This is a genomic window from Streptomyces sp. So13.3 (assembly GCF_005860785.2).
Taxonomy (GTDB): Bacteria; Actinomycetota; Actinomycetes; order Streptomycetales; family Streptomycetaceae; genus Actinacidiphila; species Actinacidiphila fildesensis.
Genome location: NZ_CP048835.1, coordinates 1769644 through 1827314 on the forward strand (window position 1 = coordinate 1769644; position 57671 = coordinate 1827314).

40 protein-coding genes and 3 pseudogenes (2 of these 43 only partly in view) are annotated in these 57671 nt (G+C 73.5%); 18 read left to right on the forward strand and 25 right to left on the reverse strand.

Annotation, left to right across the window (positions count from 1 at the left end):
* On the reverse strand, window positions 1–89 hold the 5' end (the start) of the coding sequence (locus C8250_RS08175; RefSeq protein WP_138357803.1) for a hypothetical protein. The gene continues 772 nt to the left of window position 1, outside the view; only the first 89 of its 861 coding nucleotides appear in the window; it begins with the start codon at window positions 87–89; the stop codon falls past the left edge of the window.
* Between the two features lie 162 nt (window positions 90–251).
* On the reverse strand, window positions 252–1502 hold the full coding sequence (locus tag C8250_RS08180) for an MFS transporter (protein ID WP_138357802.1): 1251 nt from the start codon (window positions 1500–1502) through the stop codon (window positions 252–254).
* Between the two features lie 115 nt (window positions 1503–1617).
* Between C8250_RS08180 and C8250_RS08185 the strand changes: the two genes are divergently transcribed.
* The gene (locus tag C8250_RS08185; protein WP_138357801.1) at window positions 1618–2946 is read left to right on the forward strand and encodes an aminotransferase class I/II-fold pyridoxal phosphate-dependent enzyme; all 1329 of its coding nucleotides are present in this window, start codon (window positions 1618–1620) and stop codon (window positions 2944–2946) included.
* Window positions 2947–3044: 98 nt separating this feature from the next.
* Entirely contained in the window at window positions 3045–4607 is a 1563-nt protein-coding gene (locus tag C8250_RS08190; protein ID WP_138357800.1) for a cellulose binding domain-containing protein, read from the forward strand.
* A gap of 57 nt (window positions 4608–4664) precedes the next feature.
* Here C8250_RS08190 and C8250_RS08195 read toward each other — a convergent pair whose 3' ends face one another.
* On the reverse strand, window positions 4665–6674 hold the full coding sequence (locus C8250_RS08195; protein WP_138357799.1) for an acetoacetate--CoA ligase: 2010 nt from the start codon (window positions 6672–6674) through the stop codon (window positions 4665–4667).
* Between the two features lie 238 nt (window positions 6675–6912).
* On the opposite strand from C8250_RS08195, the gene C8250_RS08200 reads away from it, so the two are divergent.
* A complete protein-coding gene (locus C8250_RS08200; protein ID WP_138357798.1) occupies window positions 6913–9294 on the forward strand; it encodes a glycoside hydrolase family 31 protein in 2382 nt (793 codons plus the stop codon).
* Between the two features lie 52 nt (window positions 9295–9346).
* Here the strand turns inward: C8250_RS08200 and C8250_RS08205 are convergent, their stop codons facing one another.
* Entirely contained in the window at window positions 9347–9931 is a 585-nt protein-coding gene (locus C8250_RS08205) for an NUDIX domain-containing protein (RefSeq protein WP_138357807.1), read from the reverse strand.
* Between the two features lie 123 nt (window positions 9932–10054).
* On the opposite strand from C8250_RS08205, the gene C8250_RS08210 reads away from it, so the two are divergent.
* Window positions 10055–10825: a M15 family metallopeptidase gene (locus C8250_RS08210; RefSeq protein WP_138357797.1), complete on the forward strand. Its 771-nt coding sequence runs from the start codon at window positions 10055–10057 to the stop codon at window positions 10823–10825.
* Here C8250_RS08210 and C8250_RS08215 read toward each other — a convergent pair.
* The 4 genes from C8250_RS08215 to C8250_RS08230 all read right to left on the reverse strand — a co-directional run bounded on the left by C8250_RS08215 (window position 10735) and on the right by C8250_RS08230 (window position 15175).
* Window positions 10735–12042: an adenylosuccinate synthetase gene (locus C8250_RS08215; RefSeq protein ID WP_138357796.1), complete on the reverse strand. Its 1308-nt coding sequence runs from the start codon at window positions 12040–12042 to the stop codon at window positions 10735–10737. The two genes, C8250_RS08210 and C8250_RS08215, sit on opposite strands and share 91 nt — an antisense overlap.
* A 195-nt stretch (window positions 12043–12237) precedes the next feature.
* Window positions 12238–13236: a hypothetical protein gene (locus C8250_RS08220; protein ID WP_138357795.1), complete on the reverse strand. Its 999-nt coding sequence runs from the start codon at window positions 13234–13236 to the stop codon at window positions 12238–12240.
* Between the two features lie 47 nt (window positions 13237–13283).
* Window positions 13284–14315, reverse strand: a complete 1032-nt coding sequence (locus C8250_RS08225) for a molecular chaperone DnaJ (protein ID WP_138357794.1) — start codon at window positions 14313–14315, stop codon at window positions 13284–13286.
* Complete coding sequence (locus C8250_RS08230) at window positions 14312–15175, reverse strand: NUDIX domain-containing protein (protein ID WP_138357793.1); 864 nt, start codon at window positions 15173–15175, stop codon at window positions 14312–14314. Before C8250_RS08230 ends, C8250_RS08225 begins: the two co-directional genes overlap by 4 nt.
* Window positions 15176–15305: 130 nt before the next feature.
* On the opposite strand from C8250_RS08230, the gene C8250_RS08235 reads away from it, so the two are divergent.
* From C8250_RS08235 to glpK, 5 genes are all read left to right on the forward strand, one after another.
* Window positions 15306–15659: a DUF962 domain-containing protein gene (locus C8250_RS08235; protein ID WP_138357792.1), complete on the forward strand. Its 354-nt coding sequence runs from the start codon at window positions 15306–15308 to the stop codon at window positions 15657–15659.
* 232 nt (window positions 15660–15891) lie between these two features.
* On the forward strand, window positions 15892–16275 hold the full coding sequence (locus C8250_RS08240) for a zinc ribbon domain-containing protein (RefSeq protein WP_232485782.1): 384 nt from the start codon (window positions 15892–15894) through the stop codon (window positions 16273–16275).
* Complete coding sequence (locus tag C8250_RS08245; protein WP_138357790.1) at window positions 16272–17459, forward strand: lipid-transfer protein; 1188 nt, start codon at window positions 16272–16274, stop codon at window positions 17457–17459. Before C8250_RS08240 ends, C8250_RS08245 begins: the two co-directional genes overlap by 4 nt.
* Before the next feature lie 152 nt (window positions 17460–17611).
* Entirely contained in the window at window positions 17612–18343 is a 732-nt protein-coding gene (locus tag C8250_RS08250; RefSeq protein ID WP_138357789.1) for an MIP/aquaporin family protein, read from the forward strand.
* An 11-nt stretch (window positions 18344–18354) separates the two neighbouring features.
* On the forward strand, window positions 18355–19887 hold the full coding sequence (gene glpK, locus C8250_RS08255) for a glycerol kinase GlpK (protein ID WP_138357788.1): 1533 nt from the start codon (window positions 18355–18357) through the stop codon (window positions 19885–19887).
* A gap of 10 nt (window positions 19888–19897) precedes the next feature.
* On the opposite strand, the gene C8250_RS08260 is transcribed toward glpK, so the two are convergent.
* From C8250_RS08260 to C8250_RS08275, 4 genes are read right to left on the reverse strand one after another with little or no spacing between them, the layout of a single operon-like run.
* Complete coding sequence (locus C8250_RS08260) at window positions 19898–20506, reverse strand: ATP/GTP-binding protein (RefSeq protein ID WP_138357787.1); 609 nt, start codon at window positions 20504–20506, stop codon at window positions 19898–19900.
* Window positions 20487–20879: a DUF742 domain-containing protein gene (locus C8250_RS08265; protein WP_138357786.1), complete on the reverse strand. Its 393-nt coding sequence runs from the start codon at window positions 20877–20879 to the stop codon at window positions 20487–20489. Before C8250_RS08265 ends, C8250_RS08260 begins: the two co-directional genes overlap by 20 nt.
* A gap of 31 nt (window positions 20880–20910) precedes the next feature.
* Entirely contained in the window at window positions 20911–21333 is a 423-nt protein-coding gene (locus tag C8250_RS08270; RefSeq protein ID WP_138357785.1) for a roadblock/LC7 domain-containing protein, read from the reverse strand.
* On the reverse strand, window positions 21330–23819 hold the full coding sequence (locus tag C8250_RS08275; RefSeq protein ID WP_138357784.1) for a nitrate- and nitrite sensing domain-containing protein: 2490 nt from the start codon (window positions 23817–23819) through the stop codon (window positions 21330–21332). Before C8250_RS08275 ends, C8250_RS08270 begins: the two co-directional genes overlap by 4 nt.
* Before the next feature lie 270 nt (window positions 23820–24089).
* Here C8250_RS08275 and C8250_RS08280 point away from each other — a divergent pair, with 270 nt between their 5' ends.
* Window positions 24090–24482, forward strand: coding sequence for a hypothetical protein (locus tag C8250_RS08280; RefSeq protein ID WP_138357783.1), 393 nt, complete (start codon window positions 24090–24092; stop codon window positions 24480–24482).
* 106 nt (window positions 24483–24588) lie between these two features.
* On the opposite strand, the gene C8250_RS08285 is transcribed toward C8250_RS08280, so the two are convergent.
* From C8250_RS08285 to C8250_RS08295, 3 genes and pseudogenes are all read right to left on the reverse strand, one after another.
* Entirely contained in the window at window positions 24589–29328 is a 4740-nt protein-coding gene (locus tag C8250_RS08285) for a hypothetical protein (RefSeq protein WP_138357782.1), read from the reverse strand.
* 167 nt (window positions 29329–29495) lie between these two features.
* A pseudogene (locus C8250_RS08290) lies at window positions 29496–30395 on the reverse strand (hypothetical protein); the annotation flags it as partial.
* Window positions 30396–30549: 154 nt separating this feature from the next.
* Window positions 30550–32061, reverse strand: a complete 1512-nt coding sequence (locus tag C8250_RS08295; protein ID WP_244809024.1) for a hypothetical protein — start codon at window positions 32059–32061, stop codon at window positions 30550–30552.
* A 163-nt stretch (window positions 32062–32224) separates the two neighbouring features.
* Between C8250_RS08295 and C8250_RS08300 the strand changes: the two genes are divergently transcribed.
* The 3 genes from C8250_RS08300 to C8250_RS08310 are packed head-to-tail and all read left to right on the forward strand — an operon-like array spanning window position 32225 to window position 34523.
* The gene (locus C8250_RS08300; protein ID WP_138357781.1) at window positions 32225–32998 is read left to right on the forward strand and encodes a 5-oxoprolinase subunit PxpA; all 774 of its coding nucleotides are present in this window, start codon (window positions 32225–32227) and stop codon (window positions 32996–32998) included.
* The gene (locus C8250_RS08305; RefSeq protein WP_138357780.1) at window positions 32995–33612 is read left to right on the forward strand and encodes an allophanate hydrolase subunit 1; all 618 of its coding nucleotides are present in this window, start codon (window positions 32995–32997) and stop codon (window positions 33610–33612) included. Before C8250_RS08300 ends, C8250_RS08305 begins: the two co-directional genes overlap by 4 nt.
* Window positions 33609–34523: a biotin-dependent carboxyltransferase family protein gene (locus C8250_RS08310; RefSeq protein WP_187144783.1), complete on the forward strand. Its 915-nt coding sequence runs from the start codon at window positions 33609–33611 to the stop codon at window positions 34521–34523. Before C8250_RS08305 ends, C8250_RS08310 begins: the two co-directional genes overlap by 4 nt.
* Window positions 34524–34696: 173 nt before the next feature.
* Here C8250_RS08310 and C8250_RS44790 read toward each other — a convergent pair whose 3' ends face one another.
* The 5 genes and pseudogenes from C8250_RS44790 to C8250_RS08330 all read right to left on the reverse strand — a co-directional run bounded on the left by C8250_RS44790 (window position 34697) and on the right by C8250_RS08330 (window position 39559).
* The gene (locus tag C8250_RS44790; protein ID WP_346268724.1) at window positions 34697–34864 is read right to left on the reverse strand and encodes a hypothetical protein; all 168 of its coding nucleotides are present in this window, start codon (window positions 34862–34864) and stop codon (window positions 34697–34699) included.
* 154 nt (window positions 34865–35018) lie between these two features.
* A pseudogene (locus C8250_RS44795) lies at window positions 35019–35432 on the reverse strand (GDSL-type esterase/lipase family protein); the annotation flags it as partial.
* Between the two features lie 224 nt (window positions 35433–35656).
* Window positions 35657–36857 (reverse strand): annotated as a pseudogene (locus tag C8250_RS08320) (glycosyltransferase).
* Window positions 36854–37975: a glycosyltransferase family 1 protein gene (locus C8250_RS08325; protein WP_138353932.1), complete on the reverse strand. Its 1122-nt coding sequence runs from the start codon at window positions 37973–37975 to the stop codon at window positions 36854–36856. The pseudogene C8250_RS08320 and the gene C8250_RS08325 overlap by 4 nt, the downstream one beginning before the upstream one ends.
* 156 nt (window positions 37976–38131) lie before the next feature.
* Window positions 38132–39559 (reverse strand): HEAT repeat domain-containing protein, encoded by a 1428-nt coding sequence (locus tag C8250_RS08330; RefSeq protein ID WP_138353933.1) that lies wholly within the window; start codon window positions 39557–39559, stop codon window positions 38132–38134.
* Between the two features lie 337 nt (window positions 39560–39896).
* Here C8250_RS08330 and C8250_RS08335 point away from each other — a divergent pair, with 337 nt between their 5' ends.
* Complete coding sequence (locus C8250_RS08335; RefSeq protein ID WP_138353934.1) at window positions 39897–41375, forward strand: SpoIIE family protein phosphatase; 1479 nt, start codon at window positions 39897–39899, stop codon at window positions 41373–41375.
* A 67-nt stretch (window positions 41376–41442) separates the two neighbouring features.
* On the opposite strand, the gene C8250_RS08340 is transcribed toward C8250_RS08335, so the two are convergent.
* Window positions 41443–42915, reverse strand: a complete 1473-nt coding sequence (locus C8250_RS08340; protein ID WP_138353935.1) for a hypothetical protein — start codon at window positions 42913–42915, stop codon at window positions 41443–41445.
* Between the two features lie 472 nt (window positions 42916–43387).
* Here C8250_RS08340 and C8250_RS08345 point away from each other — a divergent pair, with 472 nt between their 5' ends.
* Entirely contained in the window at window positions 43388–44476 is a 1089-nt protein-coding gene (locus C8250_RS08345) for an aminoglycoside phosphotransferase family protein (RefSeq protein ID WP_138353936.1), read from the forward strand.
* A gap of 292 nt (window positions 44477–44768) precedes the next feature.
* Window positions 44769–46703 (forward strand): peptidoglycan recognition family protein, encoded by a 1935-nt coding sequence (locus C8250_RS08350; RefSeq protein WP_138353937.1) that lies wholly within the window; start codon window positions 44769–44771, stop codon window positions 46701–46703.
* A 94-nt stretch (window positions 46704–46797) separates the two neighbouring features.
* Here C8250_RS08350 and C8250_RS08355 read toward each other — a convergent pair whose 3' ends face one another.
* The 3 genes from C8250_RS08355 to C8250_RS08365 all read right to left on the reverse strand — a co-directional run bounded on the left by C8250_RS08355 (window position 46798) and on the right by C8250_RS08365 (window position 53363).
* Window positions 46798–47298: a hypothetical protein gene (locus C8250_RS08355; RefSeq protein WP_138353938.1), complete on the reverse strand. Its 501-nt coding sequence runs from the start codon at window positions 47296–47298 to the stop codon at window positions 46798–46800.
* Window positions 47299–47375: 77 nt separating this feature from the next.
* Window positions 47376–50297 carry an AAA family ATPase gene (locus tag C8250_RS08360; protein WP_138353939.1) on the reverse strand — a complete coding sequence of 974 codons (2922 nt, stop codon included), beginning with the start codon at window positions 50295–50297 and terminating at the stop codon, window positions 47376–47378.
* A gap of 144 nt (window positions 50298–50441) precedes the next feature.
* A complete protein-coding gene (locus tag C8250_RS08365) occupies window positions 50442–53363 on the reverse strand; it encodes an AAA family ATPase (protein ID WP_138353940.1) in 2922 nt (973 codons plus the stop codon).
* Window positions 53364–53544: 181 nt separating this feature from the next.
* On the opposite strand from C8250_RS08365, the gene C8250_RS08370 reads away from it, so the two are divergent.
* Window positions 53545–54645: an isoafricanol synthase gene (locus C8250_RS08370; protein ID WP_138353941.1), complete on the forward strand. Its 1101-nt coding sequence runs from the start codon at window positions 53545–53547 to the stop codon at window positions 54643–54645.
* Window positions 54646–54739: 94 nt separating this feature from the next.
* On the opposite strand, the gene C8250_RS08375 is transcribed toward C8250_RS08370, so the two are convergent.
* Entirely contained in the window at window positions 54740–56683 is a 1944-nt protein-coding gene (locus C8250_RS08375; RefSeq protein WP_138353942.1) for a phospholipase C, phosphocholine-specific, read from the reverse strand.
* 350 nt (window positions 56684–57033) lie between these two features.
* Between C8250_RS08375 and C8250_RS08380 the strand changes: the two genes are divergently transcribed.
* A protein-coding gene (locus C8250_RS08380; RefSeq protein ID WP_244809025.1) for a maleylpyruvate isomerase family mycothiol-dependent enzyme crosses the window boundary here: on the forward strand, window positions 57034–57671 show its 5' portion. The gene runs 61 nt beyond the window's last position; 638 of the gene's 699 nt are visible here — the first part of the coding sequence; its start codon is at window positions 57034–57036; its stop codon lies beyond the right edge, outside the window.

Sequence of the window (57671 nt, forward strand, 5' to 3'; positions counted from 1 at the left end):
TAGCGGCGCATCACGGCGAAATCCCGTTCACCGGCGAGCAGCGCGACGATGACGGGAGCTTCACGGCGCAGGGCGCGCCGCTGGCTCACCCGGCGCGGAACAACACCCCGTGAGCGGTCCTCTGCGCGGTCCCGTGAACGCTCCGGCCGGCGACCGCCCGAGCTGTCCCGTGAACGGCCGCTCGTCCGGCCGCTGTTCCTGTTCCGCTTCCCGTTCCTGGTGTGTGCCATGGCTCCCCCTCGGCGTGACGATCAATTGTCACTCACTGTAATCGGAGACACTGACAATCCGGACGGGTTCGTCACCGGCCGTGTGGAGTCGAGGCGCCGCAGCACCATGCGCTTCTGCAGGAACGCGGTGCCGGCGAGGGCCGTGCCGAGGCCGAGCCAGCCGAGCGGCCCCGCCGCGATGACCGCCGTCGTCATGATCAGCGGTCCCGCGGCGCGTTCGGCGGACTGGGCCAGTCCGTGCACCCCGACGTACGCGCCCTGCGCGTCGTCCGGGGCGAGGGCCACGGACAGTTCCCACGAGACCGTGGCCTGGTACATCTCCACGAAGGTGAAGGCGACCGCGGCGACGAGCATCGCGGCGATGGCCGCCCAGCGGTCGTCGACGACGGAGGCGGCCACGGCGGCTCCGCCGAGGAAGTAGCAGGCGGCGACGTGGCGCAGGGTCCTGGCGGCGAGGTGCGGGGTGTGGCCGTGGCGGGAGAGCCGGACCTGGAAGAGCACCACGACGACGGTGTTGATGACGAAGAGCAGGGCGGCGAGCCCGTGCGGCGCGGTGGTGGCGCTGATGATCCACAGCGGCATGCCGACGCGCAGTACGGAGCCGTCGAGGAAGAGCAGGGCGTCGGTGGCGGCGTAGCCGAGGTATCCGCGGTCGCGCCATGGGCTGGCGGGCGCTGCCGCGGGGCGGGCGGCTGCGGGCGGGCACTTGGTGGCGGACGAGGCCACCGTCCGGGTGGCGGACGGGGGTTCGGCGCAGCGGGCGACGAGTACGGCGACGACGCAGAAGGACAGGCCGTCGGCGAGCAGGAGGCCGCGGTAGACGGTGGCGCTGCCGAAGGCGAGGCCGACCGAGGCGCCGAGGCCGCCGAGGGTGTAGCCGACGTTGACGACGGTGCGCTGGACCGCCTGGTAGCGGGACCGGTCGGGGCCGGCGACGCGGGCGGCGTAGAGCTTGGTGAGCACGGAGGCGGAGCGTTCGCCGAAGCTGCCGAGTGCCACCAGGGGCAGCAGTTGCCAGAAGCCGTGGGCGGCGAGCATCAGCAGGCCGGAGGCGGCGCGCAGCAGTTGGACGGCGAGCAGCAGCCGGGTGAGGCGGAAGCGGTCGGCGAGCCGGCCGGCGACGGGTGAGCCGGCGATGCCGACGGCGCCGGCCAGTCCCATCAGCAGACCGATCCGGCTCGCGCTGAGGTCCGCGACGACCAGGAAGTACAGCGCCGTGACACTCAGCCAGAGACCGGACCCGGTCTTGTCCACGAAGTTGATCCAGAGCATCCGGCGGCCGTCGGGCCCTCCCGGAATCCGCGCCGCCATCCCTGTCCCCGTCCCCGGTCGCTTCCGCACCCGTTCCCCCTTGACTCCGTCTTTGTATCAATACATACTTGCGAATGTGGCAACACAATATGCGATCAGTGGTACAACCGCCAAGGGCATTGCCGCGTCCGTCGAACGTGCGGTGGCGGACGGCTCGCTGCCGCCCGGCAGCGCCATGCCGCCGGTGCGCAGGCTCGCCGAGGATCTCGGGGTGAGTCCGGGCACCGTGGCCACGGCCTACAAGGAGTTGCGCCAGCGCGGCATCGTGCTGACCCGCGGGCGCGGCGGAACGGTGGTCGCCGAGGCCCCCTCCGTCGGGACGAGTGGCTCGCGCCGCCCGCCCAAGACCCCGGAGGGCGTACGGAGTCTGGCCGGCGGCCACCCCGATCCGGCGTTCCTGCCCGATCTGGTGCCGCCGTCCCGGGTGACCCCGGGGCCCGGTTCGCACCGGACCTCGCCGCGGCTGCCGGAACTGGAAGCGGTGGCCCGCCGCTGGTTCGGGCGCGACGGCGTACCGGCAGCACACGTGACGTTCGCCCATGGCGCGCTGGACTGCATCGGCCGGCTGCTCTCGGCCGAACTGCGGCCGGGCGACGCCGTGGCGATGGAGGACCCGGGCTTCCACCGGCTGCTGGACCTCGCTCCGGCGCTGGGGCTGCGCATCGTTCCGGTGGCGGTGGACGAGGAGGGGATGCGGCCGGAGGCGCTGCGGGCCGCGCTGCGCGCGGGGGCCAGGGCGGTGGTCTGCATGCCGCGCTCGCAGAGCCCGCTGGGCGCGTGCTTCTCCGAGCGGCGCCGGGCGGACCTGCTGGCGGTGCTGACCGCGGCCCCCGAGGTGCTGGTCATCGAGGACGACTACACGGCGGACACCTCCGGGGTCCCGCTGCACTCCCTCACCACCGGCGGCCTCCCCCGCTGGGCGCAGGTCCGTACCGTGTCCAAGCATCTGGGCAGCGACCTGCGGTGGGCCGCGCTCGCCTGCGACGAGACGTCGCTGGCCCGGCACGACGGGCTGCTGCTGCTCACCTCGGGCTGGGTGAGCCATGTGCTGCAGGAGACGGTGCTGCGGCTGCTCACGGATCCGGCGACGGCAGCGCTGGTGGCGCGGGCCGAGGCCGCGTACACCGCCCGCCGGGAGGCGCTGATCGGTGAACTGGCGCACCGCGGGATCACCGCGCACGGCCGGAGCGGGCTGAACGTCTGGGTGCCGGTCAGGGACGAGTCGGCGGTGGTCAACGGACTGCGGTCGCACGGGTGGTGGGTCGCGGGCGGCGCCCGGTTCCGTACCGCGTCGGCGCCCGGGGTGCGGATCACCACGGCGGCCCTGCCGGTGGAGGAGGCGGCCCGGCTGGCGGGCGACTTCGCGGCAGTGCTGGGTGAGTCGGAAAGCACCTACGGAGGTTGACGGGTCATCAGTGACTCCTGTCGTGAACCTTGACGTGCACCTGGTGGTCAAGTATTCACGTACTGGGCGGCATTGGTACAGACCTATGGGAGTCCAGTATGCGAAGATCCCTCACGCTCGTCCTGGCACTGTTCGGGACGCTCGTCCTGTTCCTCACGCCGCCCGCCGCCGCGGCGGGCGGTGCCTCGGCGGCGTTCAGCAAGACCTCCGACTGGGGCTCGGGCTACCAGGCCCAGTACCGGATCACCAACGGCGGCACCTCCACCCTGACCAGCTGGAAGGTCGAGTTCGACCTGCCGTCGGGAAGCAGTGTCGGCAGCTACTGGGACGCGCTGCTCACCAAGAACGCCTCGCACTACACGTTCACCAACCGGGACTACAACGGCACCCTGGCACCCGGCGCGTCAGCGGTCTTCGGCTGGGTCGCCGCCGGAACCGGCACCCCGGCCAACTGCCTGCTGAACGGCGGCTCCTGCGAGGCGGGGCCGCCCGACACCACCGCCCCATCGGTACCCGGCGGCGTCACCGTCGGCTCGGCCACCGGCTCCTCGCTCACCGTGCGGTGGACGGCCTCCACCGACAACTCCGGTTCGGTCGCCGGCTACGAGGTCTCCCGGGACGGCGCCGCACCCGTGGCCGTGACCGGCACCTCGTACACCGCCACCGGACTGCAGGCCACCACCAGCTACAGCTTCCGGGTCCGGGCCAAGGACGCGGCGGGCAACACCTCCGCCTACAGCGCGGTTGCCGGCGGCACCACGACCACGGGCGGCGGCCCGGGCCCCGGCACCGTGCACACCGCCCCGTATGTCGACATGGGTGCCTGGCCGACGCCGAGCATGCCCGCCATGGCCTCCGCGAGCGGGCTGAAGAGCTTCACCATGGCCTTCATCACCGCCTCCAGCTGCAAGGCCATGTGGTTCAACGCCTATGACCCGCGGGCCGGTTGGGCCAAGGACCAGGTCGACGCCATCCGGGCGGGCGGCGGCGACGTGAAGATCTCCTTCGGCGGCGCCTCCGGATCGGAACTCGCCCAGGCCTGCACCACCGTCGACTCGCTGTACGCGGAGTACGACGCCGTCGTCACCGCGTACGGCCTGACCTACGCCGACTTCGACATCGAAGGGGCGGCCACCGCCGAACCCGCCTCCATCAGCCGTCGCTCCCAGGCGCTGGCCCGGCTCCAGCAGGCGCACCCCGGGCTGCGGATCTCGCTCACCCTGCCGGTGCTGCCCGAGGGTCTGACGGCGGACGGGATCACCATCGTGAAGTCCGCGCGCGACGCGGGCGTCACCCTCGACGCCGTCAACGTCATGGCCATGGACTACTACCGCGCCACGGACTACGGTGATGCGGCCGTCCAGGCGGCGCAGAGCACCCAGGCGCAGCTCAAGACCCTGTACCCCGCCAAGACCGACGCCCAGTTGTGGGCGATGACCGGCGTCACCCCGATGCTCGGCCAGAACGACGACGGGCACATCTTCGACCAGGCCGACTCCCGGCAGCTCGTGTCGTTCGCCCAGGGCAAGCACCTGGGCATGCTCGGCTTCTGGGAGGAGACCCGCGACCGCAACGCCTGCAACGGGGCGTTGTACATGTGCACCAACGTCCCGCAGTCGCCCTACGAGTTCTCGAAGATCTTCGCCCAGTACACCGGGTGAGGGCGGCGCCGTGCTGACGCGGTCGGCCGCGTCAGCACGGCACACGCCGTCAGGAATCTAGGCCCGGCGGTCCTGTGCCAGCCGCTCGTAGAAGCGCAGCACCTCGATGTCGTCGACGGAGCCGGGGTTGACCGTCCTGTCCAGCGCCGCGCCCTGCATCAGGCGTTTGACGGGGACCTCCAGGCGCTTGCCGGTGAGGGTGTGGGGCACCGCGGGAACGGCGATGACCTCGTCCGGGACATGGCGCGGGGAGAGCTCGGCGCGGATCGCGTCCTTGATGCGGCCGCGCAGCCCGTCGTCGAGCGCGGCGCCCTGCGCGAGGTGGACGAAGAGCGGCATCCAGTAGCCGCCGTCCGGCAGTTCGACGCCGATGACGAGCGACTCGCGGATCTCCGGGAGGCGTTCGACGGCCTCGTAGATGTCGGCGGAGCCCATCCGGACGCCCTGCCGGTTGAGGGTGGAGTCGGAGCGGCCGTGGATGATCACGGTGCCGCGCGAGGTGATGGTGATCCAGTCGCCGTGCCGCCACACGCCGGGGAACATCTCGAAGTAGCTCTCGCGGTAGCGGGCGTCCCCGGGGTCGTTCCAGAACCGCACCGGCATCGACGGCATGGGGTTGGTGACGACCAGCTCACCGACCTCGTCGATGACCGGCCGGCCGGACACGTCCCACGCCTGCAGGTCGGTGCCCAGCCCCGCGGCCTGCAGTTCCCCGATGTGGACGGGAAGGGTGGGAACGCCGCCTGCGAAGCAGCTGCACACATCGGTGCCGCCGCTGACGGACGCGATCCAGACGTCCTCCTTGACCTCCTCGTGGATCCAGCGGAACCCGTCGGGCGGCAGCGGTGAGCCGGTCGAGGCGACGCACTTGACCGCCGAGAGGTCGAAGTCGTGCCCTGGCCGGACCCCGGCCTTGCGGCAGGCCATGACGTAGGCGGCGGAGGTACCGAAGACGGTGGCACCGGTCCGCTCGGCGATCCGCCACTGCGCGCCGGTGTCGGGGTAGCCGGGGCTGCCGTCGTAGAGCACGACGGTGGCGCCGGCCAGCAGGCCCGACACCAGGAAGTTCCACATCATCCAGCCGGTGGAGGTGTACCAGAAGAAGCGGTCGCCGGGACCGAGGTCCATGTGCAGGCCGGTCTGCTTGAGGTGCTCCAGCAGGATGCCGCCCTGGGACTGGACGATGGCCTTGGGCAGGCCGGTGGTGCCCGAGGAGTACAGCACCCACAGCGGATGGTCGAAGGGCACCTGCTCGTACGCGGGAGCGGTGTCGTCCGAGACGACGCTGTCCCACTCCAGCGCACCGTCCGGCGCCGGTGTGCCGAGCACCGGGATGTGGATGACGGCGCGCAGCGACGGCAGCTCGGCCCGCAGCTCGGCGACGCTGTCCGTCCGGTCGTGCTCCTTGCCGCCGTAGCGGTAGCCGTCGACGGCGAACAGGACCACGGGCTCGACCTGCTGGAAGCGGTCCAGGACGCTGCGGGCGCCGAAGTCCGGGGCGCAGGAGGTCCACACGCCGCCCACGGCGGCGGTGGCGAGCAGGGCGACGACGGCCTGCGGGATGTTGGGCAGATAGCCGCTGACGCGGTCGCCGGGAGCGACGCCGAGGTCGCGCAGCCGGCCGGCGACGGAGGCGACCTGCCGGCTCAGCTCGGCCCAGCTGGTCTCGGCGATTTCCGGCCGTTCGTCCAGATGGACCAGGGCGGGCGTGTCGGCGCGCTCCGGGTCCAGGGCCGGACGCAGCGCGTGCTCGGCGTAGTTGAGGGCCGAGCCGGTGAACCACTGGGCGCCCGGCATGGACGCGTCGCCGAGCACGGCCTCGTAGGGGGTGGAGAACCGCACCTGGAACCACTCCGCGACGGCCCCCCAGAAGACCGCCGGCTCCCGTACCGACCAGGCGTGCAGCGCCCGGTAGCTCGCGAGCGGGTCCGCGGGATCGCCGGCCGGGGCGCCGTGGTGCTGCGCGGCCCAGGCCTGGAAGTGGGTGATCCGCGCGCCGGCGACCCGCTCGGGGCCGGGGGTCCACAAGGGCTCCGGGGCGTGGGCGGGCTCGGTCGTGGTGCTCATGGGGCGGCTCCCGGACGGTACGACGAGACGGGTACGGCGACACGTCGCTCTGTGTGCGGCTGGACCCTGCGCGGGCGGAATGTCCTACGGCAGGGCTGGGCAGGACGATGCCATGTGATCGTCTTCGGCGCCAGGGCGGGACCCCCACAACGGGGAATGCCGCGATGTGGTTCACCTACAGGTGAACGCTGGCTGAACGCGCGGTACGGCGGCCGGGAGCAGTGGAAGGGTGGGCGCCATGGATTCTCGGGACCTGGTGCGGTCGGTACGGATGGTCGGGTCCGCGAACGGCCTGCGGACACTGCGGTCCGCGTGGCGCAGACAGCGCACCGACGGGCGGGACCTGCCGCGGCGGGGAGCGGAACGGGCCCGGGTGCCCGGCCCCGCGCAGGGGGTGGAGCCGCTGCCGGGCGGCGGGGTGGTGCGGTTCACCCGCTCGTCGCTGCGGGTGCGGGTCGCGGTGGGCGGCGCGGTGTTCTGCGGCTGGGACGGGGCCGAGCCGGAGCCGTCGTACGCGCTGTGGGGGTCGCCCCGGACGGATTTCGGGGGAGAGTGCCCGCCGGTGGACACCCGCGTGGAGCTGGAGAGCGACCGCAACGGGGACGGCTGGCGGGTCGTGTCGGAGCGGGTGACGGTGCTGGTCTCGCGCCACGGTGCGGTGGAGTTCCGTACCCCGGGCGGCATACTGCTGCGGCGCGATCTGCCGCCCCGCTGGTGGGATCCGGCGGGCCGGGAGCCGGGTGACCGCACCCGCTGGGTGCAGCGTTCGGAGACCGCCGCGGACGCGTGTGTGTTCGGCCTGGGCGGCCGGGCGTCGGGACCGCGGCTGCGGGAGGGCTCGTACCGGCTGTGGAACACCGACCCGGGCGGTTCCTTCGGCCCCGGCGACGACCCGCTGTACATCACCATGCCGGTGCAGATGGTGGTCGCGGACGCCAGCTGTCATCTGGTCTTCCACGACAACACGTGGGACGGCCATGTGACGCTGCGCGACGGGGAGGAGGGCGCCGGCTCCGGGCACGACCGGCCGGGCGGCTGCGAGCTGCGGGTCGACGGCGGGCCGCTGCGCTACTGGGTGCTGACCGGCTCGCCGGCCCGGATCCTGGCGGGCTGGACGGCGCTGACCGGCCGGCCCGCGCTGCCGCCGCGCTGGGCGCTGGGCTACCAGCACTCGCGCTGGGGCTTCGGCAGCGAGCAGGAGGTCCGCAGGGTCGCGGCGGGCTTCCGCGAGCGCGGGCTGCCGCTGTCGGCGCTGCACCTGGACATCGACCACTACGACGGGCACCGGGTCTTCACCGTGGACCGGGAGCGGTTCCCCGATCTCCCCGGGCTCGCCGCGGAGCTGCGGCGCGACGGGGTGCGGCTGGTGTCGATCGTCGATCCGGCGGTGAAGGCGGAGCCGGGCAACCCGGTGTACGACAGCGGGACGGCCGCCGGGGCGTTCGTACGGGACGCCCGGGGCCAGGAGGTGCGCGGCGTGGTGTGGCCGGGCGAGGCGGTCTTCCCGGACTTCACCGACGCGCGGGTCCGCAAGTGGTGGGGAGCGCTGTACGCGGAGCGGCTGGCGCAGGGCTTCGCCGGGGTGTGGCACGACATGAACGAGCCGGTGTCGTTCGCCGCGTTCGGCGAGCCGACCCTGCCACGGTCGGCCCGGCACGCCCTGGAGGGGCGCGGTGGCGACCACCGCGAGGCCCACAACGTCTACGGGCTGGCGATGACCCGCGCCGGCTACGAGGCGCTGCGGGAACTGGAGCCCGACACCCGGCCGTTCTTGTTCTCCCGCTCCGGCTGGGCGGGCATGCAGCGGTACGGCGGGACGTGGTCGGGCGATGTGACCACCGGCTGGTCCGGGCTGCGGGCCTCGCTGTCGCTGGTGATCGGGCTGGGGCTGTGCGGGGTGCCGTACTCCGGGCCCGACGTCGGCGGGTTCACCGGAACACCGTCCCCCGAGCTCTATCTGCGCTGGTTCCAGCTCGGTGCCTTCCTGCCGTTCTTCCGCACCCATTCGGCGATCACGGCGGGGCGGCGGGAACCGTGGGAGTTCGGGCCGCAGGTCGAGGAGCACGCGGCGGCCGCGCTGCGGGAACGGAAGCGGCTGCTGCCGTACTTCGACACCCTCGCCCACGTGGCACGGCGTACCGGCGCACCGTACGTCCGGCCGCTGTGGTGGAACGACCCGGAGGACCGCAGGCTGCGCGGCTGCGGGGACGCCTTCCTGCTGGGCGACGCCCTGTTGGTGGCCCCGGTCCTGGAGCGCGGCTCGGTCACCCGCGCGATCCGGCTGCCGCGGGGCCGCTGGTACGACACCGCGACCGGCACCGCGTACGAGGGGCCGGGACAGATCCTGCTGGACGCGCCGCTCGGCCGGATCCCGGTGCTGGCGCGGGCCGGAGCGGTCCTGCCGGTGACGGGCGACGACGGCGCCGTGGAACTGGAGGTGTGGGCCCCGGTGGCGGGGCGCACCGGCGGCGGGATCCTCTTCACCGATGAAGGCGACGGCTGGGCCGCACCGCTGGTGGAGCGCTTCACGACCCGGCTGGCCGACGGGCAGGTGGTGGTGGAGCGCGACGGGGAGGACGAGGTGGGCCACCGGGTGCGGGTGCGCGGCCTGCCGGAGTGACGGGGGTGACGGAGTGACGGCCGCCGACGGGACGGCCGTCGGTACGACGCTCTCAGCGGGCTCCGGGCCGGACCGTCCTGTCGCCGTGTTCGCCGTAACCGCCGTCGAACCAGCGGCGGACCGCCAGGGTGTGCAGCGGGAACGCCAACTCGGCGGGCTCGTACAGCACTTCCCAGCCCTCGGTCTCGTCGGTGGGGACCGACGCCGGCAGGTCGGCGGCGTCCCGGAGCGGCAGCAGCCCGAAGACGAGCAGGAACCCGCCCTCCGCGTCGGTGAGGGTGTCGGCGAGCGCGGGGTCGGCCGCGGCCACGATCCCGGTCTCCTCGAGGAGCTCCCGCACCACGGCCTGCTCCCAGGTCTCACCGTGGTCGATGAATCCACCGGGGAGGGCGAGGAGTCCGCGGCCGGGCTCGATGGTGCGGCGGATGACGGCGAGCCCGGTGCCCGCGTCGTCGCGGACCGGGAGCAGCGTGATCGCGACCGGCAGCGGGTTGCGGTAGGCGGTGGCGCCGCAGGCGGCGCAGGTCCGCGGCCATCCGGCGGCGGGGCCGAACGCCGTTCCGCAGGAGGAGCAGTGGGAGTCCTTCTCACGATCGGGCACGCCGGGACTGTATCCGATCACCCGCACCGGGAGCATCAACTCCGGGATCACCCGCCCGCGTCACCGATCCGCGACACTGTTCCGCGTCAACGATCACGCCTGGCCCGAACGATCACGCCTGACTCCGTCCGACACATCCGTCCGACCGCTGGAGGACCCATGCCACGACTCACGACCGTGCTCCGCACCCTCGCCGTGTCCGTCGCCACGCTCATCGCCGTCGCTGCGGGCACCGCCGCCGCACCGGCGCAGGCACGGTCCGGGGACGGGCACGGGGGCGGCGGGCCGAAGGCCCCCAAGGCGTTCGTGGCGCTGCGGGACGTCGACCCGACGATCCTCCAGGAGATGCGCTACGCCACCGCGCACAACTTCGTCGGGGTGCCCATCGACGGCTACCGGCAGCCGATCTGCCTGCTGACCCGGCCGGCCGCCGAGGCCCTGCACGCGGCGCAGTTGAAGCTACTGCGCCGCGGGTACTCGCTCAAGGTGTACGACTGCTACCGGCCGCAGCGCGCCGTCGACCACTTCGTGGCGTGGGCCAAGGACCTCGACGACCAGCGGATGAAGAGCGAGTTCTATCCGAATGTCGACAAGTCGCGGCTGTTCGAGGACGGTTACATCGCGGCCAGGTCCGGGCACAGCCGGGGCAGCACCATGGATGTGACCATCGTGCGACTCTCGGGCGGGAGCGTCGACATGGGGACCCCGTTCGACTACTTCGACACGCTCTCGCACACCCTGGACCCGCGGATCCAGGGTGTGCAGCGGGAGAACCGCCTGCTGCTCAAGGGCACCCTCGAAGGACTGGGCTTCGTCAATCTCGCCGAGGAGTGGTGGCACTACACGTACACACCCGAGCGGTTCCCCGACACGTACTTCGACTTCCCGGTCTCCCGGCGGTCCCTGACGTCCGCGCACGTCGGCCCGTAGGACTCCAGCGCGACGGGTACGGACAGCGCCTCGCCGACGGCGGCCGACCAGGCGGCCGGGTCGGCACCGGGGGTCTCCCAGACGGCCGGTCTGGCCGCCTCCAGACGGGCCGTCAACCCGGCCTGGCGCCCCAGATCGCCGGGGGCGCCGGCCGGCAGGCGTTCGACCAGCCGCCCGTCCATGCCGTAGGCGCGGGCGATCCGCAGTCCGGGGCAGCGGGCGGGGGCGTCGAGATGGGTGACTGCCAGCGCGTCCACTCCCCCGCAGACCTCGACGGCGTAGGCGTGCGCCACCGCGTCGAAGTGCCCGGTGCGGAAAGCGCCCTGCCAGCGGCCGTGACCGTTGTGCGGTTCCGGCAGCTCCCGGGCGAGTTCCGGGTCCTCGGTGACGAGCGGTCCTGGACCGTGCCGGGTGGTGTACGTGCGCACGACACCGAGCTTCAGCGCCGTGCCCGCCCCGCCCGCCTCGGCCAGCAGCGTCTCGGCGTTGGCGAAGGTGGTGGTCGACCATGTCGTGTACGGGTGGAAGCCGTGCCACTCGTCGAGGAGGACGCCCTGCGCGCCCTCGAAGACGACCGGCCCCTCGGCCAGCAGCCGCGTGAGATGCCCCTCGCCGGCCAGGGTGACCGCGCGGGCGAACGCCGCGAAGGCGTCCGCGCAGTGCTCGACGGGCGGCGCCGGCAGCCGCCCCAGCTCGTCGGACAACCGGTCGCGCAGCAGCCCGAGTTTGCGCAGCAGACGGGGACGGGAGACGCAGTCGCCCACCCGGGGCGCGTCCTCGGGGTGGGCGAGCGCGTAGGCCGCGGTCTCGCCGATGCCCATCCCGCACGAGCCGTGCCGCTCCCCGCCGCGGGCCTGTTCGCGCAGCCGGTTGGCGGCCGCGTGGTACGGGGTGGTGAGCGCGGCGTCCCGGTCGACGGTGAGCAGCGACAGCGGGTCCCGGACGCCGAGCGCGGTGAGGTGGTCCGCCTCGGCGGCCAGTGCGAGCGGGTCGACGAGCATGAAGCGGGACAGGTACGTGGGTGTCCCGCGCAGGGTGCCGGAGCCGAACTGGGCGAAGGTGTGGTGGCGTCCGTCGGGTGTGACGACGTTGTGCGCGGCCTGGGCGCCGCCGTTGAAGCGGACCACCGCCCGGACCGGCTCCGCCGAGCAGAGCCGGTCCACGACGGCACCCTTGCCCGCGTCCCCGTAGCCGAGGTCGGCGACGATGGTGTGCATGGTCCCTCCGGGGTGGTTCGTTGGTCGCTTCGGCGAGGCGGTCGCCTCCGCGCGGTGCGGTGCGAAGGTCGGGGGCCCGCCGGGGTATCTCCTCGGGCGGCGAACGCGCGTGTCCGCTCGAAGGTGCCGGTCGGGTTCGTCCGCCGCCCTGCGGGGACACCCCGCCGTGCCCCCGCCGGCGCGTCCCTGTTCAGCTCACAGACGCGTCGTACCCGCGGCTCCGGTGGTGGTCGCGCCGTCGATCAGGGGGGCGCCTGCGGCCGGGCCGGTGGCGCGGTCGCGGCCGATCGCGGCGAGGGCCTTGCCGACCGAGGCGCCCGCGTCCGAGCCGACGTCGTCGAGGTCGGCGAGCCCCTCCGCGAGGTCGATGGCCTCCTCGCCGAGACCGATGGTGAGCGCGATCGTCTCGCAGACCGCGTCCAGGTCGTCGAGTTCGATGACGTTCTGGCCGAGCAGCTTGCGCCACAGGCCGAGGACTTCGGTGTTGCCGACGTACGAGGACCCGGCCGGGAGGATGTAGTACACGTCGAACTTCCGGCGCAGCTCGGCGATGATCGCGGTGATCGGGATGTCCTCCCGCAGGTCGTCGCCGATGACGTCGCGGACCTCGCGGGCCTTGACCTTGCCGTACGGCATCTCGTCGCCGATGAGGAACAGATAGCCGCGCCGGCCGCGCTTCTCGTGGCAGTCGATGGAGGTGTGCCGGGCCATCGCGTACATGGCGAGCTCGTACGATTCGGTCATCTGCCCGCCACCGCCGCCCTCCAGCAGGATGTTGCCGAGGTCGTTGTCCATCCGGTTGTCGGACTCGAACTGGCCGAGCTGCAGCGGCACCCGGTCGCAGGTGGCGTCGCCGACCGCGCCGAAGAGGATCTGCGGGTGCTCGACGTAGCCCTTGCGGAGCAGCAGCCCGAACAGCTCGGGCAGTTTGGTCTGCAGTGTCTGCGGGACGGACCGCATCGAGCCGGTCACGTCGAAGAGCACCGAGATGGCGACCGATGCGGGGTGCTCCGCCGAGTCCCGGCTCTCGCGGACGGTGAGGTCCTTGGGGTCGAGGGACGGGTGCGCCGTCCAGGAGCCGCGCGGGGCGGACGAGGTGACGTGGTCGCTGTACGCGAAGGCACCGGCGCCGGATGCGGCGCGGTAGCGTGCGGCGGCGTCGTAGACATTGGTCGACCAGCTTCCGCTGCCCATGGTGTTCCCCCTTGTTGATGTGATCGGGTGTAGTTGTCGGTTTGTCGCTATGCGGCCGGCATGGTGAACGGGCGGAAGGTGCGCGGCCCGTAGAGCCGGTCCAGGAGCTCGTCCAACTCGGCGAGCAGCCGCCACGCGTCGTGCGGCCGGCCCGCCTCACCGGGGAGCGTGCAGCCGCGGATGAAGGCGGCGAGCGGCTTCGGGGTGCGCTCCCCCATCAGGTGCTCCATGCAGCGCGCCGCGAGGTGGAGGTCGGTGGCTTCGGTGACCGGCCGCCGGCCGGGGATCTCGGGCGGATACCGGTCTCGGTGCCGCTCTATGAGGACCGGCGCGGTGGTGCCGGTGGCGGTCGCGTAGCACCAGTCGACGAGCACCAGCCCGTGCAGCCCGGGGTGGATGAGGACGTGTTCGGGGAAGACCGCGCAGTGCACCAGCCGGGCCCGGTGCGCCCAGCCGAGCGCGACCAGCAGCCTGCGCCACATCCAGACGGCGTCCAGCGGGTCGAGGCCCCCGGGGTACGCGGCGGCGACCTCGGCGAGGCTGTGGAAGCCGTCCAGCGGTTCGAGCGCGTTGACCCGGCGCTCGGTGCCGCCGGTGTCGCGGTGCCGGAACGTCTCGATCAGCCGCGGGGCGTAGGCGCGGTGGCGCGGTTCCGCCTCGGTGTCGAGGCGGGTCAGCACAGCGGCCTCGTGCTCGATCAGATCGTTGTCGTACGGCTGCAGCGGGATCTTCAGCAGCGCGTCGTGCCGGGTCCCGTCGGCGCGCCGGTAGGAGGCGCGGCGCAGTACGGCGAGGTCGCCGGTGGCCTGCGGGTCGCCGAGCAGGTACGTGTGCCGGCGGGTGGTGACGGTGCGGGGTGCGGGGTTCGCGGCGTCGAGGTACTCCCGCCACCGCTCGGCCAGGGCCAGGAAGGCGGCGGAGGCTTCCGGCCGGCGGCCGGGCGGCGCGGTGTCGGGGTGCAGCAGCCGGGCCAGCCGGCGGTGCAGCCGGGTGGCGGCCGCCAAGTCCTCGGGGAAGCCGTGGCGCAGGGCGTCCAGTGCCTGGTCGAAGGTGTGGACGGCGCCGCTGGTGAGGGTCATCGCACGGTCTCCTCGCGGTCCGGGCGCAGCAGGGCGGGGTGCAGGAGGCGGGCGTCGCCCGCGCGGTACAGCCGGGCGCGCGGGCCGCCACGGACGCTGCCGTGGGTGGCGGTGCCTCCGGTGGACTCGACGAAGCCGGGGACCGAGAGCACTTTGCGGTGGAAGTTGCCCGCGTGCAGGGTCGCGCCCCAGACGGCTTCGTAGACGGCGCGCAGTTCGGAGATGGTGAATTCCTCGCCGAGGAAGGCGGTGGCCAGCGGCGTGTACTCGATCTTCGAGCGCGCGCGGTCGAGGCCGTCGGCGAGGATTCCGGCGTGGTCGAACGCCAGCTCGGGGCCTTCGGGCCGGCGGCCGGGACCACCCCCGTGGGCCCCGGACCGCCGGCCCTGTTCGTTGGGACGCGGGTCCGCCGCGTCCGGTTGCCATCCGGGTTCAAGTTCTACGACGGAGATCCACGCGGCCGCCGCGGCGTCGCTGCCGGCCCTCGCGTCCGGGAGGTCGGGAGCGAAGGCGAGGTGGGCAACGGAGACCACGTGCATCCGCGGGTCGCGCTCGGGGCGGCCGTACGAACCGAGCTGTTCGAGGTGCACCCGGCCGAGCCCGTCGGCGGCGTCGAGACCGGTCTCCTCGGCGAGCTCCCGGGCCGCGGCCTCGCCGAGCGATTCGCGTCCGGCCCGGACGAATCCGCCGGGCAGCGCCCAGGCGCCCTCGAACGGCGGCGCGCCCCGGCGGACCAGCAGCACATGGAGGGCGCCTTCGCGCAGCGTCAGGGCGACCACGTCGACGGTCACGGCGATCGGGTCGAAGGCGCGCGGGTCGTAGGCGGCGAGGAAGCGGTCCTCCTCCTGCTGCGGTGCCATGGCTTCCCCTCGTCGAGTTCTTCTCACATTGAGTAATTCTCTGTTCGAGAAGAACTTAGCACCGCCCTCTGACGGCGTCCAGGTGTTCGGGGCCTGTCGGCCGGGCGGGCCCCGGGGTTAGCGTGCGGACATGACGCAGCGGACATTCGATTCGTTCGAGGATTTCTGGCCCTACTACGTGGCGATGCACTCCCGGTCCGCCACCCGCTGGGTGCACCTGACGGGGACGCTGACCGGGCTCGCGATCAGCGCGTACGGGCTGGCCCGGGGGCGCCGGCGGTATCTGGCGGCGCTGCCGCTGATCGGCTACGGGACGGCCTGGCCGGCGCACTTCCTGATCGAGAAGAACAACCCGGCCTCGTTCGGCCACCCCGCCTGGTCGCTGCGCGGCGACGCGAAGATGATCGCGACGATGCTGGCCGGCCGGGACGCGGAACTGGGCGACATCGCCGCGAAGTGGCTCGCGGAGCAGCCGCAGGACTGACCCGGCCGCGCACGCGCCTTCCGGACGACCGGGCCCGGCGCCCGGCCCCGGCCCCGCCATTCCCTCTCCCGCCCTGCCGTGGCAGACTTCTGACGAACCGTCAGATTCAAAGGGGAGGCGGCACGTGGCGCGAGCGCGCAAACCTGTGGTGGCCGGCTGGTTCACGGAGGCCGGACCGCACACGGACGACGGACCGGCCGCCCAAGGCACCGGCGCCGACCAGGACTTCCGGCTGATCGGCACCCGCTGCCAGGACTGCGGTTCGGTGTTCTTCCCCCGGGAGGACACCTTCTGCCGCAACCCGGCCTGCTCCGGCACCACGCTGGAGGAGACCCCGCTGTCCCGGCGCGGCCGCGTCTGGTCGTACACCGACGGGCGCTACCGGCCGCCCGCGCCCTATGTCTCCGACCCCGCCCGCGAGTGGGAGCCGTACGTCCTGGTCGCCGTCGAACTCGCGGCGGAGCGCATGGTGGTGCTCGGCCAGGCCGCCCCGGGCACCGCCCTGGCGGACCTCGCCGTCGGCATGGAGGTCGAACTCGTCCCCGGTGTGCTCAACGAGGACGACGAGACCACCTGGACCACCTGGCACTGGCAGCCCCTGGGAGGCGACCGATGACGGACGACGTGGCAGTGCTGGGCGCGGGCATGCACCCGTGGGGCAAGTGGGGCCGGTCCTTCACCGAGTACGGCGTCGCCGCCGCCCGCGCGGCCCTCGCCGACGCCGGGCTGGCCTGGACCGACATCCAGCTCGTGGTGGGCGCGGACACCGTACGCGGCGGCTATCCCGGCTATGTCGCCGGCGCCACCTTCGCCCAGGCGCTGGGCTGGCAGGGCGCCCGCGTCACCAGCGTGTACGCCGCCTGCGCGTCGGGCGCGCAGGCCGTCAACGCCGCGCGGGCCCAGATCCTGGCCGGGATGGCGGACGTCGCCCTGGTCATCGGCGCGGACGCCGCGCCCAAGGGCTTCTTCGCCCCCGCCGGCGGCAACCGCCCCGACGACCCGGACTGGCTGCGCTTCCGTGTGCTGGGCGCCACCAACCCCACGTACTTCGGCCTCTACGCGCGCCGCCGCATGGCCCTGCACGGCGACACCCTGGAGGACTTCGCGCAGGTCAAGGTGAAGAACTCGGCAGCAGGCGCCGCCAACCCCAACGCCCGCTACCGCAAGGCCGTCTCGGCGGACGAGGTGGCCGCCTCCGCGGTCGTCGCGGATCCGCTGCGGCTGCTCGACATCTGCGCGACCTCCGACGGGGCCGCCGCGGTCGTGCTCTCCAGCATGGAGTTCGCCCGCCGGCACACCACGGACCCGGTGCGGATCCGCGCGGTCTCCACCGTCACCCCGTCCTATCCCAAGACCGTGCTGGACCTGCCGGACTTCGCCACCGACTCGGCGGCCGCGGTGGAGCCGCCCGCGCTGGGACTGCGGGCATCCATCGCGGCGGCCGCGTACGAGGAGGCCGGGATCGGCCCGTCGGACCTGGACCTGGCCGAGGTCTACGACCTGTCCACCGCCCTGGAACTCCAGTGGTACGAGGACCTGGCGCTGTGCGCGCCCGGCGAGGGCGCCAAGCTGCTGCGGGACGGCGCGACCGCGCTCGGCGGCCGGATCCCGGTCAACACCAGTGGCGGACTGGCCTCGTTCGGCGAGGCGGTACCTGCCCAGGCCATCGCCCAGGTCTGCGAGCTGACCTGGCAGTTGCGCGGTCTTGCGGGTGACCGGCAGGTGCCGGGCGCCCGGGCCGGGATCACCGCCAACCAGGGATTGTTCGGCCACGGCTCCTCGGTGGTGGCCGTGCGGTGAACCGTTCGCGGCCTTGACGCTCCATCACACCAGGTGAACACTTCCGGTGGTGCGCAGGCCCGCGGGAGGTCCTTTTCCACCGCTGGTGATGTCGCGCGCGCTCTTCGGATGGCACAAGCCCGGTCAGTGCAGCCCGCACGAAGGAGCCCGCCATGCATTCCAACGGAGACGTCTTCCTGGGCGAGATCATCGGTACCGCGATCCTCATCCTGTTCGGCGCCGGGGTCTGCGCGGCGGTCACCCTCAAGCACTCCAAGGCGAGAGCCTCCGGCTGGATCGTGATCGCCTTCGGCTGGGGCTTCGGGGTCCTCGCCGGGGCGTACACCGCCGGGCCGCTGTCCGGTGGCCATCTCAACCCGGCCGTCACCCTCGGCATCGCCATCGACACCGGCCAGTGGGACCAGACCCCGTACTACCTGGCGGGACAGCTGATCGGCGCGATGGCCGGCGCGGCCCTGGCCTGGCTGGCCTACTACGGCCAGTTCGCCGCCAACACCGGCCAGGACGAGGAACCGCTGGGCACCCTGGGGATCTTCTCGACCGTCCCCGAGATCCGCGTCCCCTGGCAGAACCTCGTCACCGAGGTGATCGCCACCATGGGACTCGTGCTGCCGGTGCTCGCCATCCCCGGCAACAAGGGCCTGGGCGAGTCCGGCACCACCACGCTGATCGTCGCCCTGCTGGTCGTCGGGATCGGGCTGTCGCTCGGCGGCCCCACCGGATACGCCATCAACCCGGCCCGCGACCTGGGCCCGCGCATCGTCCACGCACTGCTGCCCATCCCCAACAAGGGCACGTCCGACTGGGGTTACGCCTGGGTGCCGGTCGCCGGTCCGCTGATCGGCGGCGCGCTCTCGGGGGCCCTCTACAACGCCGCGTTCTAAGGGAAGCCGTCATGAGCGACGAGTCCGTCACGTACGTAGCCGCCATCGACCAGGGCACGACCTCCAGCCGGTGCATCGTCTTCGACACCGACGGCTCCATCGTCGCCGTCGACCAGCGCGAGCACCGGCAGATCTTTCCCCGGCCCGGCTGGGTGGAGCACGACGCCACCGAGATCTGGTCCAAGGTGCAGGCGGTGGTGGCGGGCGCGCTCGCCAAGGCCGGACTGCGCGCGGACCAGCTCAGCGCGCTGGGCATCACCAACCAGCGGGAGACCACGGTGCTGTGGGACCGGGCCACCGGCCGGCCGGTGCACAACGCGATCGTCTGGCAGGACACCCGCACCGCCGCGCTCTGCGACGAACTCGGCGGCCAGGACGGCCAGGACCGCTTCCGCGAGCTGACCGGGCTACCGCTGGCCAGCTACTTCTCCGGGCCGAAGGCGGCCTGGCTGCTGGACAGCGTGCCGGGCCTGCGGCGGCGCGCCGAGAACGGCGAGATCGCCTTCGGCACCATCGACTCCTGGCTGATCTGGAATCTGACCGGCGGTGTCAACGGCGGGGTGCACGTCACCGACGTCACCAACGCCTCGCGCACCCTGCTGATGAACCTGGAAACGCTCCAGTGGGAGCCGTCGATCCTCAGCGCGATGAACATCCCCGAGGCGATCCTGCCGGAGATCCGGTCCTCCTCCGAGGTGTACGGCACCGCCGTCGGCCAGCTCGCGGGGGTGCCGGTGGCCGCCGCGCTCGGCGACCAGCAGTCGGCCGTCTTCGGGCAGACCTGCTACGAACCCGGCGAGGCCAAGAACACCTACGGCACCGGCAGTTTCCTGCTCCTCAACACCGGCACCCGGCCGGTGCCCTCCAAGAACGGCCTGATCACCACCGTGGGCTACCAGCTCGGCGGGGAGGCGCCGGTGTACTGCCTGGAGGGCTCGATCGCGATCACCGGCGCCCTGGTGCAGTGGTTCCGCGACCAGCTCGGCATCATCCGCTCCGCCGACGAGATCGAACCGCTGGCCGCCAGCGTCGCGGACAACGGCGGCGCGTACATCGTGCCCGCCTTCTCCGGTCTGTTCGCCCCGTACTGGCGCTCCGACGCGCGCGGGGTGATCACCGGTCTGACCCGTTACGTCACCAAGGCGCACCTCGCGCGGGCGGTGCTGGAAGCGACCAGCTGGCAGACCCGCGAGGTCGTCGACGCGATGTACCAGGACTCCGGGGTGCGGATCACCTCGCTGCGGGTGGACGGCGGCATGACCGTCAACAACCTGCTGATGCAGCACCAGGCGGACGTCCTGGGGGTGCCGGTGATCCGGCCGGTGGTCGCCGAGACGACGTGTCTGGGCGCGGCCTACGCGGCCGGCCTCGCCACCGGGGTCTGGCCGGACCTGGACACCCTCAAGGCGCACTGGAAGCGCGACACGGAGTGGACCCCGGGCATGGACGAGCAGACCCGGGAGCGCGAGTACCGGCGGTGGAAGAAGGCCGTCGAGCGCAGCTTCGGCTGGCAGGACGAGGACGGTCAGGACGACCGGCCCTAGACCTTCGGCATCAGGTGGCGGCGGGCTCCCGGCGGTCCGCCGCCACCTTCGCGGCATGCTCGACCACGGTGATCAGCACCTCCTTGGCGGAGGCCCGGTCCCGCGCGTCGCACATCACGACCGGTACGTGCGGGTCGAGGTCCAGCGCGTCGCGGACCGTCTCCGTCGCGTGCTGGGTGGCGCCGTCGAAGACGTTCACGGCCACCGTGAAGGGGATGCCGCGCCGTTCGAAGTAGTCGACGGCGGCGAAGCAGTCCTCCAGGCGGCGGGTGTCGGCCAGCACGACCGCGCCGAGCGCGCCCTGGGCCAGCTCGTCCCACAGGAACCAGAAGCGGTCCTGTCCCGGCGTGCCGAACAGGTAGAGCACCAGGTCCTCGCGGAGCGTGATCCGCCCGAAGTCCATGGCGACGGTGGTGGTGCTCTTCGCCTCGACACCGTGGATGTCGTCGACCGGCCGGCCGGCCTCGCTGAGCGGTTCCTCGGTGCGCAGCGGCCTGATCTCGCTGACCGCACCCACCAACGTCGTTTTGCCGACCCCGAAACCGCCCGCGACCAGCAGCTTGAGCGCTACCGGATCGGGGGCGGACCTGCGGCGTCGGTCAGAGCGCCCGAAGCCCATTGATCACCTCTCGGAGAATGCTCTCGTCCGGCAGTTCAGCCGGCGGAACAGGCATGCTGACGTGGACGAGTTCCGCGTCCAGCAGGTCGCCGACGAGCACGCGCACCACGCCCACCGGCAGATCGAGATCGGCCGCCAGCTCGGCGACCGAGGTCGCCATCAGCTGGCAGCGGTCGACGATGTCGAGGTGCTCGGGCGACAGCGTGTGATCGCCCTCGGCCGCGCCGTCCTCGCCCTCCGGCTCGGTCATCACCAGGGCGATGAGGTCGAGCCGGCCCTCGGCGGCGTGGCTGGTGCGGCCACGTGTCATCGCGTACGGACGCACCACCGGGCCGGCGGCGTCGTCGTACCATCGGTCCTTTTCTGAAGTCATGTCACCCCGTACCCGTCCTCAGGTCATGCCGTCAGCCGCTGAGGGCCGCGCCGCTGTCGGTGCGGGGCGCGGTGCCCAGGTGGGCGCCGACCCGCTTGACCAGCAGCGCCATTTCGTACGCCACCTGCCCGACGTCGGAATCGGCGTCGCTGAGTACCGCGAGACAGCTGCCGTCGCCGGCCGCGGTCACGAAGAGGAAGGCGTCGTCCAGCTCCACCATGGTCTGCCGGACCCCGCCCGCGTCGAAGTGCCGGCCGACGCCCTTGGCCAGGCTGTGGAAGCCGGAGGCGACGGCGGCGAGGTGTTCCGAGTCCTCGCGGGTCAGTCCGTCCGAAGCGCCGATCGCCAGGCCGTCGCCGGAGAGCACCAGGGCCTTGCGGATGCTGGCCACGCGGGTGACCAGGTCGTCAAGGAGCCAGCTCAGCTCGCGTGTCGGGCTCGATGGTGCGGTCATCGACCGTTCCCCTCAGGAGTCGTTCTCGGTGCTGTTGGTTCGTCGCCCGGGCCGTGCGGGCCGACGCTGTCTTCTGCGATGTCGTGTTCGCGCCCACGCTGCCAGCCGCGCTGCAGCGCGGCCATCCGGTCCCGCACCTCGTCGGCGGTGCGTTCGCGCGGTGCCCCGGCGCCGGGCCGCACCGCGGTCCCGGTGTCCTGCGACACGGATTCGACGCGCAGCTGCGGGGCGAGGTTGGCCTGCCGGACGCGCTTCGGCAGCAGGGCCGCCGTCGGTGCCGACGGGCCGGACGGCTCCGCGGAGCGGGCCGCGGGGACGGTCGGCGGGGCGACCGGGCGGCCCCGGTCCGAGACCAGGACCGGGGCGGTACGCCGGCGGCGCGGCAGCGGCAGCGGTTCGCCGTCACCGCCGTCAGGACCGGGGGCGACGGGTTCGGGGGCGATGTCCGGTACCTGGACGTGCTCCCTGCCGTTCTCGCTCCCGGCGGTCTCGAGTCCCCACTGCCGGAAGGAGAGTTCGGTTCCGGTCGGGTCCATGTCGATCTCCTCCGCCCCGAGGATCCCGCCGAGGCGGGTCGCTCCGGTGTCCTCACCGGCATCGGTGAGCAGCGTGGCCGGGATGAGGACGACCGCTGTGGTCCCCCCGTACGGCGACAGGCGCAGGGAGACACGTACGCCGTGCCGCTGCGCGAGCCGGCTGACGACGAAGAGGCCGAGGCGGTCGGTGTCGGACAGCTCGAACTCGGGGGTCTCGGCGAGCCGCAGGTTCGCTTCCAGCAGCGCGTCCGGGGTGAGGCCGAGGCCTCGGTCGTCGATCTCCAGGACGAAGCCATTGGCGACGTGCTCGCCGTGCACCCGGACCGCGGTGTGCGGCGGGGAGAACACGGCGGCGTTCTCGATGAGTTCGGCGACCAGGTGCGTCACGTCGGCGACGGCCGAGCCGGCCACCGCCAGCCTGGGCAGCCTGCGGACCTCGATGCGCTCGTAGTCCTCGACCTCGGCGACCGCCGCGCGCACCACGTCCATGAGCTGGATGGGCTTGCGCCACTGCCGGGAGGGCGCGGCACCGGAGAGGATCACCAGGCCCTCGGCGTGCCGCCGCATACGGGTGGTCATGTGGTCGAGCCGGAAGAGGTCGGCGAGTTCCTCGGTGTCCTCGGTGCGCCGCTCCATGGCGTCCAGCAGGGTGAGCTGGCGGTGCAGCAGGACCTGGCTGCGGCGGGCGAGGTTGACGAAGACGTCGGAGACGCCGCGCCGCATGTCGGACTGGCGGACGGCCGCCTCGACGGCGGCGCGCTGCAGGGTGTTGAGGGCCTTGCCCACCTGCCCGATCTCGTCGTCGGTGTACTCCAGCCGCGGCACCTCGGTCTCGACGTCGACCTTCTCGCCGGCGGCGAGACGCCGCATGACGCGCGGCAGCCGGGTGCCGGAGACCTCCTGGGCCTCCTTGCGCAGCCCGGACAGGTCGCGGATCAGGCTGCGGCCGATGCGTACCGAGACGAAGATCGAGGCGAAGACGGCGATCAGGCCGAGGCCGCCCGCGACGGCCGCCATGATCAACAGCTTGAGGGCGTAGGGCTCGGCGCGCTTCTTGTGCAGGTCGCCCGACTGGACGCCGATCCGGTCGAGGTCGCCCAGCGCGGTGGTCGCGGTGCCGAGCCAGGAGGCCCGGTCGGCGGCGCGCGGCGCGGCGGCAGCGCCCGCGGCGATCACGGAGTCCTCCGCGGTGCGCAGTGCCTTGCCGGTGGCGCCCCGCCAGAACTCGTCGTAGAGCGTCCGCTCGTCGTCGGGAAGGAGTTTGAGGTTGTCGTCGTAGTAGTCCCGCTCCTCGCCGACGGCGAAGGTGAAGGAACGCAACTCCTGCGGGCTCATCCGGCCGGCGCTGATGGCCGCGGCCATCAGCGCGTCCTCGCGGCTGATCGCCTCCCGGGCCCGGGTGATCACGATGAGGGCGCGGCCCTGCCTGTCGAGCGACACGTTGTTCAGCGGGCTGAGCGAGTCGAGGAAGTCGTAGCAGGGGTCGACCATCGTGTTGTAGGCGCCGAAGGCGTCGTTACGGGTGATGGTCTGGCCGTCGACCTTGGCGCGCAGCGCGGGCAGTCCCTCGAACCCCTGGGTCACGGCGTCCAGTCGGAGCTTGGCCTCCCCGCTGAGGTCGGACCTGACGCCCGAGTCGAACGCGTTGGTGCGCAACTTGGCGAAGACCTTGTCGGTGACGGCTTCCTGCTTGGCCAGCCCGGCCTTGAAGTCCGAACGGCGGGGGTCGGCCAGGTACAGGATGGCGGCGCGCCGCTCCTGCTGCAGGGCCTGGACCGCGTCCTCGGTCGGGTAGCCGACGTCGTTGACGATGCGCTCGATGTCCAGCAGACCCCAGACCTCGCGGCCGGTGAGCGTGGCGGCGAATGCCCAGATGGCTGTGAGCGACACCAGCGGAATCAGCAGCAGCGCCACGATCTTCCGGCGGATCGTCGTACCGCGAAAGCGCATGGCCTCCCCAACGTCAGCCCCGTTCGGGGGGTGTTCGATCGCATGGAATCTGCGCGAGCCTACTACTGCCTCACAGGTAACTCGAAAGCCAGTCCGGTGGCCGGAGTCCGTCGGCCAGATTTTCCGATGGCTTGTTTTCGGGTTTAATCCGGGCAACCCGGATGGCAAGGTGGTGCGGGACACCCCGGTTCGGGCGCGATGCACCGTTGCCGCGAGTGGCTGGAAAGGTACTGCGGAATGTCGAGGGCGATTTGCGGGCAGTCACCTTCCATGGACACAGAACCCCTCTCCCTGTGGGTCGAAGATCCCGTCGGTACCCCGCGGATGGCCGATCCTGTCCGGGCCGCTGCCGTCCGCGCCGTGATGATCGCGTCCGTGACCCTCATAGAAGCGGTGATCACCACGCTGCTGACCTTCGGCGGTTCCTGGTGGTCCGCTCCGGCCATGATCTTCACCGTGGTCAGCACGATCGTCGCCACCTGGGCGGTGCTGGACGTGTGGGTGACCCGGCAGGTGTGGAACCAGCGCAACGGCGTGGTCTCCAGCCCGAGCAGCGCCGCGCGGGCGCTGCGCCGGGAGCGGCGCAGGGCACGGCGCAAGGAACGGACCGCGGGGAAGCCGAAGCCGCGCGGGCACATACCCCGGTCGCTGTCGCGGGCCTGAACCGGGCGTGCGGCGGCCCCTGAACCGGCCGTGAAGGACCCCCGGGGCCGGATCCGGACCCTGGACCCGGCCGCCGGCCCCCGCTCCTGCCCCGGCCCGACCACGGCTACCGGGGCTGCGGCTGAGCTTCCTGTGACGGAGCCTCCTGCGACTGCGGTTGCGGTCGTGACTGCTCCGGCGGACGGCGGAACATCCGGGTGGCCGTGATCTCCCCGTGCACCGTCTCGCTGCCGGTGTCCTGGACGGGCAGACCGGGCCGCAGATGCTCCTCGACGGTGATGTACTTCAGCCCGGCGCGCAGGTCCGCGTCGTTGCGCAGCCGGACGACCAGCGGGAACTCGGCGAGCGCCGTGGTGTCGAACAGGCCGGTGGTGTAGATCAGCTGGACGCCCAGCGCGTCGGCGACCGCCCGCTGCAGCTCCAGCAGATACGTCGCGTTGGCCCGGCCGATGGGGTTGTCCAGGAAGAGCGTGCCGGCGTGCCGGTGCCGGTCGCGGCCCCGGTCGTTGCTGCGCAGCGCCGCCATCGTGCAGTAGAGCGCGATGGCCGCGGTGAGCAGCTGGCCGCCGGAGAACACATCGCCCATCTGACCCACCGGGACGCGCTCCGCGCGCAGCACGGCGTCCGGCTTGAGGATCTCCACGGAGATCCCCTTCGGCTGGAGCGCCGCCGCGACGCCGCGCAGCAGCAGGGACATCCCGTCCCGGCGCAGGTCGGAGTTCTTGCGGACGGCGGCGCTCGTCGCCTCGTCGATGACCTCGCCGAGGCGCTCGGTGAGCGCCGCGTGGTCCGGGTCCTCGAACCGGATCCGCAGGAACTCCTGCCCGGACCAGTCGCCCAGCCCCTCGGGGAGTCGGGAGAGCCGCTGGGCGGAGCGCAGGGTGGCGAGCGAGGACTCGACGAGGCCGCGCAGCCGGTCCACGATGCTGTCGCGGTTGCGCTCCAACTGCTGCATCTCGTCGGTCAGCACCCGCAGCCGCGGCGCGAACGCCACCGCCCAGGCCGCCGCGTGCTCGGGCAGTCCGGCCGCCGGCAGTTCACGGATCTGCTGCCGGGCCGGGGTCCTGACCTGCTCGAACCGGGCGGCGTTGGCATGGCGCACGAGGATGTCGGACGCCTCGCGCAGCTGCGATTCGGCCGCCGAGAGGTCGGTGGCGCAGCCGCGCAGGCTCCGGCGGACCTCGGCGGAGACCGTACGGGCCTCCTCCAGGGTGCCCGCGTAGGGCTCGGGCTCCGCTTCGGCCTCCTCGTGGGTCGCCGGGCCGTCCCTGAGCAGATCGCGCAGCAGCGCGGCCAGTTCGTCGAAGCCGCCGGCCGCGTCCTCCGCGGCCCGGTGCGAGCGCACCAGGTCCGCGTGCGCGCCCCGGGCCTCGTCCAGTGCCTCGGTGCGTGCGGCGAGTTCGCCGTTGGCGCCGCGCAGCAGCTCCTGGGCGTGCCCGGCGTCGCGCGGCAGCAGTCCGGCGGGCAGCTCGGTGTGCGACTCCCCGGTGGCGGGGGCGAGCCGCTCGGATTCACCGCGCAGCCGGCCCAGCTGCTCGCTGGCCGCGGAGGCGCGGGCCTCGATGGTCTGGACGAGCTGCTCGGCGCGGGCCGCGGCGGCCTGCCGGGACGGGCCGTCGGCGCCGTCGGAACCCTCCAGGAGCTGGGCGGCGCGGCTGCGGACCTTGTTGGTCAGCCGGTCCAGTTCGGTGAGGGCCGAGCTCTCGGTGCTCTCCGCGCGGGCCTGTTCGGCGCGCAGGTCCGCGCCGACGCCGACCTGCTCGTACAGCTGTGAGGCCGCACGGTAGGCCTCGCGCAGCGCGGGGAGCGATTCGCCGGAGGGCGGCGCCGTGTCCCGCGCGGGCTCGTCGGGCGCGCCCGCGATCTCGGAGCGTTCGGCGCGCAGCACCCGGGCGGTGCGGCGGGCGTCGTCCGCGCCGCGCTGGGCGGCCCTGCGGTCCTCGTCGGCCGCCTGGGCCAGTGCGAGACAGGTCTCGGCGCGGGCCTCGGCCTCGGACGCGTCCTCGGTCAGTTCCCGGGTACGGCGCTGCCAGTTGGCCCGTTCGCGCAGCCGGTGGGCCAGCCCGGCCAGCAGGTCCGCGCGGCGCCGGGCCTGCTGCGCCGCGTCCTGGCGCGCGTCGCGCTCCCGGGCCGCCTCGGCCGACACCTCGTCCGCCTCGGCGCGCCGGGCGCGCGCCTCCGTCAGTTCCGCGCGGGCCGCCGCCACGGCCTCCACGGCCGCTTCCACGGCCACCGCGAGTTGGCCGAGCTGCCCCTGCGGGCAGCCGGACCGCCAGGACGCGAGCCGCGCGGCCAGCGTCCGGTCATGGCCGAGCCGGGCGGCCAGCGCGCGGATCTCGGCCTCCCGGGCGCTCGCCCGGGTCCGCAGCTCCTGGCGTTCGCCGTCGGCCGCCAGTTCGTCGTGCATCGCGGGGTTCGGCGGGACGAGGAACACGTCGGACCCGTCGCCGCCCGAGGGGGTCGGTGCGAGCAGGGCGGCCGCGGTGCCCACCGCCACGGTCGAGCGGGGCAGCAGGGCCGCCTGCGCGAGGACCTCGCGGGCCCTGCGGTACGTCTCCGGGTCGGTGACGACGACGCCGTCCACCAGCTCCGGGCGCGCCGACATCACGGCGGTGTGGTCCGCGGGGTCCACGGCCTGCGCGAGGTAGCGCCAACCGGGCAGTGCGGGGATGCCGTGCTCGCCCAGGTACTCCACGGTGGCCAGCACGTCGGGGCCGGGCGGCAGCAGGCCGCCGTCACCGAGCGCCGCCAGGATCCGCGCGTCGTCGGCGGCCGTGGTGCGCAGGTCGAACAGCTGCCGCTCGGCGGCCGCGACGGTGCCGTCCAGCAGCTCCCGCAGCGGTTCGGCGAACGCGTCCAGCTCCATGGCGCCCAGCGGGCGGGCGTCGGGGCGGTGCGGTGCGGCGGGCGCGGCGTCGGGGCGGTGCCGGTCGCCGGCGGAGGCCGCCGAGCCGCGGGGGCCGGGGATGGCGTCCCGGGTGACGGACTCGTTCGCCGTCGGGCCCGGCAGGCTGAGGAGTTCGGACAGCCGTGGTTCTGCCGCGAGGGCCTCGGCGACGCGGAAGTCGGCGGAGTGGGCGGCCTCGGCGGCCGCCAGGGCGTCCGCGGCGCGGGCGGCGGCCAGTTCCACCCGGGATTCGGCCGCGGCGGCCTCACGGGCGTGCTCCGCGGCCTGGCGCGCGGTCTCCCGGGCGGCCTCGGCGCCGGCGGCGGCGACGCGCTCGGCGTCGGAGGCCTCCAGTGCGGCACGGGCCGGGTCGGCGTCCGGGGCGGAGTCGTCGAGCCAGCCGGCGCCGACGGCCTCGGCCGTCTCCTGCGCGACCTCGGCGAGCCGCTGCCCGAGGTGGCCGGCCTCGCTGCGGGACCGCTGGGCCTCGGTGGCCGCGGCGGTGGCGTCCCGGTGGGCGGCCATGGACTGCTCCTGGAGCGCGGCGGAGCGCTCCTCCTCGCGGTCCGCCTGCTGGTCGGCGCCGTCCGCCGCCGCGTGCAGCGCGCGCACCAGGTCACCGGCGGCCAGCGTGCGGGCGGCCAGTGCGGGAGCCGCGTCGCGTTCGGCCTCCTGGATGGCCGCGCTGACCCGGGCCAGCCGGTCTCCGGCGGCGCGGTGCCGCAGCACCGTCTCGGCCGCCTGCCAGGCGGAGTGCAGGGTGCGCGCCTCGTTCAGCTCGCGGCGCAGTCCCGCGGCGGCCTTGTCGGACGCGGCGAGGGCCAGCGAGGCGTGCCGGTAGGCGAGTTCGGCGGCCACCAGGGCGCTGCGGCCGCGGGCCCGGTCGGCGTCGGTGACGGCCTGGGCGGCCCGGTCGGTGTTCTGCGCGAGTTCCGCGCCGCGGCCGCGCTCCTCCCGGGCGCGCGCGGACAGCCGGCGGGCCAGGGCGCGGGTGCGCCGCTCGGACTGGGTGTGGATGCCGCGCGCCAGTTCACGGGCACTGGCGTGCTCGACGATCCGCTCCAGCAGCTCCAGCGAGCCGGCGGTGAAGTCGCGCTCCGCGGTCAGTTCGGCACGGCGGCCGAGCTTGCCGGCGAAGCTGTGGACGAGGTCCGCGAGTCCGTCGGTGTCCCGGGTGTCGGTGACGGCGCGCAACAGCAGGTCGGCGAAGTCGGAGTCGTGCCGGACGGCGAAGAGCCCGGCCGCCTCGCCCTCGTCGGCGTTCATCTCCCGCTGGTAGCGGAAGAGCTCCGGGTCCAGGCCGATCTCACCGAGGTGTTCGTTCCACCGGTCGTGGATCTCCTCCCACACCACTTCCAGGTGCGGGTAGAACTTGCCGGCCTCGGTGAGGGCGTCGCGGAAGCCCTTCATGGTGCGGCGGCGGCCCGTCGCGCCCGAGGCGCCCTCGGCGGGCGGCCGGACGGCGGTGGACTCGGCGACCGGGAGCGAGTCCAGGCTGAGCCCGGGGCCGGGGCGGAACGAGTACCAGGCCTCGGCGAACTTGCGCGGGTCGGAGGAGACCTGGCGGCCGCGCCACTCGCTGACCTTGCCGACGACCACCAGCTCGCCGGTGACGGTGTGCTGCCACTCCAGCGCCACATGCCCGCAGTCGTCGGCCAGCAGGAACTTGCGGAGCACGCCGGAGCTGGCCCCGCCGAGGGTGTTGCGGTGGCCGGGCAGCATCACCGAGAAGATCAGCTTGAGCAGGACGGACTTGCCGCCGCCGTTCTCCAGGAACAGCACGCCCGCGGGGGCGGGGCGGCGCAGCGGGCCGGTCGGCTCGTCCTGGAAGAACTCGGCCTGGGCGGGCGCGGGCTGCGGTACGGGCGCGCCGACACCCCGCAGGTCCAGGACGGTGTCTGCGTACCGCGCACCGGCGGGGCCGATGGAGTACAGGCGGAGCCGGGACAGCTCGTACATGGCGGCGGACTCTCGTTATCTGCGCGGGTGGGCGCGCGGGTGGTTACGGCTCAGGAGTGGCTGTGCTGGTCTTCTTGGCTGTGCCGGCTCTCGCGGCCGTGGCTCTCGCGGCCGTGGCTCCGGTGGCCGTCGCCCCGGTGGCCGTCGCCCCGGTGGCTGTCGCTCTCGTGGAACGGCAGGCCGGCCTCGGCGACGAGGTCCAGCTCCCCGGTGTCGTCGGGCGGCAGCAGGGTCGCGGAACCGTCGCTCACCGGGACGACGCCCAGCTCCAGGAGTTCGGCCATGGCCGCGCTGCCCGCCATGTCCCTGACCTGCAGCTGGTACCGGGCCGTGGTGCGGAACGTGCCGCCCGCGTCGTCCCCGGTGCGCTGCAGGAAGCCGGAGTCGACGAGGAAGGCGACCGCCTTGCCGACGATGCCGGTGGTGGAACCGGCCAGCCGCCGGGCGTCCTTGGTCGCGCCGGTGGCGCTGCGGCGCGTCCAGACCCGCCAGGCCGCTTCCAGGCCGGGCGCGTCGCTGGCCGGGTCGGTGTTCTCGCCCTGCTCCTCGGCGCGCTCCTCCAGCCGGCGGCAGGCCTGGCGGACGAACCCGTCGATGCCGTTGACGGTGATCCGGCCGATGTACCCGTCGTCCGCGAGGTCCTCGGGGCGGGGGAACGCCATGGTGGCGGTGGCCAGGTGCGCCAGGCCGTGCAGGAAGCGGTCGGCGGCGTCGGAGGCGGCCCGCCGCGAGTACTCGCCCATCCGGACCGCGAACACCGAGTCCTCGGCGGCGGCCACGGCCATCCCGGCGCGCGGCGACACCTCCAGGACGATCAGGCCGAGCCCGGCGGCGACGGCGTCCGCGAGCCGGGCGAAGGCGGGCTCCTCGCGGTGTCTGCGGATCAGTTCCGCGTACTCCGCGTCCCGGGCCGGCAGCAGCTTGGGCTGCAGCCCGTAGGAGACCAGCCGGGCGGCGTCCGCCGCGTCGGCCGCGGTGACGGGTGACGGGGCGCCGGATCGCGCGGCCGGCGCGGCATCGCCGTACGCGGCCGGCGGCGCGGTCTCGGCGTCGCGGTACTCGGTCACGGGTGGATCTCCTCGGGGCGGACGGCGGATGGCTGCTCGGCGGGACTTCGACGACAACGCCCAGGGAGCGTGCGTACCAGACCCCGCCGACCTGGGGGCACCTCCCAGCGGTAGCTGGGGGAGGGGCCGGGGGCCCGGGTGGGTGCGGCGGCTGTCATGCGATCTCCGAACGGGCCGCGGCCATCCCGGCCGTGTCGAGCCGGGCGGTGCCCACGATCAGGTCGGCGCCGCCGAACTCCGGATCCGTCAGCTCCTCGCCGTCGTCGACGGAGAACAGCAGCCGCGGCTCGCCCTGCCGGTAGGCGGTGCCGACCGGCGGGCTGGCGGCGTGCACCGCCAGCAGGGCGACGAGGTAGGGCAGTTCGGGGTCGCGGCGGCGGGCGTCGGCGAGCAGCCCGGACAGCCGGCGCGGCGCGTCGTCCGGCAGGTCCAGCAGTTCCAGCGCGCTCTCCAGCTGCTCCTCGGTGAAGCGGCTGTCGGCGGGGGTGGCCACCAGGTCCGGTTCCGGCATCGCCGCGCCCAGGTGCTCGCGCTCGGTGGGCGGGGTGAGCAGCACGTCCACCAGGTCGCAGATCCGCACCGCGGGCGGGGTGCGGAAGCCCGCGCCGCGGGCGAAGAAGGCGTCGGTGACCCGGGACGCCTGCTCGACGGGGAGCGGCAGGACGGGCGAGACCAGCTGCCCGTACAGGTCGAGCCCGGCCCGGGCGGGCGCCGACGCGAACGCCTGGCGGTCCTGCTCCGCGCGGAACAGCGGCCCGGCCTCCAGCAGCCGGGACTGCAGCTGGGTGTGGCGGCGGATGCAGTCCTTGACGATGTCGACGAGCTCGGCGGCCCGCCGCTTGTGCTCGGGGTCCTCCGCCTCGTCGCGCGCCTTGCGGATGTTGGTGAGGATCGCGTTCTCGTGCCGGTACCGGTCGGCGACGTGGTCCAGCGCCTCGGCGATCATGTCCGGGACGGCGCGCAGCCAGTCCACCGCCCGGACATTGCGCCGGGTCGCCTCCAGGGCGCGGCGCAGCGTCTCCGCGTACTGCACGGTCCGGTAGCGGGCCTGCTCGGCGGCGAGCTGGGCGTCCGCCAGCCGTCCCCGGCTGATCAGCACCTCCAGCTTGACCTCGGCGGCGATCTGGGCGCTGGTGACGTCCGTGTCGAGCGCGCCGACCAGGACGTTGACCGCCTCGTCGGTGGTGCGCAGATACACGCCGCCGCCGGGGCCCGGCACCTCCTCGATCAGCTTGAAGTCGTAGTCACGGCGGACGTACGCTCCGTCGGCGCCGAAGGTGCCGTAGACCGCGCGGAAGCCGCGGTCCACGCTGCCGACGTTGATCAGGTTCTCCAGCACCCAGCGGGCGACCCGCTCGTGCTCCTCGACGGGCCGGCGCGGTGACTGGGCGGCGACCCGGGGCAGCAGCCTGGTCACTATCTGCTCCGGGTCGGCCCCGGTGTCGAAGTCCATGTTGAGCGTGACCATGTCGATGGCGGACAGCGCCACCTCCGCCATCGCGTACACCGAGTACTCACCGGCCAGGTTCGCCTTGCGCACGTCCAGGTCGTGCAGCGGCGCGGTGCACGCGAGCGCCTTGAGGCGGCGGGCCAGGCCCTCGTCGGCGGCCGGGCCCGGAGCGGGGCGGGGCGCGCCCGTCGTCGGGTACGGGGTGGTTACGGTCACGACGCACACATTAGGCGGTGCCACCGACATCGAACGAAACGGCACGGATCACCCGCCCGGCCACAAGTCACCCCCAGGGCCTGTCGTCAAACTGCCGCCTGCCCGGCGGGCGGACGCCGCCACTTCGAAGACAGGCCCTGTCAGAGCCGTACCCGATGGCACCATGGCGGACATGGTCATCGATCTCAACGCGGATCTCGGCGAGGGCTTCGGCCGGTGGACCCTCACCGACGACGACGCGCTGCTCTCCGTCGTCACCAGCGCCAACGTCGCGTGCGGCTTCCACGCGGGCGATCCGGTCACGATGCGGCGGGTCTGCGCGCTCGCCGCCGAGCGCGGCGTACGGATCGGCGCGCAGGTCTCCTACCGGGACCTGGCCGGCTTCGGGCGGCGCGCCATGGACGTGCCATCGGACGAGCTGGCCGCCGAAGTCGCCTATCAGATCGGCGCCCTGGACGTCTTCGCTCGGGCGGCGGGCTCACGGGTCTCGTACGTCAAGCCGCACGGCGCGCTCTACAACCGGACGGTCGGAGACGCGGCGCAGGCCGCCGCCGTGGTGGCGGGCGTCCTGCTGGCCGGCGGGCCGGACGGCGGGCTGCCGGTGCTGGGGCTGCCCGGCTCCGAGCTGCTGGCCGCGGCGGAGAAGGCCGGGCTGACAGCGGTGGCCGAGGCGTTCGCCGACCGCGCCTACACCGAGCGGGGAACCCTCGTGCCGCGGAGTGAGGCGGGCGCGGTGCTCCAGGACGCCGACGCCGTCGTCGCGCAGGCCCTGGCGGTCGCCCGTGACGGGCAGGTCGTCGCGGCCGGCGGCCGGCGGATCGCCGCCGGCGCGCGGTCGCTGTGCCTGCACGGCGACACGCCCGGCGCGGCGGACCTCGCGCGGCGGGTGCGGCGCGAACTCCAGGACGCGGGCGTCTCGTTGCGGCCCTTCGCATGAGGACGCTCCCGGTGGGGGAACGCGCGCTGCTGGTGGAGCTGGACGCGGACGGCGAGGTCGGGGCGTTCCACGCCGAGCTGCTGCGGCGGCGGGCGGCCGGGACGCTGCCGGAGGTGCGCGAGATCGTGCCGGCGGCCCGCACGATCCTGCTCGACGGCCTGGCCGACCCCCGCGCGCTCGCCGTGGAGCTCGCCGCCTGGACCGTCCCGCCGCTCACGGCGGAAGCCGGGGCGGAGACGGAGATCCGGGTGCGGTACGACGGGCCCGATCTGGCGGACGTCGCCGGGCTGTGGGGCGTTCGACCCGAGGAGGTCCCGGACATCGTCGGCGGCCTCGTCTTCCGGGTGGCGTTCTGCGGCTTCGCTCCTGGTTTCGGGTATTTGACCGGACTCCCCGAGCACCGGCACGTACCGCGCCGGGCCACCCCCCGGACCTCGGTTCCCGCCGGTTCGCTGGCGCTGGCCGGACCGTACGCGGGCGTTTACCCGCGCTCCTCCCCCGGCGGCTGGCAGCTGATCGGCACCACCGACGCCGTCCTGTGGGACCCGCGGCGCGAGCCGGCGGCACTCCTGACCCCCGGCACCCAGGTGCGCTTCACGCGGGACGCGGCATGACACAGCACGCGGAACGTGACACGGCGCGGGGGTCGGTGCGGGTGGTGCGGGCCGGCGCGCTGACGACCGTGCAGGACCTCGGGCGGCCGGGCCACGCCCACCTCGGTGTGCCGCGCTCCGGGGCACTGGACCCGCCCGCGCACCGCCGGGCCAACCGGCTGGTCGGCAACCCGGACGGGGCGGCGACCCTGGAGACGACCGTCAACGGCTGCGCGGTGCGGACGGACCGCCCCGTCGTCGCGGCCGTCACCGGCGCGCCCTGCGCCGTCCGGATCGACGGCCGCCCCGCCCCCTGGGGCGCCGCGGTCCTGGTGCCGGCCGGCGCCGTCCTGGAACTCGGCGCCGCCGAGGGCGGACTGCGCTGCTATCTGGCGCTCGCGGGCGGCATCGACGTCGAGCCGGTGCTCGGCAGCCGCTCCGCCGACCTGCTCTCGGGGCTCGGCCCGCCACCGCTGTCGGAGCACGACACGCTCCCGCTGGGCGCACCCAGCGGGAGGTCCCGCGACGCCGACACGATGCCGTGGCCCGCGCCGCCGGCCGAACTCGTCCTGCCGCTCGTGCTCGGCCCGCGTGACGACTGGTTCGCCGAGGACGCGCCACGGCTGCTGGCGGCCGGCGCGTACACCGTCTCCGCCGCCTCCAACCGCATCGGGCTGCGCACCGAAGGCCCCGCGCTGCGGCGGGCGTTCGACGGCGAGCTGCCCAGCGAGGGGATGGTGCTGGGCGCCGTCCAGGTGCCGCCCGACGGCCGCCCGGTCGTCTTCCTGGCCGACCACCCCACCACCGGCGGCTATCCCGTGATCGGCGTCGTGCCGGAGCCGCGGCTCGCCGCGGCGGCGCAGGCCGTCCCCGGCACGCCCGTACGGTTCCTCCCGGTGCACGGGCGCGGGTTCCGGCGCGGCCGCGGCTAGGGCGTGTTGCGAAAGGAGCGCCGTTCGCCCGGAGGGCGTGGCCCACGGCGTCCGGTGCGTGCGCTCGCAAGGCGGAGGGCCGTCCTCGTACCGGACGTACGTGGACGAGCCCGACAACGCCGCGAGGGCGCGTGCCAGGCGTCGTGGGCCAGGCGGGACCTTCGCAACACGCCCTAGTCGAGCGCGGCCAGCGCCCCGGTGGTCAGGTCGTGGACCCGGGTGTCCAGGACGTGGGTGGTGCCGGCGGCCCGGTGGCGGCATTCCGCGGCGGCGAGGCGGAGGAGTCCGGGGAGCAGATCCGTGCAGCGGTCCGCGATCCAGTGGGTGCCGCGGGTCGCCATCCACCAGGCGCCCGCCGCCCGTGAGGGGCCGGGTCCTGCGGGTCGGGTGCGGGGCTCGCATGGCGAGGCCGTGCACGGTGAGCAGGGCGTGGAACTCGCTTACCAGCAGCCGGTGCCCGAGTTCGCTGGGGTGCAGGCGGTCCGCGCTCCACGCGGCACGGTCCGCCGTCCACGGCCGGTCCGCCGCGTGCAGATGGAGTGCGCCGTGCCGTTGCGACAGGACGTGCACCACGTGGTTGACCGCCCGCATCCGGCGGGCGAGCGGACGGGCCAGCGGCCAGGGCAGCCCGATGGCGCGTCCCGGGTCGGGGAGGCAGGCCGTCAGCACGCCGGAGCCGTCGGCCCGCAGCGCGCCCAGTACGGCGTCGAGGCGCCGTGCGACGACGGTGATGTCGAACGAGCCGCGCAGTGTGTCGTTGGCCCCGACCAGGACGGACGCCAGATGCGGCCGGAAGCGCAGCGCGTCGTCGAGCTGCCGCCCCGCCACGTCGGAGGTGAGCGCGCCGCTGTGGGCGCAGTTGAGCAGTTCCACGTCGTGGGGCCCCGCTCCCAGGCCGGGCGCGAGCAGCGCCGCCCAGCCGCGCCACCGCCCGTCGGGACCGGGGTCGCCGAGTCCCTCGGTGAGGGGGAGTCGCCCAGCGCGGCGAAGCGGATCGTAAGCGGGTGCCCGTCCGCCAGGCGTCCGGCGGCGGGTGGTCGTCTTAAACCGCCCGGCCGGGGGTCGGGTGCCAGGACGGGGGGGCGGTCACGGGGTCTCCCCAGCGGCCCGGGTGGACAGCGGGCGGCGGCGGGTCATGGCGTGGCTCCCGGTGTGCGGGCGGGCAGGGCGCCGACGGAGGAAGCGGTGATCAGGGGCGCGGCTTCGTGGGCGGCGAGGAACGCGGGAGACGGCCGCGGGCCAGCCGTACCGCTCGGCCTGGCTGCGGGCGGCGGCGCGGCGGGCGGACTCGGGCCGGGCCAGCAGGCGTTGGACGACGTCGGCGAAGCCACGGCCGTCGGTGGCTCCGGCGCCGGCCGGGCCGATGAGGGCGGGGAGTGCGGACAGGGCGCTGGCGACGACGGGGGTGCCGCAGGCGAGCGCCTCCAGGGCGGCCAGTCCGAAGGTCTCGGCGGGGCCGGGGGCGAGGACGATGTCGGCGCAGGCCTGGAGAGCGGCCAGCCGGTCGCGGTCGGCGACGTGGCCGAGGAAGGTGACCGGGAGCCCCGCGGCGCGCGCCCGGGCCTCCAGGCGGCCGCGCAGCGGGCCCTCCCCGGCCACGACGAGCGCCACGTCGACGCCGCGCCGCCGGAGTTCCGCGAGGGCCTCCAGGGCCCGGCCCGGCCGCTTCTCGGCCGACAGCCGCGAGCACATCACCAGCAGCACCGCGGCGCCGCCCGCGTACCGCGCCCGGAGCGCGCCGTCGCGGAGCGCCGGGCGGAACCGGTCGAGATCCACGCCGAGCGGGGCCCGTACGACGTTGCGCGCCCCGAGGCGTTCGAACTCGGCGGCCGCCCACGCGGTCGTGCACACGATCCGCGAGTAGGCGTGCGCGGTACGGCGGTTGAGCCGGTCGGCGGCGGCCCGGGCGGCGCCCGGCGGCATCCCCCAGGTACGGAGTACGGCGTCGGCGCTCTCGTGGGAGACCATGACGGCCGGGACCCGGTTCCTGCGGGCCCACTCCCCCGTCCAGCGCAGCGTCGTACGGTCCGAGACCTCCAGCCGGTCCGGGGCGAGCGCGTCGAGCAGCGCCTCGACCGGTTGCCTGCGGGCGAGGACGTGGTAGCCGCCGGTGCCGGGGACCGGAGTGCCGGGAAGGGTGATGACCTTCCCCTGGGTGGTGGATTCCGCGCGGATCGCCGGGCGTCCCGGGGCCGCGGACCCCGGCATGACGAGGACCGGCTCGTGGCCGGCCGCGAGGTAGCCCTCGCCCAGGTGCTGGAGGGCGGTGCGCAGCCCTCCGGAGACGGGGGTGATGAAGTTCGCCAGGCGGACGATCCGCAGCGGCCGGCTCATGCCGCGACCGCCGTACGGGCGCTGAGCACCTGCGCGTAATGGTCCAGCAGTTGGTCGCCGACCGCCTCCCAGGTGCGTGCGGCGACATCGGCGCGGCCGGCCGCCCCGTACCGCGCGCGCAGCGCCGGGGCACGCTGCAGGAGCTGCACCGCGTCGCAGAGCGCGTCGGCGTCCCCGGGCGGCACCAGCAGGCCGGTGCGTCCGTGGGCGACGAGGTCGAGCGGGCCGCCGGCGGCGGGGGCGATCACCGGCACCCCGCTGGCCATCGCCTCCTGGACGGTCTGGCAGAACGTCTCGAAGGGGCCGGTGTGCGCGAAGACGTCGAACGAGGCGAAGATCCGGGCCAGCTCGTCGCCGGTCCTGGAGCCGAGGAAGACCGCGCCCGGCAGCGCCGCGCGCAGCCCGGGGGCGCTGGGACCGTCGCCGACGACGACCACCCGGACGCCGGGCAGCCCGCAGACCCCGGCGAGCAGGCCGACCTGCTTCTCCGGGGCGAGCCGGCCCACGTAGCCGACGATCAGCTCGCTGCGCGGGGCGAGGCTGCGGCGCAGCGCGGGATCGCGAAGTCCGGGCCGGAAGCGCACCGGGTCGACGCCACGCGGCCACAGGTGCACCCGGGGAACGCCCTGCCGTTCCAGCTCCCGCACCGAGGCGGTGGACGGCGCGAGGGTGCGGGCGGCGGCCGCGTGCACGGCGCGGATCCGCCGCCAGGCGGCGGCCTCGCCGACAGGGAGGTAGGAGCGGGCGTAGCCGGCCAGGTCGGTCTGGTAGACGGCGACCGCCGGGACCCGCAGCCGCTCGGCGGCCGCCATGCCCCGCACTCCGAGGACGAAGGGGCTGGCGAGATGGACGATGTCGGCGCGGTGCGCGGCGATGGCCGCGGCCGTCCGGCGGCCCGGAAGGGCCACCCGCACCTGGGGGTAGCGGGGCAGCGGCAGGGAGGGGACGCGGATGACGGGGCAGGGGTCGTCGCCGGCCGGTATGTCGTTCGGCCCGGCCGGTGCGATGACCAGCGGCTCGTGCCCGCGCCTGGCGAGGTGTTCTGCGGTGCGGAGCGCGCAGTGCGCCACTCCGTTGAGGTCGGGTGGGAAGGACTCGGTGACGATCGCAACTCGCATACCCACGTTGTCGCCATGCCGAGCGTTGACAGGGCCACGTCGATCTATACCGCCGTGGAACGCGTGATGACCCTTCGGGCGGCCGGGCCGCCGTTTCCGGTTCCGTGAACCGCCGACGGCCCCCGCCGGGAGGCGGGGGGCCGTGGGAGAAGCGTCCTAGCGGGCCGGTTCGCCCGAGCTGAGGCGGCCCCGCACAGCGGTCTGCACCTCGGCCTCCTCGGCCGGATCGGCGGCCATCCGGCGCAGCTGGGCCAGCACCCGGACGTCTCCGGTGGCGGCCTGGTGCGCGGCGAGTTCGCGCGTCGTCTCCTCGCAGTCCCACAGGCACTCCACCGCGAAGCCGGCGGCGAAGCCGGGATCGGTGGCAGCCAGCGCCTGGGCGGCGCAGCCGCGCAGCTGGGACGAGGAGGTCTCGCGGTAGACGTGGCGCAGCACGGGTGCCGCGCGGCCGATGGCGAGCCGGCCGGCGCCTTCGATGAGGACGGCGAGGCCCTCGGCGTCGGCGCCGTCGCTCTGGACGAGTCTGCGCAGTCCGGCCAGCACCCGGCCGGTGTCCTCGTCGCCGCCGCGGCAGGCGAGCATGCGGGCGGCGGAGATGCCGAGCGCGTCCTCGCGCTCCGACCAGGAGCGGGCCCGGTCCATGGCGTCGCTGCTGCGCATCCGCTCGAACGATTCGAGGGCGGCTCTGACGACGAGGTCCACGGGACTGGCGGCGGCGGCCTCGATGAGGTCCAGGGCCTGCGGGTCCTGCCGGTCCGCGAGGTGGCGCAGCGCGGCGGCGCGGGCGGCGGCGGGGCCGTCCTGGGCGGCGGCGACGAGCTCGGGACGGTCCTCGGGTCCGGCGACGGCGGCCAGGCAGCGGGCCGCGGGTTGATCGCGGTAGGCGGCCGGGTACTGGGTAAGGCCCTCGTCAGCCCATTCGAGTACGGCGCGGACGCTCCAGCCGGGGGTCGGTCCCGTCGGGCGCAGCTGGCGTTGCCAGCGGTCGAACGACACCTCTTCCAGTGCCTTGCGGACCCGGGCGGCGGTCGCGGGGTGCCGGGAGTCCTCGGCCCACAACTGCCACGGCCGGGGCTCGTACGCCTCGCGCACGGCCGCGGCCAGCTCGGTATCGCCCTCGGCGGTCTCCGGGAAACGGGCGAGCAGGGCGGGCCCGAGGCCGCGCAGTCCCTGTTCGTCGTCACGGACGGCCAGCTCGTCCAGGGCCCACTCCCAGGTGCCGCCGGTGGCCGCGTAGCGCCGCAGCAGGCGCAGGGCGTCACCGCGCCCGTAGCCGGCGAGGTGGCCGAGGACGGACAGCGCGAGACCGCAGCGGTGCTCGTCGGGGTCCAGGAGGTCGTCCGGATGGAAGAGGTGCTGTTCGATCCCGTCGAGCCCGGCTTCCAGTTCGGAGTACAGCCGCGCGTAATAGAGGGAGCGCGATTCCACCCGCCAGTCGAGGCGGGGGTCCCGCAGGACGCACTGCTCCAGAGCGGCGAGGGCATCTGCCCGCTGCGCCGCCAGGGCATGCAGGGTCCCGTCTCCGCGTCCTCGCTGGAGGAGGCCGAGAAGGGTTCCACTGGGCGCTATGTCTGGGTCGAACATGAGGTCAGCATCCGGTGCGGGGGGTTCCAAGGCAACGGGATTTCCGCTGCGGGTGCCCGGCATCCTTACCGGCCACCTGGCGTTTCAAGCCTGGCGGAGGGTGGGAATGTGTGGGGCCGGGGCGGGCCGCAGCCTACCGAGGTTTCCCCGCCCGTGTCGCTCCGGGCCGCCGGAGGCTCCGGAAGGCTTATGGCATATGCCATAAGCACCACCGGATCGGGTATTGCCGAAACCCTTACGGGCCATCACGCCGTGTGCCACAGTCGTTACCGGCCCATCGTCTGCCTTGGCCGCTCAGCACCGGTATCCGGTATCGGAGTCACCTTCGGAGAGCGTCATGCCGTCCCATCTGCACGCGGATCACTCCGCCGCACCGTCGACCGACCCCGATGCGGTGGACGCGCTGATCTCCCAGGCCCGCCGGCTGCGCAGCGAGGTCGACGCGGTACGCCGCGACACCGCCGCACCGGACGGTGCGGACCCCCGGGTCCGCTGGGAGCGCGCGCTGTGTGATCTCGCGGTGCACCAGCTCGACGATCTGGGCGAGCATCTGGGGCAGCTCCGCGAGGGTTTAGCGGACGACGGCAGTGCCGCGGCCCCGTTCGTCCCCAGTGACTTCGCCGATGCCCATCTCCCGTCCCCCGCCATCCCGGACCGTGTGCCGGATCACGCTCCCGGCCGGGCCGGCAGCGCCGAGTGGGACCTGCTGACGGACGAGGCGGAATGGTCCGACGAGCTGTACCGGATCTTCGGCCGCGACCCGGACGACGGTCCGCTGACACTGGACGAGCTCCCCTCCTGGCTCTTCGAGGAGGACCAGCAGGCGCTCACCTCGATGGTGACCGGCTGCCTGGTCGACGGCAGGCCCATCGACGGTGAGTTCCGCATCGTCCGCTCCGACGGATCCACCCGGACGCTGCACATGGTGGGCGAGCCGGTGCTCGACGCTGACGGCGGCACCGCTTCGATGTGGGCCGTACTGCGGGACGTCAGTGAGCTGCGCCGCAGCCAGCTGACGCTGAGAGAGACCCGTGACTCTCTCCAGCGACAGCGGCAGCTCGCGCGGTCGGAGCACCGGCTGGCGGTTGAACTGCAGGAAGCCGTGCTCCCGCCGTGGCGCGGCTCCCTGCGGTTCCCGCAGGGCGGCGGGCCCACCACCATGGACCTGGCCGCCCACTACCTCCCTTCCGGTACCAGCGCCCTGATCGGCGGCGACTGGTACGACGCACTGCAGCTTCCCGACGGTGCGACACTGCTGACCGTCGGCGATCTCACCGGACACGGCGTGAGCGCCACCTCCGGCATGGCGATGATGCTCGGAGCGCTGCGCGGCATGGCGATGGCCGGGCTGGAGCCCGGACCGTTGCTGGGCAGGCTGAACCATCTGCTGGACACCTCGGCCCAGCCCACCCTCGGCAGCGCGCTGTGCTGCCGCTACGACCCCGCCGACCGCACCCTGTCCTGGGCCCAGGCCGGCCATCCCGCCCCACTGCTCTTCCGGGACGGGACGGGGCGCGCGCTGGATCCGCCCGAGGGCGTGCTCCTCGGAGCCACCTCCGACGCGCGGTACACCCAGGCCGCCGAGCCCCTCAACCCGGGCGACCTGCTGGTACTGCACACCGATGGACTCGTACCCCGCCGGACGTCGTTCCCGGCCGCGACGGAGCCGACGGACGGCGCACGACGGCTGCTCGCGATGGCGCCCCTGTTCACCCGGGCCCGCACCGCACAGGACTGCGTACGGCTGGTCGTCGAGGAGTTCGGTGCCCCCGAGCGCGAGGACGACGCCTGCGTGCTCGTCGCGAGAATCGGTTAGACCAGATCGCCGTTGACCTGGTTGAATCTGCGGAGACGTTGGATCCGCCCTGGATCTGCCCGGCCGGTCAGACCTGCCGGGTGCTCCTGTTCTTCGGCAGCGGCGGCATCGCGGCCTCGATCTCCGACCGCAGATCCTGGATCGTCGTGTAGTCCGCGTACCGCCCGGTGAGCCGGTACATCTCCCGCAGCCGGTCCCATGTCCGGTGCGAGGACGTGCTGCCGATCGTCAGCAGTGCCATCCGCGCGTAACGGTCGGCCTGCTCCGGGTCGTTGGCGATGAAGCACGCCGAGGCCAGCGAGATGTAGTCGAAGATCTTCGACCGGTCCCGGCCGGACACCCGCAGTTCCAGCGCGTGCTTGGCGTGCATCTGCGCCTGGGCGGCGGCGGACGGGTCGTGCTCGGCCAGCGTGCGGTACGCCAGTGCCTGCATCCCGTGCAGGTCCGCCTCGTCGAACATCTGCATCCAACTCGGCGGCGGAACATCGCCCTTGTCCGAGACGAACAGGTCCTCGGCCTCCCCCAGCGTCCGCCGCATCGCCTGGCCGCGCCCCATGGACGCCTGGGCCCATGCCTCGATGGTGTGCAGCATGGCGCGGGTGCGGGGCAGGGCCTGCTCGCCCGATCCCGACTTCGCCAGCTTCATCAGATCGAGCGCGTCGTCCGGACGGCCGATGTGGACCATCTGCCGGGCCGCGCGGGACAGCGCCTCGCCGGCCCGCGGCCGGTCGCCTCCCTCCCGCGCCGCGTGCGCGGCGATCACGAAGTACTTCTGCGCCGTGGGCTCCAGGCCCACGTCATGGGACATCCACCCGGCGAGCACGGCCAGATTGGCGGCCACACCCCACAGTCTGCGCTGCAGATGGTCCTGGTGGTGGTAGGCGAGCATGCCGCCCACCTCGTTGAGCTGGCCGACCACAGCCTTGCGTTGCAGCCCGCCGCCGCGGGCCGCGTCCCAGGCACGGAACACCTCGACCGAGCGCTCGAGAGCCTCGATCTCCTGGGAACCCACCGGAGCCGCCTCGTACCGGTCGTACGCGGCGGGTTCGGCGTGGAGTGGATTGTCGATGACCGGTGCATCGGCCACCAGGGCCGGGTCGGTGTGCAACCAGTCGTACATTGCGCTGCTGAGTGCTGAGCCAGCGGTGAGCGCGGCGCCCGCGCCCACCAGACCGCGTCGGTTGAGCATGAGGTCCATTCCCGTGAATTCGGTGAGGACCGCGGCTGTTCGTTCCGGTGGCCACGGCAGACCTTCTCCGGTCTGCTTCTTCCCCGCGTGCCGGTGCCGGTCGAACCCGAGATCCTCGATGGTCACGACACGGCCGAGCCGCTCGGTGAACAGAGCTGCCAGCACCTTCGGAACGGGTTCGCGCGGCGACTCACCGGTTTCGATCCAGCGGCGCACCCGCGAGGTGTCGGTCGCCAGCTGCGGGTGGCCCATGGCCGCCGCCTGCCGGTTGACCAACCGTGCGAGTTCGCCCTTGGACCAGCCGGTAAGGCCGAACAGGTCCGCAAGTCGGGTGTTGGCTTCTTTGCTCACGTCAAGCCCCCAGGTTCCTCGGCACGGTTGACACTAATCGCCTGACAAAGGCCCCGCGAGTATTCGCCACGCTTCGCCAGGGTGCGCCAGATGGTCTGCCACCCGCGCCAGGGTGTGATGTAGGAACGCGCCACCCCGGCCCGGCACTAGCCGGCTCCCGGAAGGTCGTTCGAGTCACCCGTGAGCAGCCCTGAACTGCTCTCTTGTGGAGGGGACGACCGGCCCCGGGAGGGGCGTGCGGCGCGTGGACGGACCGGGCCGACCGGCCTGAACCCGCATTCCCCAGGGTGCGGGTCCGGACGCCGACACCGGTTCCGAACCGTCCACGCGCCGGCCGGACCACCGACGCCACCGACCGGCCACCACGTCGCGGCACCGCGACGCGGACACCGTCGGAGGCGGTACCGCACCGACGCAGCACCGCATCACTGTCATGAGCTCGCAGGCACACGAAGGGATCTGTTTCCCCCTCATGTATTCAGCATCGTCCTCCGTGTCCGCTCCGCCCCGGTTGTCGCACCCCGCTGGTACGGACTCCTCCATGCGCACCCGTCCGCCGCTCACCGCCGCTCGGCGGGGCCTCCCGACGGGCACCTCCCATCCGCTCAGCGGGAGACTCGACTTGACCGGCCCCCAGGGCGCTCAGCTGCGGACGGCCATCGCCGCGGTTCAGCGGATATGCCCCGAGTTCAACCCTGCTCAGATGCTGCGCCGCAGCGGGCGCACCGCACTGCTCGTCGGTACGTCGGGACGCAGTCCCGCGGTCGCCAAGTGTCTGCTGGACCAGTCCCCAGCGTGGGTCGAGCGGTTCCAGCACGAGATAGCGGCTTACCGGGCGTTCGTCCGCCACCGGCCGCCAGCCCGGGTCCCACGGCTGATCGCCGCGGATCCGGAGAGCTGTGTGCTGGTCCTGGAGCGAATGCCCGGACGGGTCGTGTCGGTACAGCGCCATCCGACCGAGACCCCGCCCCGGTCCGATGTCCGTGCGGCCATCGGCGCGTTCGGCCGGATCAACCTGTGGCGGCCGCCGGCCGGTGTGTTCGACGCGCCGATCGACTACCCGGCACGTATCTCGCGCTACCACGAGCTGGGGCTGCTCACCGACCGGGACATGGGTGACCTGCAGAAGCTGTTGCACGGACTCGCCCATGTGCAGGGGCAGTTCTGTCACGGCGACGCCCTGCTCTCCAATGTGCTGCTGTCCCCGGCCGGCCCGGTGCTGGTCGACTGGGAGCACGCCGGCTGGTACCTGCCGGGGTACGACCTGGCGGTGCTGTGGTCGGCGCTCGGCAACGACCCGGTGGCGCGCCGCCAGATCAGCCAGCTCGCCCAGAACCAGGGTCCCGCCTCCCGGGACGCCTTCCTGGTCAACCTGATGCTCGTCCTGACCCGCGAGATCCGTACCTACGAGACCGCCGTGCAGCGCACCATGCGCAGCGCCACCCCGCCCGCGCAGACCGTGCCCGGAGCGGGCGAGGAGCAGCGGCTGCTGCTGCGCCGGCTGCACGACGACTGCGGTCTGGCCCGGCGGGCGGTGCGTGCCGCCGTCGGCACGCGCTGAGCCCCGCGCGGACCCGTCCCGCCCCCCGGATCACGGGGGTTTTCACCACCCGCCGGCACCCGCGTCACCGGTTCAGACCACTGACGCGGGGCAGGCCAGCACGCCCGTGCCGGGGAAACTCCCGGCACGGGCGTTTGACGTGCGCAAACAGTGCCCGATTGGGGCCTGTTGACGGATCGTCCGGGAGCCGATACCTCTGTGGAGCCGTTCGCCCCAGTACCGCTTCAAGGAGGCCGCATTGCGAGAGTCCGCCGCCCGATCAGCGAGACACCGACGGAGCACACTGCGTACGGTGACCGCGGCGGCCGCTGCCGCGGCACTGCTGCCCGTGCTCTCCACGGCCACATCCGCGAACGCCGCCCAGCCCGCCACCTCGTCGCTGCAGCGGGCGTTCAGCGACGCGGCCCAGCGCTACCAGGTGCCGGCGAGCGTCCTGCTCGGCGTGTCGTACATGGAATCGCGCTGGGACACCCATCAGGGGCTGCCCAGCGTCACCGCGGGCTACGGCCCGATGCACCTCACGGACGCCCGTACGGCGCTCACCGACTTCCCCCAGAAGGGTGACGGCGGTGACGACTCGCGCGGTGACGACTCCCGGCCGCTGACCGGCACCGGGCAGGCCGTTCCCGACGCCGACCTGTCGAAGCTGCCCGCCACCCTCACCACGCTGGAGCGGGCCGCGGGACTGACCGGCCTGCCGGCCCAGGACCTGCGCAAGGACCCGGCGGCCAATGTCGCCGGCGGCGCGGCCCTGATCGCCGCCGCCCAGAAGTCCCTGGGGCAGCCGCTGAGCGCCGACCCCGCGGACTGGTACGGCGCCGTCGCGCGCTTCTCGGGCGCCGACGACTCGGCGACCGCCGGCGCCTTCGCCGACGACGTCTACGACGTGCTGCGGCAGGGCGAGTCCCGCACGACCGACGCCGGGCAGAACGTCACCCTGGCGGCGGCTCCGGGGATCGCCCCGGCCACCGCGCAGGCGGCGGCGCTGGGCCTGAAGCACGTCAACGACAGCGGGACGGAGTGCCCGCGCGGGGTGGGCTGCGAGTGGCTGCCCGCGCCCTACCAGGAGACGACTCCCGGGGACTACGGCAACCACGACCTCGCCGACCGGCCCGCCAGCCAGAAGATCGACACCATCGTCATCCATGACACCGAGGGCAGCTGGGACACCGCGCTGAAGCTGGTGCAGGACCCGACGTATCTGGCCTGGCACTACACGGTCCGCTCGGCGGACGGCCACATCGACCAGCATCTGAGGACCAAGGACGTCGGCTGGCACGCGGGCAACTGGTACACCAACGCCAAGTCGATCGGCATCGAGCACGAGGGCTTCCTCATCGACCCGGGCACCTGGTACACGGAGTCGATGTACCGGACGTCCGCGCGGCTGGTGGCGTACCTGGCGAAGAAGTACGACATCCCGCTGAACCGCCAGCACATCCTCGGCCACGACACCGTGCCGGGACCGACCGGTGCGTACATCGGCGGGATGCACACCGACCCCGGGCCGTACTGGGACTGGGCGCACTACTTCCAGCTGATGGGCGCTCCGCTGCACGCCACGGCGGGTCCGGGCGGCGGCCTGGTCACCATCCGACCGGACTACGACGAGAACCGGCCGCTGTACACCGGCTGCGTCACGGCGGGCGACACCTGCCCGGCCCGCGGCTCCGAGGCGGTGCGGCTGCACACGGCGCCGAGCGAGGACGCGCCGCTGGTGAAGGACATCGGTCTGCACCCGACGGGTGACTCCACGACGGGCGTCAACGACGTCGGGGCGCGTGCCTCCACCGGTCAGCAGTACGCGGTCGCCGAGCGCCAGGGCGACTGGACGGCGGTGTGGTACCTCGGCCAGAAGGCCTGGTTCCACAACCCGCGGTCGCAGCCGACCGCCGTCAACGCCTGGGGCTGGACCGCCACCCCGAAGGCGGGCCTGGCCGACATCCCGGTCTACGGGCGCGCCTATCCCGAGGCGGCGGCGTTCCCTGCGGGTGTTCCCGTGCAGGCGATCGTGCCGATGCCGTACAAGCTCCTGGCGGGCCAGGAGTACGCGATCGGCAACCGGGTCCAGGGTGAGTACTACTACTCGACGACCTTCGACACCGCCTCGCACCAGGTCGTGCGCGGCAAGCAGGTCTACTACGAGATCCAGTTCGGCCATCGGGTGGAGTACGTCAGGGCCGAGGACGTCACCGTCCTGCCGTCCCAGGTGGGCGCTCCGCGCTGAGCCGTTCTCCCACGGGCGGATGTTCGGCCGTGGGACGTGACAGGGGCGCCGCCGGATCCCGGCGGCGCCCCTGTCACGTGCGGTGTGCGTCCCGTCAGCCCTGCTGGAACATCTCCGCGGGCAGCGGCTTCAGCAGTTGGTACAGGTCGTCGGTGATGGGGCGGTCCCAGGTGGCGATGGTGACCTGGACGCCGTCGCTGCGGTCGAACTGGGCGCAGGCGATCCGTGCTTCCGAGACCTTTATCCGCCGGACGATGAGCAGGCCGTCGCCGTGCATCGCGGGGGTGTCCTCGGTGCTGACCACTTCCACCGGCTCCTCGTTGCCGAGGGCCACCATCAGCTGGGCCACCTCGAAGGGCACCTGGCCGTCCTCCAGCTCACGCGCCGGGGAGCCCTCGGGGAGATTGCCGATCAGCATGGCGGGACCGCGCCCGCCGAAGAGGTCGTAGCGCAGGAAGATGCCCTGGCAGCTGCCGTCGGGACCGGGCAGCAGCCCAGCGCCGAGAATGCCCGGCCAGTCCCCCGGGTCCATGGCCAGGACATCGAAGTCCGGCCCGGTGGGCGTGGCTGCGGTGCGGCGGCGGAGGAACGACATACGGCCATCGTACGTGGCCCGCGGCCCCTTGCGCGGCGCCGGGGGCCGTGGCCGCCGGACCTCTCGGCGGCCCGTCCTCATTCCTCCCCCGCGACTGCCCCGGACGGGCCGCCGGGCGGGTCGGTCCGGTACGCCCCCGGCAGCCCGCCGGGGTCGGTGCCGAGCTTGCGGTAGACGGCGGAGAGCAGCCGGCCGACGGTGACCTCGCCGGTGGACAGCTCCGCCGCGATCGCCGCCGGTGTCGCGCCGGTGGCCGCGCGGGCGGCGGCCGCGTGTTCCTGCTCAGTGAGGGTGGCGGTCCCGGTGGCGGGCAGCCGCAGGGGCCGCAGGCCCGCCGAAGTGAGCTCCCCGCGAGCCCGTGAGGCCAGTTCGTCGGCGCCGCACTGCAGGGCGCCCTCCAGACCCCGGTAGAGCTGCTCGGCGGCCTCCGCCGGGCGGCCCGCCCGGCGCAGCGCCGTCCCGTGGGCGACCAGCGAGCAGGCCAGCTGGTGGCCGGCCGGGGAGCGCTCCAGCGAGTCGACGGACTCCTCCAGGAGCTTCATCCGCTCCGCTCCCCCGGACACCTCGGCGGCGATCCGCAGGGTGTGCCCAATCGTGGAGGCGGCTCCGAACTGCCGGGCGCGGGCGACGGCCTCCATGGCCGTGGCGCGGGCCCGGTCCGGGGCGGTGGACGCCTCGGCGAGCGCCAGGTGCGGCTGCCAGGGACACCAGGCGGGATTGCGCATGCCGCGCTGGTTCAGCCGGCGGCCCACGGCGGCCAGTTCCACGGCGGCCTCCTTCGCCATACCGCGGGCGAGCAGCAGCTCGCCGTAGACGCCCTGGGCGTCGGGGAAGGTGACGGCGGCGGGGAACGGGGCGTGGAAGTCGTGGTCCGCGGCCAGTTCCGTCGCCTCGGCCACCCGGCCGCGGGCGAGCAGCACCTCGATGAGGACCGCGACGGAGTACCACTGGACGGGGGTGCCCCGGCCGACGCGCTCGGCGAGCCGCAGTCCGGCGCGGGCGAAGTCCTCGGCCTCGGCGAGCCGGCCGCGCCGGAAGCGGACGTAGCCGAGCAGCAGATAGCCGAACGACAGATGGGCGCCGCGCCAGCCCTGGCGTTCGAACTCGGCGATCCCGTCGGCGAACAGCTCCTCCGCCCGGCCGGGCCGGTCCGCGTACATGTGCACCAGGGCGACCAGCACCGGGACCTCGAAGCCGCAGTCCGCCTCGGCCCAGTGCAGCCCTCCGTCCAGGGCCCGGCCCGCGTGGCGCAGCGCGGTGCCGGACGGCTCGCCGCGCAGGACGGCGTCCCAGGCGCGCAGCCCGATGATGTACCGCTCGGTGAGGTCGCGGCCGGTCAGCCGGTCGGCGAGCCGGGCCAGCCGGCGGGAGCGGGCGGGTGAGCCGGGCTCGTCCGCCCGGAACGCGTCCCACATGAACTGCTCGGCCTGCATCCGCAGCCGGACCCGGGGATCGGTGGCGGTACGGGCCGCGTGGCCGACGGTGTCGGCGGCCTCGTCGAGCCGGTCGCTGTGGGCGAGTGCCTGGGAGAGGTGGAAGAGGATCCCCTCGCGCAGGGCGGGGTCGCCCGCCGGCTCCTCCAGCGCGGCCCGGAGATGGTTGACGGTGGTGGCGGGCTCGAGCAGCAGGGAGGCGCAGCCGAGTTCGTACAGGACGGCGGCGCGCTCGCCGGGGGACGGGGGTTCGCGCAGGGCCCGGCCGAGGTAGCTGCGGGCGGCTTCCGGGGCGCCCGCGCGCAGCGTCTCGCGGGCGGCGTCCCGCAGTTGGCCCACGACCCAGGAGTCGCCCTCGGGGTGGGTCTCGAGCAGATGGCGGGCGGCGGCCGAGGCTCCGAGGCCGGCGTCGACGACCGACCAGGCCGCCCGGCCGTGCAGCGCGACCCGCGCCGCGTCGGGGATCGCCCGGTAGACAGCGGTGGCGATCAGCGGGTGGACGAATTCGAGGGTCGCGCCGCCGGTCAGCACCCGGGCGCCGCGCAGTGTGTCCGCGGCCTCGGCCGCCTCCGCCGCGCCGATGCCCGCGATGTCCGCGGCGAGCTCCGGGGAGATCTCCGTCCCCAGCACCGCGGCGGCCCAGGCCAGCCGGACGGCGGGCACGCCCAGCCGTTCCAGCCGGGTGGTGAGCCCGCTGCCCTTCACCGCGGCCGCCAGTTCGCGCAGCAGGTGCGCGCTGGTCCGGTCGGGGCGCAGGCCCCGGTCGCGGACCTTGGCGGTCAGCTCGACGGCCTCGAAGGGGTTGCCCGCGGTGACGGACCAGCACTCGCGGCAGAACGCGTCGTCCGCGTGCTCCCCGACCGACGCGCGCACCAGGTCGCGTATCGCGTCCGCGGTGAGCGGTTCCAGGTCCAGGGGCCGGTGGCCGGTACTGCCGGGCAGTCCGCGGAACGACCCGGCGTGCTCGGGCAGTTCCTCGGGCCGGTAGGCGACGACGATCAGCATGGACAGTTCCGCGGCGCGCGGCGCGAACGCTGCGAGCCAGCCCAGCGATTCGGGATCGGCCCAGTGGGCGTCGTCCAGGACGAGGACCACCGGGGCGCGCCGCTGGGCGAGATGGGTGACCACCCAGTCCAGGCCGTCGCGCAGGCCCTGCGGGTCGGGTGCCGCACCGTCGCCCGCCGCGCACAGGCCCAGCGCCGGGCCGACGATCCCGTACCAGCTGCCGAGCGAGGAGCGCAGTTCGCTCTCACCGGATCCGGCGAGCTGCGGCTGCAGGAGCTGCCGGGCCACATGGAAGGCCACCCGCTGCTCCTGGTCGCCGCCGCGGGCGGACAGTACGGTGCAGCCCTGGTCGGCCGCGCGCCGGCGGGTCTCGGCCAGGAGCGTGGTCTTGCCGAGCCCGGCGGTGCCGGAGAAGGCCAGCAGGCCGCCGCGCGGCCGCTCGCGGCTCTCGCCGCCGTCCGCCCGCAAGCCGGTGAGCTGGCGCAACGCCTCGTCCACAGCGGCGAGTTCGGGCTCTCGTTCGAGCAACGGGCGCCCTGAACGGGCCCTGTGCTCCGGCATCGTGCACCCCCTGGTACCACCGCGTACGCCGGGCGCCCGATGCGCTCGGCGCTCGCGCGTCCGATGCCACCTCAGCGTACGCCCGCGGGGCGGTCCGGGACCCTGTCCCGGACCTGCCGCGGCCCTACCTTCCGAGGTCCTGGTTCATCGCCCCAGCGCAGAGTGCTGGAACCCGTTGTCCGATGTCTGTTCGAGGGCCTTGGCCAGCCCGGCGTGATCGGTGCCGACCTTGCGGTAGACGGCGGACAGCATGCGCGTCACCTCGCGTTCCGCGGCGCCCATCTCCTTCGCGACCTCGGCGGTGGACCGGCCGCCCGCGACCTGTTCCGCCACCGTCCGCTCCGGCCCGGTGAGCGTGTCGGTCCCGGTACTGCGCAGCTGCAGCGGGCGCATCCCCGCCGCCGCGAGCTCGTCACGGGCCCGGCCGGCGAGCGCGTCCGAGTTGCAGTGCAGCGCGCCTTCCAGACCGGCGTGCAACCGGTCGGCGGCGTCCTGCGGTAGTCCGGCCCGGCGCAGCGCGGCACCGTACGCGACCTGCGCGCGGGCCAGTTCGAACGCCGAGGGTGAGCGTTCGAGATGGCTGACGGCCTCGGCCAGCAGCCGCAGACCGTCGGCGCCACCGGTCACTTCGGCGGACGCGTGCAGCGCCTGCCCGATCGCCGACGCGGTACCGAACTGGCGGGCCCGCTGAACGGCCTCCCGGATGGTGTCCGCGGCCCGTTCGGGCTCGACGAGCGCCACCGCCTGGGCGAGGTGCAGCTGCCACGGGCACCAGCCGGGATTGCGCATGCCGCGCGCCTCCAGCCGCTGGCCGACCACCGTGAGATGGCGTTCGGCGTCGCCCCGCATGCCCTGGGCCAGCAGCAGTTCGCTGAAGACCGTCTGGGAGTCGGGGTAGACCACCGCGTTCGGGATCACCTCGCCGTAGTTGTACGTGTCGGCGAGCTCCTGTGCCTCGTGGGTACGGCCGCGGGCCAGCAGGATCTCGATGAGGATGCCGATCGCGAACCACTGCGCGGGCACTCCCGGCCCCACCCGGTCGGCGATGCCCAGCCCGGCGTGCACCAGGTCCTCGGCCTCGGCGAGCCGCCCGCGGCGGTAGCGGATGTACCCGAGGAGCGTGAAGCCGAACGACAGGTGCGCGCCGCGCCAGCCCTTGCGTTCCAGCTCCGCGATGCCCTTGGTGAACAGGTCCTCGGCGCGGCCCGGCTGGTCGCAGTACATGAAGGTGAGGGCGACCAGGACCGGAACCTCGAAGCCCCAGTTCTCGTCGGTCCAGCTGAGGCCGTCGCCGAGGGCCTCCTCGGCGTAGCGGACCGCGACGGGGGCCGGTTCGCCGCGCACCATCGCGTCCCAGGCGCGCAGTCCCAGGATGTAGCGTTCGGCCGGGCCGCGGCCGGTGAGATGGTCCGCCAGCCGGGCCAATCGCCGGGAGCGGGCGGGCGAGTCCTGTTCGTCGGCCCGGAAGGCGTTCCACATGAACTGCTCGGCCTGCATGCGCAGCCGGGTGCGGGTGTTGTTGGCCCGGCCGGCCTCGGCCTCGACGGTTCTGGCGGCCTCCGCCATCCGGCCGGTGTGTCCCAGCGCCTGGGCGAGCCGGTAGGTGATGGCCTCGCGCAGCTCCGGTTCGAGTTCCGGCTCCTCCAGGGCGGCCCGCAGGTGGTTGACCGTGTTCGCGGGCTCGTTGAGGAGCGAGGAGCAGCCGAGTTCGAAGAGCACGGCCGCGCGCTCACCGTAGGGCGGGGGTTCGCGCAGGGCGCGGGCGAGGCAGCGCTGGGCCGCCTCGGGCGCACCGGCCCGCAGGTACTCGCGGGCGGCGCCGCGCAGTTGTTGCACCACCCACTCGTCACCCTCGGGGTGCAGTTCCAGCAGGTGCCGGGCGGCGGTGGCGGCACCCAGTCCCGCTTCCGTCACGGCCGATGCCGCCTCGCCGTGCATCCCGACGCGCAGCGCGCTGGGGATCGCCCGGTAGACGGCGGTGGCGATCAGCGGGTGGACGAACTCCAGGGTGGAGCTGTCGTTGGTGCCGACCGTCAGGATGCGCGCGGCCCGCAGCCGTTCGAAGGCGTCGGCCGCCTCCTCGCGGCCGAGCGCGGCGACGCCCGCGGCCAGCGGCGGTGCGATGGACGTGCCGAGGACGGCCGCGGCCCAGGCGAAGCGGACCGCGGACGGGCCCAGTTTCTCGATCCGCTCGATGAGGCCGCTGCCCTTGACGGCGGAGGCCAGTTCGCGCAGTTCCGGGATCTCCTCGCGCTGGCCCTTGAGTTCGCGGTCGCAGATCTTGGCGGTGAGCTCGGTGACCTCGAAGGGGTTGCCGCCGGTGACCGCCCACGCCTCACGGCAGAACGCCTCCTCGGCGCTCTCCCCCACGGCGTCGCGCACTATGCGCCGGACGGCGCCCGGGGTGAGCGCCACCAGGTCGAAGGGCCGGGAGCCGTGCCGGCCGGCGAGTTTGCGGAACGCCATCGCGTTGGCGGGCAGTTCGTCCGGCCGGTACGCGACGATCACCAGCATCGGCAGTTCCTCGGCGCGCGGGGCGAAGGTGGTCAGCCACGCCAGCGACTCCGCGTCGGCCCAGTGCGCGTCGTCCAGGATCAGGACGACGGGCGCCTGCTGGACGGCGAAGCGCGTCACCACCCAGTCCAGGCCGTCGCGCACGCCGGTGGGATCGGGGGCGCCGTCGCCGGCCGAGGCCACCAGCCCGACCGCCGGGGCGACGATGTCGTACCAGCTGCCCAGTATCCGGCGGTGCTCCTCCTCGGAGGCCGCCGCGAGCACCGGCTGGACGAGCTGGCGGACGACATGGAAGGCCATGCCCTGCTCCTGCTCGCCACCGCGTGCGGACAGCACGGTGCAGCCGCGCGCCGCCGCTCGCCTGCGGACCTCGGCGAGCAGTGCGGTCTTGCCGCCCCCGGCAGGACCCGCGAAAGCGAGCAGCCCGCCGTGCTTCGTGCCGGACCGAGTCCCGCAGAGATCGTTCAAAGCGCCGTCGAGCGCGACGAGTTCGGACTCACGTTCGAGAACCAAGCGATTCACTCGTCCCAATTGTTCTACCGCGTCTGGCATGTCCGTTCCCGTTCTCGTTGCCTGTTCGGCAGGTAGCGCCGAGCGTACGCCCGCCGGGACGCTCTGTAGTGCCCCCTGGGGATATCCACGTCGGACGAACGGGTAGATGGCAAACGCCAGTTCACTTTCCCCATGGTCCGGGCGGCTCCGGACCACCGCGACGCAACCCGAGGTGGGCACCTTGTCGGACACCACAGCCCCCAGCGGCCCCATCCAGCGCGACATCCTCGCGGAACGCACCACCCTGCTGAGCATTCCCTTCCCCGGGCGGTCGAGCCCGCACACCGACCGAGCCCGCCGGCACACCCTCAAGTGGCTGCGCGACCTGGCGATACTCCGTTTCGACCGCGACGTCGAGGAGTACGACGCCCTACGGCTGGAGCGCCTGATGGCGTTCTTCTACCCCCGTGCCACCGGACCCGACCTCGACCTCGCCGCCGATTTCAACGCCTGGTTCTTCATCTTCGACGACCAGTTCGACGGCCCTTTGGGGCGTCGGCCGGACGACGTGGAGCGCGAGGTCGACACGTTGGTGTCGATCCTCTACGAACCACCTTCCCCCGTCCGTGGCGCCGCCAACCCGTCGGACAACCCCCTCGCGGACGGATTCCGCGACATCTGGGTCCGTTCGGCGGCCGGCACGCCGACCGTGTGGCAGCACCGCTTCCGCGACCACTGGCGGGACTATCTGCGGGCCTACCACTGGGAGGCGCTGAACCGGACGCGGCGGCCCGCCATGACCCTCGAGACCTTCCTGCGGGGCCGCCGGGACTCCATCGGCGTCCAGCCGTGCCTGGACTTCGCCGAGCGCTGCGGCGGCTACACCCTGCCGGACATGCTGCACTCGGGCCCGCTCGCCGAGATGCGGGAGATCACCAGTGATGTGGTGATCTTCGTGAACGACATCATGTCGGTGGACAAGGAGTTGGCCGCCGGGGACGTCAACAACAGTGTGATCCTGCTGCTCGACAGCAGCGACCACACGCTGGAGGGGGCCGTGGAACTCATCGCGCGGGCTGCCAACGCGCGCGTGCAGCGGTTCCAGATGCTGGCCGCGCGGCTTCCCGCGGTGCTCGACGAGTACAACGCCGCGCCCGCGCTGCGGACGCAGGTGGAGGACTATGTGCGCGCCATGCGCCATGTGATGCGCGGCAATCTCGACTGGTCCCTGGAGACCGCGCGGTACCGCGCTTCGGGGGTCGCCGCGGTGAGCGGCGGCAGACAGCGGCCGTGGTCGGATCTCTTCGGCGCGGACCGCGCCCGCCCCGGTGGCCTCGGCTGAACCGGCCGTGAACGGAGCGGCGGAACGGCCGGGGCCGCACGGGAGTGCGGCCCCGGTCCCTCGCGCGGCCCGGATGCGGGCGGACGCCGACTTCCTAGGCAGGGTAGGTGCGGCCCGCGAAGCGCCGCTCGAAACCGTCGCCGGCGTTCGCGGTGACGGTGTAGTCGTAGCCGCCGTCGGCCGCCGATGTGAGCGCGACCTGCTGGGTACCGCCCGCCGCGACGGTCGCCGTACTGCCGCCGGAACCGTCCCCGGCGGCGTTGCCGCCCACGGTGAAGACCACCGCCGCGCCACCGCCGTTGGTCAGCGTCAGCGCCAGGTTCCGCGGCGTCGCGCGGGCGATGGCCACGGCCGCCTCGGGGTGCCCCTTGGCCGCGTTCGACCAGGTCCGCACATCGCCCTTGAAGCCGCGCAGATAGCCGTCGGGGCCGTGCGCGTCGATGTCGTACAGGCCGCCGCCGTACGTCTGGGCGCTGAAGTAGTCCTGCACGCTGCCGCCGACGGGAACGGTGTAGCGCCAGTTGTCGTACGTGCGGTGGTTGACGGTGTACATCGCGAACCCGGCGCCCAGCGTCCCGGTGTTGACCACCTTGATCCAGATGCGGCCGGTGCTCGTCTCGGTCCACGACGTCGTGTCGAAGCCGTAGCCGATCCTCCGGGCCGGCCGGGTGCCCGACTCCTGGACCGGCGCCACCTGCGCCGACGGCGGGGCGGCGTCGGGCAGCGAGTTCTGGGCGTCGCAGGCGGCGACCAGCGCGGCGGTGTCGGGGAGCGAGGGGAACGTGGTGTTCTTCGTGCTGAAGTCGAAGGCGCTCATCAGGTCACCGCAGACGGTGCGGCGCCAGGCGGAGATGTTGGTCTCCTTCACCCCGGTCCAGTTCTCCAGGAACCGCAGCGGCGAGGTGTGGTCGGCGACCTCGGAGTTGACGTAGCCGCCGCGGCTCCAGGGCGAGATCACGATCATCGGCACGCGCGGGCCGAGACCGATGGGCACCCCGCCGATGAACTCGTCCGCGGTTCCGGCGGGCGGGACGGGCGGCGCCACATGGTCGAAGAAGCCGTCGTTCTCGTCGAAGTTGAGGAAGACCACGGTCTTGGCCCAGACGGCCGGGTTCGCCGCGAGCGACTCCAGGACGTACTTCGAGGTGTAGTTCGCGCCGTACGCCGGCGGGTAGTCCGGGTGCTCGCTCTGGTTGGCCGGGGCCACGACCCAGCTGACGGCCGGCAGCGTACCGTTCTTCACGTCCTGGTTGAACGCGTCGGCGGAACGCCGCTGCATCCCGTTGACGTAGAGCGGTGACGTGGTGGCGGCGCTCTTGAAGTTCTTGAACCAGGCGAGCGGGTTGTCGTCGTAGTTGTCCTGCTGCTGGTAGACCCGCCAGGAGATGCCCGCCGACTGCAGGCGCTCGGCGTAGGTGGTCCAGGAGTACCCCTTCTCGGAGTTGTCCGTGACCGGCCCGCCGTTCCTGCCCGCCGGGTCGACGGTGGCGGTCCACTGGTACAGCCGGTTGGGGTTGGTCGGCCCCTGCACGGAACAGAAGTACTGGTCGCAGAGGGTGAACGACTCGGCCAGCGCGAACTGGAACGGGATGTCGGCGCGCTGGTAGTACCCCATCGACCAGGCGCTCTTGGCCGGCACCCAGTTGTTGTACTTGCCGCTGTTCCAGGCGCTGTGGGTGCCCGACCAGCCGTGGTCGAGGTCCCGCACCCGCTGCGCGTCCGTCGTCGCGGTGTTCAGGTGCCAGGGCAGTACGAGACTGCCGCCGGAGGGACCGTTCGCGGTCTGGCGCAGCACGTCCTGGCCGTTGGGGAAGCGCAGCCGCGACCGGTCGCCGTAGCCGCGTACACCCTTGAGGGTGCCGAAGTAGTGATCGAACGAACGGTTCTCCTGCATGAAGATCACCACATGCTCGACATCGTCGAGCGTGCCGGCCGCCGAGGTGGCGGCCATGGCCTGCTGGATGGAGGCGGGCAGCGTGCCGAACGCGGCGGCGGCGCCGGCCGCTCCCAGGAATCCACGGCGGGACAAGGGCGTCAAGGCGACTCCTCGGTCAGGGGACACAGGTGCGGGGTCGCGCCGAATTGAACGGGGAGAACGCGACGGGCGCGCCAATACGCGCGGAGACTGCCATGGCCACTTGCCACACACAAGATGACGGGCGACCCAAGCACGGGCAAAGCCGCCGGACGTCCTGATACCCGCCACCGGGACGGCCGGAACCAGCCACCCCGGAGCGGAGACCTAATGTTATATTCGCGGCGATGCATTAGCTGATGCGCCCAGCAGGTGGAGTGCCGGCAAGTGGACTTCCGGCGGGGCGACAAGAACCGGGATCACACCCGGTCGACCCACCGCCGTTCCGACGGCGGCCGGCACAAGGAGCTGCCGTGGCCGTGAACCGTCCCGACCCCGTACCGGCGGTCCTGGAGAGTCAGTCGCGGCTGCGGGCGCTGCTCGGCGGGCTGACCGACGCCGACGTCCGCGCCCCGAGCGCACTGCCCGGCTGGACCCGCGGGCACCTGCTCAGCCATGTCGAAGGGGTCGGGTTCGCCCTGGCCCGGCAGGCGCGTTACGCCCTCAAGGACGAGCTGATCGATCCCTACGACGGCGGGCGGCCGGCCCGAGACGCCGCCATCGAGGCCGGACACGGCCGCTCGGCCGCCGAACTGCGGGCGGCCGTCACCGCGGCGCTCGACGAGGCCGAGCAGGCGTGGACGGCCGTCGGCCCGCGGGACCTGGAGCGGCCGGTGCGCTATCGCGACGCCACGCTGTCGGCCGCCGCGCTCGCCTGGTGGCGGGAGTTGGAGATCCACACGGCGGACGCCGCGATCGGGTACCGGACCGCGCAGTGGTCACGGCCGTTCTGCGCGCACGTCCTGGACTTCCTCGCGCCGCGGGTACCGGACGCGGTGCGGCTGACGCTCGCGGCGTCGGACGGCCCGGAGGCACTTGTCCTCGGGGACGGCGAACCGGTCACCGTAGGCGGTGCGCTCACCGACCTCACCGCCTGGCTGGCGGGACGCGA

Coding starts and splice junctions, on each gene's coding strand:
- C8250_RS08365 (WP_138353940.1), bottom strand. CDS start 53,363: ATGCCAGACGCGGTAGAACAATTGGGACGAGTGAATCGCTTGGTTCTC.
- C8250_RS08285 (WP_138357782.1), bottom strand. CDS start 29,328: ATGTACGAGCTGTCCCGGCTCCGCCTGTACTCCATCGGCCCCGCCGGT.
- C8250_RS08275 (WP_138357784.1), bottom strand. CDS start 23,819: ATGCGCTTTCGCGGTACGACGATCCGCCGGAAGATCGTGGCGCTGCTG.
- C8250_RS08325 (WP_138353932.1), bottom strand. CDS start 37,975: ATGCGAGTTGCGATCGTCACCGAGTCCTTCCCACCCGACCTCAACGGA.
- C8250_RS08245 (WP_138357790.1), top strand. CDS start 16,272: ATGACGGACGACGTGGCAGTGCTGGGCGCGGGCATGCACCCGTGGGGC.
- C8250_RS08230 (WP_138357793.1), bottom strand. CDS start 15,175: ATGGCACCGCAGCAGGAGGAGGACCGCTTCCTCGCCGCCTACGACCCG.
- C8250_RS08355 (WP_138353938.1), bottom strand. CDS start 47,298: ATGTCGTTCCTCCGCCGCCGCACCGCAGCCACGCCCACCGGGCCGGAC.
- C8250_RS08270 (WP_138357785.1), bottom strand. CDS start 21,333: ATGACCGCACCATCGAGCCCGACACGCGAGCTGAGCTGGCTCCTTGAC.
- glpK (WP_138357788.1), top strand. CDS start 18,355: ATGAGCGACGAGTCCGTCACGTACGTAGCCGCCATCGACCAGGGCACG.
- C8250_RS08200 (WP_138357798.1), top strand. CDS start 6,913: ATGGATTCTCGGGACCTGGTGCGGTCGGTACGGATGGTCGGGTCCGCG.
- C8250_RS08180 (WP_138357802.1), bottom strand. CDS start 1,502: ATGCTCTGGATCAACTTCGTGGACAAGACCGGGTCCGGTCTCTGGCTG.
- C8250_RS44790 (WP_346268724.1), bottom strand. CDS start 34,864: ATGGCGACCCGCGGCACCCACTGGATCGCGGACCGCTGCACGGATCTG.
- C8250_RS08215 (WP_138357796.1), bottom strand. CDS start 12,042: ATGCACACCATCGTCGCCGACCTCGGCTACGGGGACGCGGGCAAGGGT.
- C8250_RS08225 (WP_138357794.1), bottom strand. CDS start 14,315: ATGACCCTCACCAGCGGCGCCGTCCACACCTTCGACCAGGCACTGGAC.
- C8250_RS08305 (WP_138357780.1), top strand. CDS start 32,995: ATGAGGACGCTCCCGGTGGGGGAACGCGCGCTGCTGGTGGAGCTGGAC.
- C8250_RS08330 (WP_138353933.1), bottom strand. CDS start 39,559: ATGTTCGACCCAGACATAGCGCCCAGTGGAACCCTTCTCGGCCTCCTC.
- C8250_RS08360 (WP_138353939.1), bottom strand. CDS start 50,297: ATGCCGGAGCACAGGGCCCGTTCAGGGCGCCCGTTGCTCGAACGAGAG.
- C8250_RS08235 (WP_138357792.1), top strand. CDS start 15,306: ATGACGCAGCGGACATTCGATTCGTTCGAGGATTTCTGGCCCTACTAC.
- C8250_RS08195 (WP_138357799.1), bottom strand. CDS start 6,674: ATGAGCACCACGACCGAGCCCGCCCACGCCCCGGAGCCCTTGTGGACC.
- C8250_RS08250 (WP_138357789.1), top strand. CDS start 17,612: ATGCATTCCAACGGAGACGTCTTCCTGGGCGAGATCATCGGTACCGCG.
- C8250_RS08260 (WP_138357787.1), bottom strand. CDS start 20,506: ATGGGCTTCGGGCGCTCTGACCGACGCCGCAGGTCCGCCCCCGATCCG.
- C8250_RS08205 (WP_138357807.1), bottom strand. CDS start 9,931: ATGCTCCCGGTGCGGGTGATCGGATACAGTCCCGGCGTGCCCGATCGT.
- C8250_RS08210 (WP_138357797.1), top strand. CDS start 10,055: ATGCCACGACTCACGACCGTGCTCCGCACCCTCGCCGTGTCCGTCGCC.
- C8250_RS08265 (WP_138357786.1), bottom strand. CDS start 20,879: ATGACTTCAGAAAAGGACCGATGGTACGACGACGCCGCCGGCCCGGTG.
- C8250_RS08280 (WP_138357783.1), top strand. CDS start 24,090: ATGGACACAGAACCCCTCTCCCTGTGGGTCGAAGATCCCGTCGGTACC.
- C8250_RS08220 (WP_138357795.1), bottom strand. CDS start 13,236: ATGGGCAGCGGAAGCTGGTCGACCAATGTCTACGACGCCGCCGCACGC.
- C8250_RS08300 (WP_138357781.1), top strand. CDS start 32,225: ATGGCGGACATGGTCATCGATCTCAACGCGGATCTCGGCGAGGGCTTC.
- C8250_RS08310 (WP_187144783.1), top strand. CDS start 33,609: ATGACACAGCACGCGGAACGTGACACGGCGCGGGGGTCGGTGCGGGTG.
- C8250_RS08335 (WP_138353934.1), top strand. CDS start 39,897: ATGCCGTCCCATCTGCACGCGGATCACTCCGCCGCACCGTCGACCGAC.
- C8250_RS08190 (WP_138357800.1), top strand. CDS start 3,045: ATGCGAAGATCCCTCACGCTCGTCCTGGCACTGTTCGGGACGCTCGTC.
- C8250_RS08345 (WP_138353936.1), top strand. CDS start 43,388: ATGTATTCAGCATCGTCCTCCGTGTCCGCTCCGCCCCGGTTGTCGCAC.